Source organism: Streptomyces sp. NPDC096013 (assembly GCF_044763565.1).
GTDB lineage: Bacteria > Actinomycetota > Actinomycetes > Streptomycetales > Streptomycetaceae > Streptomyces.
This window is the reverse complement of record NZ_JBIWGK010000014.1, coordinates 114,316-171,986: the sequence shown is the minus strand read 5'-3', so window position 1 is coordinate 171,986 and position 57,671 is coordinate 114,316. Positions and strand designations below refer to the sequence as shown.

The 57,671-nt window shown below is 71.3% G+C and carries 40 protein-coding genes (1 of these 40 running past the window's edge); 21 read left to right on the top strand and 19 right to left on the bottom strand.

Translation table 11 applies throughout. The features are described from left to right. Positions 1-190 precede the first annotated feature (190 nt). Positions 191-805, bottom strand: coding sequence for a hypothetical protein (locus ACIRB1_RS36245; RefSeq protein ID WP_403468493.1), 615 nt, complete (start codon positions 803-805; stop codon positions 191-193). A gap of 161 nt (positions 806-966) precedes the next feature. On the opposite strand from ACIRB1_RS36245, the gene ACIRB1_RS36240 reads away from it, so the two are divergent. Then, positions 967-1,590: a TetR/AcrR family transcriptional regulator gene (locus ACIRB1_RS36240; protein ID WP_403468492.1), complete on the top strand. Its 624-nt coding sequence runs from the start codon at positions 967-969 to the stop codon at positions 1,588-1,590. A gap of 120 nt (positions 1,591-1,710) precedes the next feature. On the opposite strand, the gene ACIRB1_RS36235 is transcribed toward ACIRB1_RS36240, so the two are convergent. Then, entirely contained in the window at positions 1,711-4,260 is a 2,550-nt protein-coding gene (locus tag ACIRB1_RS36235) for a discoidin domain-containing protein (RefSeq protein ID WP_403468491.1), read from the bottom strand. 683 nt (positions 4,261-4,943) lie between these two features. On the opposite strand from ACIRB1_RS36235, the gene ACIRB1_RS36230 reads away from it, so the two are divergent. The 3 genes from ACIRB1_RS36230 to ACIRB1_RS36220 all read left to right on the top strand — a co-directional run bounded on the left by ACIRB1_RS36230 (position 4,944) and on the right by ACIRB1_RS36220 (position 8,946). Beyond that, positions 4,944-6,038, top strand: a complete 1,095-nt coding sequence (locus ACIRB1_RS36230; RefSeq protein WP_403468490.1) for a DUF1996 domain-containing protein — start codon at positions 4,944-4,946, stop codon at positions 6,036-6,038. Between the two features lie 11 nt (positions 6,039-6,049). Then, positions 6,050-7,822: a discoidin domain-containing protein gene (locus ACIRB1_RS36225; protein ID WP_403468489.1), complete on the top strand. Its 1,773-nt coding sequence runs from the start codon at positions 6,050-6,052 to the stop codon at positions 7,820-7,822. Between the two features lie 83 nt (positions 7,823-7,905). Then, the gene (locus ACIRB1_RS36220) at positions 7,906-8,946 is read left to right on the top strand and encodes a LacI family DNA-binding transcriptional regulator (RefSeq protein WP_403468488.1); all 1,041 of its coding nucleotides are present in this window, start codon (positions 7,906-7,908) and stop codon (positions 8,944-8,946) included. 315 nt (positions 8,947-9,261) lie between these two features. Here ACIRB1_RS36220 and ACIRB1_RS36215 read toward each other — a convergent pair whose 3' ends face one another. After that, the gene (locus ACIRB1_RS36215) at positions 9,262-10,056 is read right to left on the bottom strand and encodes an SDR family oxidoreductase (RefSeq protein WP_403468487.1); all 795 of its coding nucleotides are present in this window, start codon (positions 10,054-10,056) and stop codon (positions 9,262-9,264) included. A 359-nt stretch (positions 10,057-10,415) separates the two neighbouring features. Then, a complete protein-coding gene (locus ACIRB1_RS36210; RefSeq protein WP_403468526.1) occupies positions 10,416-13,859 on the bottom strand; it encodes a BTAD domain-containing putative transcriptional regulator in 3,444 nt (1,147 codons plus the stop codon). A gap of 201 nt (positions 13,860-14,060) precedes the next feature. Here ACIRB1_RS36210 and ACIRB1_RS36205 point away from each other — a divergent pair, with 201 nt between their 5' ends. The 3 genes from ACIRB1_RS36205 to ACIRB1_RS36195 all read left to right on the top strand — a co-directional run bounded on the left by ACIRB1_RS36205 (position 14,061) and on the right by ACIRB1_RS36195 (position 16,161). Then, positions 14,061-14,759, top strand: coding sequence for a hemerythrin domain-containing protein (locus ACIRB1_RS36205; protein ID WP_403468486.1), 699 nt, complete (start codon positions 14,061-14,063; stop codon positions 14,757-14,759). Then, positions 14,756-15,670 carry a pyridoxamine 5'-phosphate oxidase family protein gene (locus ACIRB1_RS36200; protein WP_403468485.1) on the top strand — a complete coding sequence of 305 codons (915 nt, stop codon included), beginning with the start codon at positions 14,756-14,758 and terminating at the stop codon, positions 15,668-15,670. The genes ACIRB1_RS36205 and ACIRB1_RS36200 overlap by 4 nt, the downstream gene beginning before the upstream one ends. A gap of 101 nt (positions 15,671-15,771) precedes the next feature. Next, positions 15,772-16,161 (top strand): VOC family protein, encoded by a 390-nt coding sequence (locus ACIRB1_RS36195; protein WP_403468484.1) that lies wholly within the window; start codon positions 15,772-15,774, stop codon positions 16,159-16,161. 3 nt (positions 16,162-16,164) lie between these two features. Here the strand turns inward: ACIRB1_RS36195 and ACIRB1_RS36190 are convergent, their stop codons facing one another. From ACIRB1_RS36190 to ACIRB1_RS36180, 3 genes are all read right to left on the bottom strand, one after another. Further along, positions 16,165-17,031 (bottom strand): endo alpha-1,4 polygalactosaminidase, encoded by an 867-nt coding sequence (locus ACIRB1_RS36190; RefSeq protein ID WP_403468483.1) that lies wholly within the window; start codon positions 17,029-17,031, stop codon positions 16,165-16,167. Between the two features lie 258 nt (positions 17,032-17,289). After that, the gene (locus ACIRB1_RS36185) at positions 17,290-18,882 is read right to left on the bottom strand and encodes a sensor histidine kinase (RefSeq protein ID WP_403468482.1); all 1,593 of its coding nucleotides are present in this window, start codon (positions 18,880-18,882) and stop codon (positions 17,290-17,292) included. Further along, the gene (locus ACIRB1_RS36180; RefSeq protein ID WP_403468481.1) at positions 18,875-19,564 is read right to left on the bottom strand and encodes a response regulator transcription factor; all 690 of its coding nucleotides are present in this window, start codon (positions 19,562-19,564) and stop codon (positions 18,875-18,877) included. The genes ACIRB1_RS36185 and ACIRB1_RS36180 overlap by 8 nt, the downstream gene beginning before the upstream one ends. A 145-nt stretch (positions 19,565-19,709) precedes the next feature. Here ACIRB1_RS36180 and ACIRB1_RS36175 point away from each other — a divergent pair, with 145 nt between their 5' ends. After that, on the top strand, positions 19,710-20,615 hold the full coding sequence (locus ACIRB1_RS36175; RefSeq protein WP_403468480.1) for a PepSY domain-containing protein: 906 nt from the start codon (positions 19,710-19,712) through the stop codon (positions 20,613-20,615). A 115-nt stretch (positions 20,616-20,730) separates the two neighbouring features. Here the strand turns inward: ACIRB1_RS36175 and ACIRB1_RS36170 are convergent, their stop codons facing one another. The 4 genes from ACIRB1_RS36170 to ACIRB1_RS36155 form a co-directional block, all read right to left on the bottom strand. Next, positions 20,731-21,111 (bottom strand): hypothetical protein, encoded by a 381-nt coding sequence (locus ACIRB1_RS36170; RefSeq protein WP_403468479.1) that lies wholly within the window; start codon positions 21,109-21,111, stop codon positions 20,731-20,733. A 126-nt stretch (positions 21,112-21,237) separates the two neighbouring features. Next, on the bottom strand, positions 21,238-21,642 hold the full coding sequence (locus ACIRB1_RS36165) for a helix-turn-helix domain-containing protein (RefSeq protein WP_403468478.1): 405 nt from the start codon (positions 21,640-21,642) through the stop codon (positions 21,238-21,240). Positions 21,643-22,002: 360 nt separating this feature from the next. Next, positions 22,003-23,139 (bottom strand): serine hydrolase domain-containing protein, encoded by a 1,137-nt coding sequence (locus ACIRB1_RS36160; protein WP_403468477.1) that lies wholly within the window; start codon positions 23,137-23,139, stop codon positions 22,003-22,005. A gap of 93 nt (positions 23,140-23,232) precedes the next feature. After that, the gene (locus ACIRB1_RS36155) at positions 23,233-24,681 is read right to left on the bottom strand and encodes an amidohydrolase family protein (RefSeq protein WP_403468476.1); all 1,449 of its coding nucleotides are present in this window, start codon (positions 24,679-24,681) and stop codon (positions 23,233-23,235) included. Between the two features lie 272 nt (positions 24,682-24,953). On the opposite strand from ACIRB1_RS36155, the gene ACIRB1_RS36150 reads away from it, so the two are divergent. From ACIRB1_RS36150 to ACIRB1_RS36130, 5 genes are all read left to right on the top strand, one after another. After that, positions 24,954-25,772 (top strand): IclR family transcriptional regulator C-terminal domain-containing protein, encoded by an 819-nt coding sequence (locus ACIRB1_RS36150; RefSeq protein WP_403468475.1) that lies wholly within the window; start codon positions 24,954-24,956, stop codon positions 25,770-25,772. A 72-nt stretch (positions 25,773-25,844) separates the two neighbouring features. Continuing rightward, positions 25,845-27,035 carry a CaiB/BaiF CoA transferase family protein gene (locus tag ACIRB1_RS36145; protein ID WP_403468474.1) on the top strand — a complete coding sequence of 397 codons (1,191 nt, stop codon included), beginning with the start codon at positions 25,845-25,847 and terminating at the stop codon, positions 27,033-27,035. Then, positions 27,028-27,870: a citryl-CoA lyase gene (locus ACIRB1_RS36140; RefSeq protein WP_403468473.1), complete on the top strand. Its 843-nt coding sequence runs from the start codon at positions 27,028-27,030 to the stop codon at positions 27,868-27,870. Before ACIRB1_RS36145 ends, ACIRB1_RS36140 begins: the two co-directional genes overlap by 8 nt. 58 nt (positions 27,871-27,928) lie before the next feature. After that, the gene (locus tag ACIRB1_RS36135; protein ID WP_403468472.1) at positions 27,929-28,786 is read left to right on the top strand and encodes a dioxygenase; all 858 of its coding nucleotides are present in this window, start codon (positions 27,929-27,931) and stop codon (positions 28,784-28,786) included. Between the two features lie 639 nt (positions 28,787-29,425). Then, complete coding sequence (locus ACIRB1_RS36130) at positions 29,426-29,965, top strand: peptidoglycan-binding protein (RefSeq protein ID WP_403468471.1); 540 nt, start codon at positions 29,426-29,428, stop codon at positions 29,963-29,965. A gap of 54 nt (positions 29,966-30,019) precedes the next feature. Here the strand turns inward: ACIRB1_RS36130 and ACIRB1_RS36125 are convergent, their stop codons facing one another. Beyond that, a complete protein-coding gene (locus ACIRB1_RS36125; protein WP_403468470.1) occupies positions 30,020-31,312 on the bottom strand; it encodes a CBM35 domain-containing protein in 1,293 nt (430 codons plus the stop codon). Between the two features lie 606 nt (positions 31,313-31,918). Here ACIRB1_RS36125 and ACIRB1_RS36120 point away from each other — a divergent pair. Then, entirely contained in the window at positions 31,919-33,076 is a 1,158-nt protein-coding gene (locus tag ACIRB1_RS36120) for a glycoside hydrolase family 75 protein (protein WP_403468469.1), read from the top strand. 105 nt (positions 33,077-33,181) lie between these two features. Here ACIRB1_RS36120 and ACIRB1_RS36115 read toward each other — a convergent pair whose 3' ends face one another. Further along, a complete protein-coding gene (locus tag ACIRB1_RS36115; RefSeq protein ID WP_352178733.1) occupies positions 33,182-33,955 on the bottom strand; it encodes a TetR/AcrR family transcriptional regulator in 774 nt (257 codons plus the stop codon). A 272-nt stretch (positions 33,956-34,227) separates the two neighbouring features. Between ACIRB1_RS36115 and ACIRB1_RS36110 the strand changes: the two genes are divergently transcribed. The 3 genes from ACIRB1_RS36110 (at position 34,228) to ACIRB1_RS36100 (ending at position 37,828) form a co-directional block, all read left to right on the top strand. Further along, the gene (locus tag ACIRB1_RS36110) at positions 34,228-35,940 is read left to right on the top strand and encodes an MFS transporter (RefSeq protein ID WP_403468468.1); all 1,713 of its coding nucleotides are present in this window, start codon (positions 34,228-34,230) and stop codon (positions 35,938-35,940) included. A 268-nt stretch (positions 35,941-36,208) separates the two neighbouring features. Continuing rightward, a complete protein-coding gene (locus tag ACIRB1_RS36105; RefSeq protein WP_403468467.1) occupies positions 36,209-37,321 on the top strand; it encodes an aminotransferase class V-fold PLP-dependent enzyme in 1,113 nt (370 codons plus the stop codon). 117 nt (positions 37,322-37,438) lie between these two features. Then, positions 37,439-37,828 carry a hypothetical protein gene (locus tag ACIRB1_RS36100; protein WP_403468466.1) on the top strand — a complete coding sequence of 130 codons (390 nt, stop codon included), beginning with the start codon at positions 37,439-37,441 and terminating at the stop codon, positions 37,826-37,828. A gap of 23 nt (positions 37,829-37,851) precedes the next feature. On the opposite strand, the gene ACIRB1_RS36095 is transcribed toward ACIRB1_RS36100, so the two are convergent. The 5 genes from ACIRB1_RS36095 to ACIRB1_RS36075 form a co-directional block, all read right to left on the bottom strand. Then, positions 37,852-49,917, bottom strand: a complete 12,066-nt coding sequence (locus tag ACIRB1_RS36095; protein WP_403468465.1) for a hypothetical protein — start codon at positions 49,915-49,917, stop codon at positions 37,852-37,854. Position 49,918: 1 nt separating this feature from the next. Then, complete coding sequence (locus tag ACIRB1_RS36090; protein ID WP_352178728.1) at positions 49,919-50,254, bottom strand: hypothetical protein; 336 nt, start codon at positions 50,252-50,254, stop codon at positions 49,919-49,921. After that, positions 50,251-50,742, bottom strand: coding sequence for a YbaB/EbfC family nucleoid-associated protein (locus ACIRB1_RS36085; protein WP_403468464.1), 492 nt, complete (start codon positions 50,740-50,742; stop codon positions 50,251-50,253). Before ACIRB1_RS36085 ends, ACIRB1_RS36090 begins: the two co-directional genes overlap by 4 nt. A 411-nt stretch (positions 50,743-51,153) precedes the next feature. Next, entirely contained in the window at positions 51,154-52,110 is a 957-nt protein-coding gene (locus tag ACIRB1_RS36080) for an ornithine cyclodeaminase family protein (protein ID WP_403468463.1), read from the bottom strand. Further along, a complete protein-coding gene (locus ACIRB1_RS36075; protein WP_403468462.1) occupies positions 52,107-52,868 on the bottom strand; it encodes an IclR family transcriptional regulator in 762 nt (253 codons plus the stop codon). The genes ACIRB1_RS36080 and ACIRB1_RS36075 overlap by 4 nt, the downstream gene beginning before the upstream one ends. A 185-nt stretch (positions 52,869-53,053) precedes the next feature. On the opposite strand from ACIRB1_RS36075, the gene ACIRB1_RS36070 reads away from it, so the two are divergent. Both ACIRB1_RS36070 and ACIRB1_RS36065 read left to right on the top strand, forming a co-directional pair. Then, positions 53,054-54,367, top strand: coding sequence for an amidohydrolase family protein (locus ACIRB1_RS36070; RefSeq protein WP_403468461.1), 1,314 nt, complete (start codon positions 53,054-53,056; stop codon positions 54,365-54,367). After that, complete coding sequence (locus ACIRB1_RS36065; RefSeq protein ID WP_403468460.1) at positions 54,364-55,449, top strand: dipeptidase; 1,086 nt, start codon at positions 54,364-54,366, stop codon at positions 55,447-55,449. Before ACIRB1_RS36070 ends, ACIRB1_RS36065 begins: the two co-directional genes overlap by 4 nt. A gap of 30 nt (positions 55,450-55,479) precedes the next feature. Here the strand turns inward: ACIRB1_RS36065 and ACIRB1_RS36060 are convergent, their stop codons facing one another. Further along, positions 55,480-56,502, bottom strand: coding sequence for an NADP-dependent oxidoreductase (locus ACIRB1_RS36060; protein WP_403468459.1), 1,023 nt, complete (start codon positions 56,500-56,502; stop codon positions 55,480-55,482). Between the two features lie 100 nt (positions 56,503-56,602). Between ACIRB1_RS36060 and ACIRB1_RS36055 the strand changes: the two genes are divergently transcribed. Together ACIRB1_RS36055 and ACIRB1_RS36050 are read left to right on the top strand one after the other, a co-directional pair. Next, entirely contained in the window at positions 56,603-57,541 is a 939-nt protein-coding gene (locus tag ACIRB1_RS36055) for a LysR family transcriptional regulator (RefSeq protein WP_403468458.1), read from the top strand. A gap of 82 nt (positions 57,542-57,623) precedes the next feature. Continuing rightward, positions 57,624-57,671, top strand: partial view of a glutamate--cysteine ligase gene (locus ACIRB1_RS36050; RefSeq protein ID WP_403468457.1) — the beginning only. Its footprint extends 1,083 nt past the window's final position; the window shows 48 of its 1,131 coding nt (coding positions 1-48); it begins with the start codon at positions 57,624-57,626; its stop codon lies off the right edge, out of view.

The following is a 57,671-nucleotide window of genomic DNA, read 5'->3' as shown; positions in this document are numbered from 1 at the left end:
GTATCCCAAGGCGCTGACCTGCTGCTGCGGCCGAACACGATGGGATTTCGCTGGCTCCGACGCGCACGCGGGCGACCTGCCCGCATCCCGTCTCCCCGGAGCCACTGCCCACGGTCGACAGGCGAAGCCGGGTCGCGGCAGCCGACGAAACGGCTGGTGCAACCCGGCAGTGCCCTCAACCGATTTCCGCCTACACCGCTCGATCGGCAGGTCCAGGAAGTCGGGTGGTCCTGTTGGCTCGCCCCAGGCGGAGTGCGGAGATGAGGAAGAAGACTCCGCCGAGGGTGGCGTAACCGGCGAGGCTGCTCAGGGAGGCGTTGTCCTTGCCCGCCTGGGCGATGAAGGAGGCACCGGCGAGAGTGGAGATGGCGCCGCTGACGATCATCGGCCACTGCCCTCCCAGTCCTCGGCGCAGGACGCCGACAACCAGTTGGACCAGCCCTGCGGTGACGGCCCAGACGCCCCAGACCCGCAGGGCGGCCGGAATTCCGGATGCCGTGGCAGCCACCAGCCCGGCGGCGGTGAGGGTGCTCAGCGCGATGTTGGCGTAGAGACCGCGTACCGGCGCGCGGCTCGCCCTGGCGGACCTGACGTCGACGACCGCGCAGGCCGCGTCGAACAGGGGATAGATCACCAGCAGGGTCGCGCTGAGGGGACTCAGGTCGTCGGCGGAGGCGAACAGCAGGGCGGCCCACACCACGGCGAACGCGAAGCGTACGAAATACAGGCGACGCAGCGCCGCCGCGTCATTCACGGCGAGACCCGGGGCGGATGCGGGGGCAGGGGCTGTGGATGAGGTGTTCACGAAGGTCCTTTCGGCGAGGGCCAGTGAGGCGGCGAACGGCGCGCGAACGACGGATGGTTCGCGACGAGGGAGAACGTTCGGTCTCGTCACTCATTCAAAGGGCTTCCGCTTGCGGCTGTCAAGACCGAACGTTCTCCCTCGTCGGTTGGTAGGGTGACGGCATGAGCGTGAGTACAGAAGCCGAGGGCACCTCCGCGGCGCGGGCGCGGCTGCTCGGCACGGCGACCCGGATCTTCTACGCCGAGGGGATCCACTCCGTCGGTGTGGACCGGATCATCGCGGAGGCCCAGGTCACCCGCGCCACGCTGTACCGGCATTTCAAGGGGAAGGAGGAGCTGATCGTCTCCTACCTCCAGGAAGCCGACCGCGGCATCCGGGCCCAGGTGGAAGCCGCCCGGACCGGGGACCTGTCCGCGGCCGACACGGTCAGGGCCGTGAGCCGGTCCATCGGGGACGGCATCCAGTCCCCCGGTTTCCGCGGCTGCGCCTTTCTGAACGCGGCGGCCGAGTACCCCGACCCGGCGCACCCCGTCCACCAGGCCGTGCTGGCTCATCGGCAATGGTTCCTGGACACCGCCACACAGCTGCTGGAAGACGCGGGGTGTGAGCCCTCCGACGCCGCGGGCCGGCACTTCGTCATGCTGCGTGACGGCGCCATGGCCGCCGGCTGCCTCTTCGACCCGACTCTGATCCGCGAGACGTTCCTTGACGGTGTCGAGGGCATCCTGCGCACGGCCGCCACGGCGACAGCCGCACAGCACGCCCCGGGAACCCTGCCCGCGTAGCCCCGAGGCAGTGCCCCGCGCACGACGTGCGGGTGCCGGGCCCCCTCTCCGGAGGAGGACCCGGCACCCGTGTCCTGTCAGTGGGCGGCGTCGGCGGTCAGACCGGCGTCGCGGTCACCGTCAGGGGAACGACGTGATCTTCGAGGGAACGGTGTCCGTGCCCGACGTGGGTGCGCCGGTGTTGTTGACGACGTGGGCGTACTGACCCTTGCCGCCCAGGGAGATCACCAGGATGTCGTGCAGTTTGATCCCTGTCTTGACCGGCACCTGGAAGCCGTGGGCCTGCACGATCGACGGGTCCGAGGTGAAGTTGCAGTAGCTGCCCAGACCCCATGCCTCGTGCACGTTGACGGAGTCGGCGACCTTGTAGGCCGCGTAGCCGACGATGCCGTCATGGGTGATGGCGGCGGCGTTCGGGACGTCGTAGGCCTTCTCGTTCTGGAAGAAGATCGTGCGTCCGCGTTCGCCGTTCCACAGCACGTCGTACTTGTTGAAGTGCTCGACGAACAGACCGGTGGTGAGGACGTCGTCGCCGTTGACCACGAGACCGTAGTCGGCTCGGTTGGTCTCCCAGCCGACGCCTTCGCCGTGGTCGGCGCGCCAGAGCCAGGTGTGGTCGACGATGACGTCGTCGCTGTTGACCACGACGGAGTTGGTGGCGAGGCCGGGGCCCGCGCCGCCGATGCGCACGAACACGTCCTGCATGGTGGTCGGGTTGGCGGAGTGGTCGGCGGAACTGCCGGCCGGGCCGATCTGGAGCAGGGTGTTGGAGTTGGTGCGGCCGGCGTCGATCAGGAAGCCGGCGAGCTTGACTCCGTCGACGTCCGCCACGTGCATGGCGTCGACGCCGTTGTCCGGAATGATGGTCGCCAGGCCGAGACCGAGGACGACGGTGTTCGCCCGGGTGACGTTGATGGTCTGGTCGAGGTGGTAGACGCCCGGGGTGAAGAGCAGGTTCAGGCCCTGGGCGAGGGCGGTGTTGATGGTGGCCGCGGTCGCGCCGGGCTTGACCACGTAGAACTGGTCCAGCGGAATCGACGAACCGGCCGTGTTGGGCCAGGAGACGCCGCGTGCGTTGGTGCGCTTGGCGGGCACGAACACCTTGTACGTGCTGCCGTCCAGGTAGAGGTACGGCTTCTCGCGCGAGACGGGGGTGTTGTCCAGGGTGGTGTACGGGCCGGAGTCGAAGTTGGTGGCCGGGGCGCCCTGCACACCGGAGAACGTCATGTTCCAGACGCCGTTGGTCCAGCCGCCGACGGAGCTGTCCCGGGTGTACCACTGCTGCTGGGAGTACGGGCCGACCGTACCGTCGATCTTGGAGTCGGCGATGTAGCCGCCGGAGGCCCAACCGTAGCCGTTCGGGGCGAGGTTGAGGCCGCCCTGCACGTGGATGCGGCGGAAGGGGGCCGCCTGGGCCACGGCCCAGCGGTCGGTGCCGTTGGAGGGCGTGATCGACAGGTTCTCCGCCGAACGCCAGAAGTTCTGGGTCGCGTTGCCGTTGAACCAGCCCGCGTCGACGGTGATGTCACCGTTGATGTGGACGTCGTCGGGGTTGAGGCCGAGGCCCGAGATCGAGGTGTAGAAGCCCACCTGCGCGTTGATCCCGTTGTAGGTGCCGGGCTTCATGAGGAACTGGTAGCGGCCGGTGCCGAACTGGTTCGACTCCTGCTGCGCGAAGACCTGGTCGAACTTCGCCTGGAGGTTGGGCGTCGAGGGGTCGACGACGATCACGTTGGGGCCGAGGTCACCGCCGCCCTGTACCGGGCCGCTGCCGCCGCCCGAACCGGTGTGGACGGCCACCTCCCAGAGCGAGTACCCGTAGGCGGTGCCACGGGTGGTGCCGTTGATCCGTACGTAGCGGCCCTGGCCGGAGACGTCGTAGGACGTCGAGCCGGCGGTGCCGTCGGTGACGGACTTGAGCGTGGTCCATGTCTGGCCGTCGGCCGAGGCCTGGATCTGGAAGGACTTGCCGTAGGCGGTCTCCCAGTTGAGGTCGACCCGGCACAGGCTCTGGGACGACCCGAGGTCGACCTGGATCCACTGCGGGTCGGAGGCGGCGCTGGACCAGCGGGTGCCGGTGTTGCCGTCGAAGGCGGCCGATGCCGGGGTGCCGGCGTTCTCGGTGGAGGAGGCGGTCGCCGTCTTGCCCTGCGCGGCGTTGGCCGTGTCGCAGCCCGCGGGCGGGGTGGTGCCGCCGGTGCTGCCGAAGACCTGGAACTCCCAGAGGGAGTAGCCGTACTGGGTGGCGCGGTGGACGCCGGACATGCGGACGTAGCGGCCCGTGCCGGAGACGTCGAGCGTGTCGGTGCCGCCGTCGCCGCCGGTCACGGACTTGACGTCGGTCCAGGTGCTGCCGTCCGCGGACGTCTGGATCTTGTAGTCGCTGCCGTACGCCGTCTCCCAGTTGAGGACGACCTGGGTGATGGTGGCCGTGGAGCCGAGGTCGACCTGAAGCCACTGGGCGTCGGTGGCGGCGGAGGACCAGCGGGTCGCGGTGTTGCCGTCGACGGCGTTGGCGGCGACGGTGCCCGCGTTCTCGTCGGAGGACGAGGTGGCCGTCCTGCCCTGGGACAGCGGCAGGTCTGCCGCCGCGGCCGGGCTGCTGTGCAGGGGCAGGGTGACGAGCGCGGCCATTGCGGCCAGCGCGACACCCAAGGATCTGAGTTTCATGCCGTGACTCCATGCGGGTGGGGTGACGAGCGAAGCGGACACACGGAACCGGAACGCCGGGCAGGCTCTACCCAGCGCTCGGCGTCCACGAACTGGCCTGACGCGATGCTTAGTTCACGGTTTGATTTAAGTAATGAACCATTGGGGTGGCAAGAGTCGTGACGCGAGTTTCTTTAACTTCCCTTCACGAAAGTCGAGTCGGCACACCGCTACGAACGGCGTGACATGGACGAAAAGAGGGCGAACGAACCGGACGCGGTGCGGCTCCCGTCAAGCCTTGAAGGCGAAGCGAGGCGAGTCGGCATCGCGTGGGTGGCGCAGTCCGGCAGCGTCACCCCGGCCGGAGTCGGCGCCACTTTCCCTCCGCTCCCTCCCCCGAGCTGGGCGGGTCGATCAGCCAAGGCCTCACCTGGCGCGCTTAGTTCACGTCTTGATTTAACCCCTGAGTCTCAACTTCCGGCAGCGCCACGGGAGTTGAAAACCATCGGGGTCCACTTCTGCCGGATCCCTTGACACCTTGATGACATGGCCCCAACACTCCTCGGCGGGAGAGCGCTCTCCCATCGTCTCCCGGCATCCCCTCGCACCAACGCGTCCGACGTCACCTCATCTCGTCCGACGTCACGTCATGAGGGCACCGGGCGACCACCTCTGACACCCCCACCGTTCAGGAGGAGGTCTCCATGTCCAGGAGATCGAAAGGCCTGTCAGCCACGCTGATCACCGGCGCGCTCCTGCTGACCTCGCTCGGCCTCGGCGGCGTCGCCATCAGCGCCGGGGCACCCGCACCGCACACCGCCGCCGCGCAGTCGTTCGCGGCCACCCACTCCGGTCACGCCATGGCCGCGTCCACGGCCAACTCCCCGGAGGACCCGGACGGCGACGGCTACATCCCCGCGAACCCTCCGGTCACCGGCGTGACGCCGTCCACGCAGAATCCGCCGCACCGCTACTTCCACGAGTTCCAGGCCAACTGTTCGGTCACGCACACCCGGCCGGACGACCCCATCGTCTATCCGCAACAGCCGGGCAAGTCCCACGACCACACCTTCATGGGCAACACGACGACCGACGCCAACAGCACCACCGCCTCGCTGTCGGCCGGCGGCACCACGTGCAAGGCTCCCGGCGACCTGTCCGGCTACTGGATGCCCACGCTCTACAACGGCAGCCAGCAGATCCTTCCCGTCGGGCCGCAGGTCATCTACTACAAGGCCGGGGTCACCGACTACACGAGCGTCCGGCCGTTCCCCAAGGGCCTGCGCTTCGTCGTCGGCAGCCCCATGCAGAGCGCCGACGACTTCCGGCACCACCCCGGCTTCGTCGAGGGCTGGGAGTGCGGTGACAGCTTCTTCAACGTCGAGTTCCCCGCGACCTGCCCGAACCGCGCGGACGTCCAGCTCAACATCCGCTTCCAGGCGCCCAGTTGCTGGGACGGCAAGTACCTCGACACCCCCGACCACAAAAGCCACATGGCCTACCCCGTGGTGAAGCCCGGCACGAACGACAACATGTGCCCGGCCGACCACCCGGTCGCGCTGCCGATGATCGAGTTCAAGATGGCCTTCCCCGTGAACGGCGACATGTCGCAGGTGCATCTGTCCAGCGGAGCGGGCCACACCTTCCACTACGACTTCTTCAACGCCTGGGACGCCCCCACGCTCAAGGCACTGGTCGACCACTGCGTGGTCGGCGGGCTGCAGTGCGACGCGCGCGGCTACGACCAGACCCACCCGGAGGCGGGCGCCGCGCTCGACGAGAACTACCGACTGCCGTAAGGAGCCCGCGCATGCCCCCACGCACCCGCATCCGTACACGAACGCGAACCCGAACACGCCGCATCGCGGCACCTCTCACCGCCGGCGTGCTGACGGCCGGACTCCTCGCCGCACTGCCCGCCGTCCAGGCCCACGCCGCGGGCAACGTCGTCAAGGTGACCGGCAGCCAGGGCGCCTGGCAGCTGACGGTGAACGGGCAGCCGTACCAGGTCAAGGGACTGACCTGGGGCCCGAGCGTCGCCGACGCCGAGAAGTACATGCCGGACCTCCAGTCCATGGGCGTCAACACGATCCGCACCTGGGGCACCGACGCCTCCAGCAAGCCGCTGTTCGACTCGGCGGCGGCCCACGGGATCAAGGTCGTCGCGGGCTTCTGGCTCCAGCCCGGCGGCGGACCCGGCAGCGGCGGCTGCGTCAACTACCTGACCGACACCGCCTACAAGAACCAGGTCCTCACCGAGTTCCCCCAATGGGTCCAGACCTACAAGGACAACCCCGGCGTGCTCATGTGGGACGTCGGCAACGAGTCGGTCCTCGGGCTCCAGAACTGCTACAGCGGCGACGAGCTGGAGCGACAGCGCGACGCCTACACCACCCTCGTCAACGACATCACCAAGAAGATCCACGCCGTCGACCCCAACCACCCCGTCACGTCCACCGACGCGTGGGTCGGGGCCTGGCCCTACTTCAAGAAGAACGCGCCGGACCTCGACCTGTACGCCGTCAACTCCTACAACGCGGTCTGCGACATCAAGTCCGCCTGGCAGCAAGGGGGTTACACCAAGCCCTACATCGTCACCGAGACCGGACCGGCCGGTGAGTGGGAGGTCCCGAATGACGCCAACGGCGTTCCCCTGGAGCCCTCCGACCAGGCCAAGGCCGACGGCTACACCCGCGCCTGGAACTGCGTCACCGGGCACAAGGGGGTCGCGCTGGGCGCCACGATGTTCCACTACGGCACCGAGTACGACTTCGGCGGCATCTGGTTCAACCTGCTGCCCGCAGGCCAGAAACGGCTGTCGTACTACGCGGTGAAACGGGCCTACGGCGGCGACACCAGCCACGACAACACCCCGCCGGTCATCTCCGACCTGACCGTCGAGGGCGGTGCGGGGCAGGTGCAGGCCGACCGCGACCTGGTGCTGTCCGTGCGGGCCACCGACCCCGACGGCGACCCGATCTCGTACGAGGTGCTCGACAACAGCAACTACATCGACCAGAGCAAGAACCTGGTCTCACTGCCGTCCACCAACCTGGGCGGCGGTCGACTGAGGATCACCGCACCGGACCGTCCGGGCGTCTGGAAGGTGTACGTCAAGGCGACGGACGGCCGGGGCAACGTCGGCGTCGAGACCCGCTCGATCCGGGTCGTCCCACCGGTGCCGTCCGGCACCGACGTGGCCCGGGGCAAACCCGCCACCGCCTCGTCCTACCAGGCGAGTTACGGCGACTGCCCCTGTACCGCGGCCAACGCGGTGGACGGCAACCAGACCACGCGGTGGGCCAGTGACTGGAGCGACCCCCAGTGGCTCCAGGTCGATCTCGGCACCCGCACCACGTTCCGGCACGTCCAGTTGTCCTGGGAGGCCTCGTACGCCAAGGCCTACACGATCCAGACCTCCGACGACGGCCAGAACTGGCAGACCGTGCGCACCGTTTCCGACGGCAACGGAGGGATCGACGACTTCGACGTCACCGGGACCGGCCGCTACGTCCGCGTCAACGGCACGGCGCGGGGCACGGGTTGGGGGTATTCGCTGTACGAGTTCGGCGTCTACGCCTGACGGACGAGCCTCTCCCGGAGTGTCCTGACCGCTCCGGGAGAGCGCTCTATTGCCGCGCACCGCACGTCCGTTAGGGTGCCCGCATGAGCAGACAGGCCCCGACACTGGAGGACGTCGCCCGGGAGGCCGGCGTCTCCCGGGCCACCGTGTCCCGGGTCGTCAACGGCATCCGCAACGTCGATCCGGAGATACAGGAAGTGGTCCGACGGGCCATCGAGCGGACGGGTTACGCGCCCAACAGGGCCGCCCGCTCCCTGGTGACCCGGCGGGCCGAGACCGTGGCCCTGGTGGTGTCCGGCGCCGGGGACATCACCGAGGCCGGCCAGGACACCTTCGCCACACGGGTGTTCGCCGATCCGTTCTTCGGACGGGTCGTCGGCGGGATCGTCGGCTTCCTGCGCCCCCGCTCGATGCACCCCGTCCTGATGTTCGCCGAGTCGGCCGAGGCACGGGAGGAGGTGCTGACCTATCTGCGCCAGGGCCGCGCCGACGGCGCCCTGGTGGTCTCCACCCACTCCGACGACCCGCTGCCCGCCCTGCTCGCCGACGCCCGGCTGCCGGCGGTGCTCTTCGCCCGCCCCTCCCGTCCGGTCCCGCTCAGTTACGTGGACCTCGCGCACCGGGACGGCGGGCGCCTCGCCGCCGAGCACCTCCTCGCCCGCGGCTGCCGCCGGCCCGCCACGGTCTGCGGCCCCCTGGACGTGGCGGCGAGCCAGGAGCGGCTGGCCGGGTTCCGCGACACGCTCGCCCGCCACGGCCACCCCCATGTCCCCGTCGCCGAGGGCGAGTTCACCCTGGACAGCGGACTCGCGGCGATGTCGGACCTCCTGACCCGCCGGCCCGGCCTTGACGGTGTGTTCGCCGCCAACGACCTCATGGCGCAGGGCGCCTGCCAGGCAGTACGGCAACAGGGACTCCGGGTGCCCGAGGACGTCGCGGTGGTCGGCTTCGACGACTCCAGCGTCGCCGTGACCTGCCACCCCCGGCTGACCACCATCCGTCAGCCGGTCGAGGAGATGGCGGCGGAGATGGCCCGCCTGCTCGACGAACACATCCACGGCGTACGTACCGAGGCGACGTCCGTCGTCTTCGACCCGGAACTGGTCGTGCGCGAGTCGGCTTAGCGCAGGCGTCCCGTCCGGGCTCCCGGCCAGCTGATCGACACCGGGTCGACGCGACGACGTCCCTGTGGGGATACGCGTACACCCAGGGGGCCACCCCGGCGAGTGGAGCGGGCGGCGCACGCGTCATTGGGCAACTGGAAGGCGCCCTCCAGCAGAACCGAGCCGGTGACGGTGGCTGTGGCGGGGATGTCGGTGAGCGCCCGGTGATCCGCTGCTCCGCCACGATCAACTCGCGTGCCCAGCCTCCACCATGGCCAGTTCAACGAGCTTTCGGCACTGAGCCACGGTCGACCGTGCACACGATCGCCACGCGGCCTACGCGGTGGTGGCGATCCCGCCGTCGACGGGAATCACGGCACCCGTCAGGTACGCGCCTGCCCGGCTGGCGAGGAACACGGCGACACCCGCCATGTCGTCGTCGCGGCCGATCCGGCGCAGTGGGGCCGACGCCGCGATCGCCTCGCCGAGTTCGTCGAGGGTCGCGGCCATCATCGACGACGGGAACGGGCCGGGCGCCACGGCGTTCACGGTGACGTGCTGCGGTCCCAGTTCCCTGGCGAGCACTCTGGTGAGCTGATGCAGCGCGGCCTTGCTGCTGGAGTACGAGTAGTTGGGCCGATGGGGGATGTGGATGGCGGCGATGCTGCCGATGTTGATGATCCGCGCGGGATCGTCGGCGGTGCCCGCTCCGCGGAGTGCGGGCAGCAGCGCCTGCACCAGCCAGAACGGCGACTTCAGGTTGAGGTCGACGACCGTGTCCCAGGCCTCGTCCGGGAACGTCTCCAGCGGCTCGTCCCACATGGCGCCCGCGTTGTTGACGAGGATGTCGAGACGCTCCGAGTCGGCGGTGACGAGGTCGGACAGTCGCCGGCACTCATCGTGGCGGGAGAGGTCGGCGGGGATGGCCCGCACCTCACCGAACGCGGACAACTCTTCCTGCGCCTGAGCGCACGCTTCCGCGTCGCGTGAGCTGATGACCACGCGGACGCCCGCCTGGAGAAGACCGCGCGCGATCATCATCCCGATGCCTCTGGTGCCACCGGTGACCAGCGCGCGCTTTCCACGCAGATCGAACAGTTCCGCATGCGTTGTGAATTGACTGCCTGTCACTTGCCGCCCATCTCATTGGTCGTGCGGGATGCTGTGTCCACGCGGGGGGTTGGTTCAGCTGTCCCGACGCTATGGCCTTGCAGTGCACTCCAAGCAAGCGCAGCGCGCTCCTGGTCCCCGCGGCCTCGGGCAGACGGCTCACCATGATCCCCTTGGGCACCATGGCCGGCGGTGCGCTGGGAACCGTACTGGAACTGCGCGAGGCGCTGCGGGTGGTGCCCGGTGCGATGTTGTGCGGGTCGCTCGCGATCATCTGTTCACCCCTCCCCGCAGGCAGGCGCTGCCGACTGACGGATCGTCAGTCAACCGCACCCGCTGGATCGTGCGCGCACAATCCAGCGAGCTGGTCTCTCATCCCCCTACGTCGTGAACGTGCGCCGTCGTGCACGGTCCGCGGCGAGGTGTGCCGCGGCCTCGCGGGCGCGGGCGGCGAGGTGGGCTGAACCCCAGGCCAGCGCCGTGTGTTCGGCCAGGGCGTAGTTGTCGGCCGCGGAGCGGTCCTCACCCAGGAGTCGGTACAGGTCGGCGAGGGCATGGGCGAGGGGGCGGGTCGCGTAGGCGGCTCCGGCCGCGCCGCCAAGCTGGTCGCGGACCGGGAGCAGGTGCGCGACGAGTTTCGACGCGGTGTCCGTGTCGGCGTGCAGGACGGCGAGTTGGGCGCGGTAGTCGAGTTCCAGGCCGTGCAGGTGATCCGTCACCGGCTCGGGTGGGCACCGCACCTCGAGTGCCTCGTCGAGCCTGCCGAGGCGGGCCAGGATGAGGGCGAGCGCCACTCCGACGGGGGCGCCCACCGTCTCGTAGACCGCGCGCATCACGGGCTCGATCTCGGCCGGGCGGTCCTGGGCCAGCCGGATCGTGGTCAGGCCCAGTATCCGCAGCCCGCGGGCGTGACGGGAGCCGACGCGGCGCAGGAGGACGTCGGCCTCGGCGTATTCGGCCTCGGCGACGTCGAAGCGGCCGGCGACCGTCGCGAGCATCGCCGAGGTCGCCGCCCCCAGGCCCTGCGCCCACACCATCCGGTAGCGGCGGGCGAGTTCGAGTCCGCGTTCGGTGTGGCGGCGTACCGCGGCGGGGTCGTTGAGCGCGGCGGCGGTCATGCCGTCGAGGTGTTCGCACACCCAGCGGTAGGCGGGGAGGTCGTGGGTGCGGGCGATCCGGCGCAATTCGGTGACCAGCGGAGCCCGCACGGGGGCCTGCGTCTCATGCGGCAGCAGTCTCGCCGAGGTCATCAACGCGGCGGCCAGCAGGCGCGGTTCGCCGTTCGCGCGCGCGAGAGCGAGCTGGCTGCGGGCCGCTTCCAGGGCCCGGGGCGCGTCCTCCACGGCGACCGCCTCGACGTAGGCCTGCAACACCCGGGCGCGGGTGGGGTCGTCGAGGCCGGGATCGGCGACGAGTCGCTCCATGCGCTCCAGCGAGGTGCGGTCGTAGAAGCCCTCCAGTCTGCTGCGCCAGGGTGAGGGTTCGGTCCAGGCGCCGTAGGCGGCGGCCACCAGGTCGCCGCGGTCGGCCAGTTCGGCGAGTTCGACCGCGCGTCGGCGGGTGTGCCGGGCCGCGTCCGTGGAGCCCGCACGGATCTGCGCACCGAGCAGCCGCACCAACAGGCGCACTGTGTCGTCCGGTTGGGCGGCCTCGGTCGCCGCGCCGGTGGCCGCGGAGTGCACCGCGATCGCCTGCTCGATCAGGTCCACGGCGACCTCGTGGGCGTAGCGCCGCTCCGCGGCCTCGGCGGCCCGCAGCGCGTAGTCGACCGCGAGGGAGGTGTGCTCGGGGCTGCCCGAGCGGGCGAAATGGTGGGCCAGGGCGGCGAGTTCGTGCGGGCGGTGGTGCCGGAGCACCTGCGCGATCCGGGCGTGCAGCCGGGCCCGCCGCAGACCCGACAGGTCGGTGTAGACGGTGTCGCGGACCAGAGCGTGCACGAAGCGGACGCGTCCGGGGCCGGACTCGGTCAGCAGGTCCGCGGCGAGGGCGGCGTCGAGTCCTTCCAGTACCGCGTCCTCGTCGGTGTCGGCCGCGTCGAGCAGAACGGCCACATCGGCCTCCAGGCCGACCGCGGCGGTCAGTTGTACGGCGGAGCGGGCGCCGGCGGGCAGCAGGGCCAGCCGTCTGCGCAGCACGTCGCGCACTCCCTGGGGTACCTCGGAGACGGCGACCAAAGCGCCCTCGCTGGCCAGCAGGCGTGCGCTCTCCAGGACGTAGAACGGGTTGCCGCCGGTGCGTTCGGCGAGCGCCGCGACCGTCGTCGCGTCCACGGGCTCACCGCACACGGCCTCGACCACGGTGGCCACGTCGTGCGGCGCCAGTCCCCGCAGCGCGATCCTCGCGGGCGCCGACGGAGCGAGCTGGGCGAGGGTCTTGACCAGGTGCTCGCCCACCTCGGCGGGCCGGTAACTGGCCACGGTGAGCAGCGGGACACCGGTCACCGCTGCCGCCGCCTCCAGCAGGGCGAGGGTCTCGCCGTCGGCGCGGTGGAGATCCTCCAGGACGACGGCGAGCGGGGACTCGCCTGCCGCCGCGCGCAGCCACGCGGCGAAGGCGCGGTGCATCCGGAAGCGCCCGACTGCCGCCTCGTCCCGGGTCGCCACGGCCGCGCTGTCCTGATCCCGCAACAGCACCGCCAGTTCCTCGGGCCGCGCGGGCGGCGCCTCACGGGCCAGCGCGCCGAGGGCCTCCACCCAGGCCCAGGCGGGCGGTGCTCCCTCGTACTCCGGGCACCGCCCGACCACCACCGTCCACCCGCCCGCCCGCAGCTGTCCCTCGATCCGGCCGAGCAACGCCGACTTGCCCGCCCCCGCTTCCCCGGTGACCAGCACCACACCGCCCTGCCGACGGGCGGCGTGCGCGGCGGACGCCACGGCGTGCAGTTCGTCGCCGCGGCCCACGAAGAGGGCGGGTGCGGTGCGTGGTTCACCGTCGTGGCTCGTGACGACATCGACCTCCGTGCCCGGTTGGGCACGGCCGCCGCCGAACGCGTCGGGGCCGCCCGGCAGCACGTCGACCCCGCCGCCCGGCGATACCGCGACGACGGACGACGGCCCGGTACTCCCCGGCACCAGCGCGCGCAGCACGTCGGCTCTGCCCTCCAGCACGGCCGACTCCAGTTCGGTCAGCGCCGGACCGGGGGCGCAGCCGAGTTCGTCGCGGAGCACGCGCGCCGCACCGCGCAGTGACGCGAGGGCGTCGGCCTGGCGCCCGCAGGCCCACTGGGCGAGGGCGAGCAGCCGCCAGCCTTCTTCCCTCAACGGGCTCTCCCGTACGAGGAGTTCGGCCGCCGGTACCGCCTCCGCCGGGCGCCCGGTGTCCAGGTCGGCCGCGACGGCGAGTTCGCGGGCCTCGGCGAGCAGTGCGGTCAGACGGGTCACCTCGGGCCGGGCCCACGTCTCGTCCGCGTGTTCCGCGAAGGCCGGTCCCTGCCACCAGCCGAGCGCCTCGGCGAGCAGGACACGGGCCTCCTCCGCCGGGGCGGTCCTGGCGCGCCGCACCCAGGTCTCGAAGCGCCAGGCGTCCACCGCGTCCCGGGAGAGCCGCAGGGCGTAGCCGGGGGCCGCGGTGACCAGCACGGTCGCCGGTGCGCGCGACGGCCGACCGGGTTCGAGGGAGCGGCGCAGGTTGGACACATAGGTGTGCAGGGACACCGTGACCCGGTCGGGCGGAGCCCCGCGCCACACGGCGTCCGTGATCCGGTCGACGGGCACGACACCGCCGTGGGCCGCGATCAGCAGCGCCAGCACGGCCCGTTGGCGTGGAGGGCCGAGGTCGATCGGCCGCCCCCCGTCATCGGCACCCAGTGAACCCAGGACTCGAATACGCAGCACGGCGCGGGAATCTACCCGAGCCATGGGTCCGAGCCGTCAACAGACGATAAACGCGCCTCCCGCGCAGGCCCGCGGGGATCGCAGCGGGCCGGGGCGCCAAGCCACCGCCAAGTGGCGCGCCAAGCGGATGCCAAGAGGGGCGCACGACCCTGGGCGACTGTTGTCGAGATCCGAGCGTTGGAGCAAGCAAGCGTGTCCCCCAGCAGCACCACGGACGAACTTCCCATGGCCGAGCGTCCGTACACCCACGAGATGGTCGTGGTCCATCGCGTCTTCCGCCGCGAGTCGGCGTATCTGCCCCGCCTGGTACGCGCCGTCCGCGACGGCGACACGGCACGCGCGGCGAAGGTCGCCGACCACCTGCGTGAGTACGTGTCGGGCCTGCACAGCCACCACTCCCTTGAGGACGAACTCATCTGGCCGCACCTGCACACCCGTGCCGCGGACGGCCGGCTGGTCGCCCGCATGGAGGAGCAGCACCAGCGCATCGACGTGAGCCTGACGGTCGTGGCCGAGTGGATAGCCGCGTGGGAGCGGGCGGCGGACCACATCGCCGGGGAGGAACTGGCTCTCGCGCTGGAGCAGCACCGCACCGCGCTGCTCGAACACCTCGACGACGAGGAGCAGTTGGTGCTCCCGCTGGTCGCCGAGCATCTGACGGTCGCCGAGTGGGATCTGGTCGGACGCCGTGGGCTGGAGCGGATACCCAAGAACCGGCTCCTGATCGCGCTCGGCGCGATCCTGGAGGACGCCGCTCCCGAGGAGCGGGCCTACTTCCTGCGCAGGACCCCGCTGGTGGGCCGGCTGCTGTGGAAGGCCGTGGGCCGCCGCCAGTACGCGACCGCCTGCCGGGCGATGCGCGGGCCGCTGGACGGGGAGCAGGGCCGATGACCCTTCTCGACTCCGCGCCGCTCGACGTCCTGGACGCCTACCGCACCTGCGAGTTCGTCACCCTCGGTCGCGACGGCACACCACTGGCCTGGCCGACCGCGGTGCGGCGGCGCAAGGACGGCACGCTGCTGCTGAGCACTTCCCTGGCCTTCAGCCAGAAGGCGGTGAACATCCGCCGCGACGACCGCGTCGCCCTCCTCTTCTCCGACCCCACCGGCAGCGGCCTCGCCCACGCGCCGCAGATCTTCGTCGGCGGCCGGGCCGAGTGCCCCGACGAGATCATGACCGGACCTGAGGGAGCCGAGGACTACTGGCGGATGCTCTTCGAGCGACAGCCGCACAGCAGGGCGTATGTCACCCCTCCCCTGCGCCGGTTGATGGACTGGTACTACCTCCGGCTGCTGATCACCGTCACTCCGGACCAGATCGTCGTACGGCCGCCCCTTCCCCCGTCGGCCCCGCGGGACCCGGAGGGACCGCATCCGCTGCCGGGCGCGGCCCAACTCGCCCGTTTCCCCTCGGCGGTGCTCGCCGCGCGCGACGCCTCCGGGGCGCCGGTGCTCGCCCGGACCCGGGCCGTCCCGACCGACGAGGGCTTCGTGGTGGAGGTACCCGACGACTGCGCGGCGACCGCCGGTCCCACCTCGCTCCTGGTGCACCGGCATGACGAGCAGCTCAACCACATGCACAACGCCCTTGTGCGCGGCACCCTGACGGCGGGCGACCGCCGGCTGCTGGTCCCCACGAGTGTGGTGGAGCCCATGGGTACGGGTCGCCCGACCGACGCGATCCGGGTCCTGCGCAGCACGCGCCGCGCCACCGCCCGCTATCTGGAGCGTCGCGGGCTCGACCGCCCCCGGGTCCGATGGGACGAGTTCAAAGCCCTGGCGGTGTCCGCGAAGCGGAGGTGACGAGCCGTCGATTCGCGGCGTACATCAGAACGAGTGCGCTCGGCTGCCGGGCCGCGCCGGTGGAGTCCGGCGGCTGAGCGCCCGTTTGAGAGGATCGGGGCATGGCGGACTCACCTATGCGGATCAATGCCCTCATCGTCGACGCCACGGACCCCGAGCGGCTCGCCGCGTTCTGGTCCGAAGTGCTCGGTCGACCGGTCGTGGGCCGCATGGGCCCCTATGTCTGGCTGCGCCGGGAGAACGGCCTGGGCCTGGGCTTTCAGCGAACAGGCGAACCCAAGTCGGGCAAGAACCGGATGCACTTCGACATCTCCGCCGCCGATCCCGCCACCGAGCAGCACAGGGTCGAGATGCTCGGCGGTCGCAGGCTGGAACACTACGCCGACGGCGGGTTCCTCGTGATGGCGGATCCCGAGGGCAACGAGTTCTGCGTCATCCCTGAGGGCCCTTTCGAGCTCGACGACGACGGGCGGGCGGACTACCTCGACTGACCGTCAGTGGCTGTCGCAGGTCTCACGGACGTAGCCGTCGTGGCCGGCCGGGGTGACGTCGAGGTCCCGCCGTACGATGCTGATCCGGTCGCCCCAGCCCGCGCAGGCCTTCTCCATGCCCTTCTCGGTGTACTCGACGACGATGACGCGGTCGCCGAACGCGTCGACGTAGGACCCGCATTCGTCGTACTGTCCGCACTCCTCCACCACCGCGAAGTCCAGGCCGACCCGCTTGCGGTCCTTGGCGAGTTCGAGGGTGTTCTTCTGGGCGATGGCGAGGTGCCGGGCGTGCGCGTGGCGGGCCAGCAGGGTCTGGAACGCCTCGGCGTCGGCCGCGGTGAGCAGTCCGTGCGGGGCGCGGGTGTAGCTGTCGTAGTTGTCCGGCTCGACGGCGTCGAATCCCTTGTCCGCGCATGAGTCGATCCAGTCGTCCACCTTCTCCGCGATCCGCGCGCGCTTGGCCGGGGTGCCGATGTCGAGCATCGCCTCGCCCCAGTCCTTGTCCATGACGACCTTCCCTGAGCGGTCCCGCAGCAGGAGGTCGGCGGCCCAGTCACCCTCCGCGTCGGGCTGGGCCTGGAACGCGTTGACGTAGCAGATGTTGTAGACGCCCGGGGCGGGCGAGGCCGTGTGGTCGCGGGAGACGACGGAGACGCCCTTCGGCGGGGTGTACGCGCCGCCGAGTTGGTAGTCGACGCCGGCGTGGACGGGCGGGGTGGAGACCTTCGCCGTAGGGGACTTCGGCGGCGGGCTGTCGGCGTCGGTTCCGGTGTCGGAGCCGGAGCAGCCGGCGGCGGCGAGGGCCGTCGCGGTGAGGACGGCGGAGAGGGGCACGGTGACGCGGCGGGAGCCGGCCCGGGACTTGCGCATGACGGTCTGCCTCTGGATGCGAGAGCATGCCCCGCCTCGGACACGCTGGATCCTGGCGACTGGGGCCGGACTGACGGCTCGAAGGCCTGGGTTACCGGCTGGGAATGCCTTGGTGGTGCGGACCGTGGGGGTGCGGGGTGGTCCGGTGCCGTGACGATACCAAAGCGTCCGCGACCGGTTCGTGCCGCCCGAGGACCTGGTCGCCGGGTTTCCAGGCGTCGGCGAAGGGGGCTGCGGTCATCGGCAAAGGGGCCGCGGTCAGGCGGGGGCGCCGCCGGTGCCGTGCGGTGCGCGCGGCAGGGTGACCAGGAAGGCCGCGCCGCCCGACGGGGCCTCGGTCACGGTGAGGTCGCCTCCGTGGTTGCGCACGACGTCCCGCGCGATGGCCAGGCCGAGGCCGGCCCCGCCGTCGTCGCGGCTGCGTGCCTCGTCGAGGCGGACGAAGCGCTCGAAGACCCGGGGCCGGTCGGCGGGCGCGATGCCGTGGCCGTCGTCGGCGACGGTGAGTACGACGTCGTCGCCCGCGCGGGCCAGGGTCACGGTGATCGCGGTGGCGGTGTGCCGCTGGGCGTTGTCCAGGAGGTTGCCGAGGACGCGGGCCAACTGACCTCGGCTGCCCAGGACTTGGGGCAGGTCATCGTCCTGTGCGCGTACGTCCGGGACCACCCGGTCCGTCGGGGCGCGCCGGGCGACCTCCTCCCGTACGAGTGCCGTCAGGTCGAGGACGGCGTGGCCGGGTTGTTCGCCCGCGTCGAGCCGGGCGAGCAGCAGCAGGTCGGCGGCGAGGTGCTGGAGGCGTACGACGTCGTGGTGGAGGTCACCGGTGTCCAGCAGCCCGGGGTGCTGGTCGGCGACCTCTATCTGGGTGCGCAACGAGGCGATGGGGCTGCGGAGTTCGTGGGAGGCGTCGGCGACGAAGCGTTGCTGGCGTTCGACGGACTGCTCCAAAGCGGCCAGGGTCTGGTTCGTGGTGCGGGCGAGGCGGCCGATCTCGTCGCGGGAACGGGGTACCGGGACCCGCCGGGTCAGGTCGCCGCTGCCGGTGATCGCGGCCATCTCGGCGCGGATGCCCTCCACCGGGCGCAGGGCGCGCCGGGTGACCAGCCAGGTCACACCGGCCACGACGAGCAGCAGGAACGGCAGGGCGGCAAGCATGGTGCGGGTGACCTGGTCGAGGGTCGCCTGCTCGTCGGCGAGCGAGGTGCCGGCGTAGACGGTGTAGGTGCGGCCGTCGTAGGTCGTGCCCTGGACGGCGGCGAAGCCGTAGTCGTGGCTGCGGTCGCCGAGCCGCACGGACAGGGTCTCGCGGTCCACGTCGGTGCTGACCTTGCCGCGTGCCGGAGCGCCGGTCGCGCTGTCGTCGGTCGAGGTGTCCTCGGTGCTGGTGCCGTCGGTCTCGTCGCCTCCGTGTCCGCTGCCCCGGCCCCTCCCCCGCCCGCCGCCGTGATCGTCCCCACTGTCGTCGTCGGTCGGCGTGGCGGTGGGGGCGGCGGAGGGGGTGGGCGTGGTGCTCGGTGTGCCGGTCGGGGCGGGGGCGGGGGCGAAGTCCGTGAGGGCGCCGCGTCCGTGGAGTGCGTCCCCGGCGGCGAGGACCCGGCCGCCGGAGTCGACGACCTGGACGAGCCGGTCCCGGTCCTCGGGCAGGTCCAGGGCGGTGAAGTCCCCGGTGAGCGCCGCCTGGGCGCCCGCCACCGTACGGGCGGTGACCTCGGACTCCAGGGCCGCCCGGTCGGTGAGGTTGTGGCGCAGTACGGCGATCACGGCGATGCCGGTGACCACGAGGGCGAAGGAGACGACCAGGGCCGCGGCGAGCGCGGCGCGGGCGCGGACGGAGGCGAGCGGCCTAGGCAAGGAGACCGCCGTCGGGCTCCAGCCGGTATCCGGCGCCCCGTACGGTCGTGATGGTGCGTCGGCCGAAGGGTGTGTCGAGTTTGCGGCGCAGGGCGCTGACGTGGACCTCGACGACGTTGGGGTCGCCGTCGTAGGCGAAGTCCCAGACCTGGGCGAGGATGTCCGTCTTCGACACCACCTGTCCGGCGTGCAGGGCGAGGTGTTCCAGGACCGCGAACTCCCGTGCGGTCAGGGCTATGTCGGTCCCGGCCCGTTCGACGCGGCGGGCCGCCTGGTCGACGGCGAGGTCCCCGAAGCGCAGGACGGGGGGGGTGCCCGCGCGGTTGCGGCGGCGCAGCAGTGCGCGGATACGGGCCTGGAGGACGACGTAGGAGAAGGGCTTGGTGAGGTAGTCGTCGGCGCCGGTGTCGAGGCCCTCCGCCTCGTCGTACTCGCCGTCCTTCGCGGTGAGCACCAGGATCGGGGTCTCGTCGCCCTCGGCCCGCAACCGGGCGCAGATCCGGTAGCCGTTGAGGCCGGGCAGCATGATGTCGAGCACGATCAGGTCGTAGTCCCGCTCCTGCGCCAGGCGCAGACCGGTGAGCCCGTCGTGGGCCACGTCGACGACGAACCCCTCGGCGGACAGGCCGCGGGCGAGGGCGGCGGCGAGGCGTCTTTCGTCCTCAACGATCAGCAGGCGCATGGGCACAGGGTCGCAGAACGTTCCTGAAGCGGTCTTCAGGAAGCTTCAGCGTGGCTTCAGGGTCGCTCCCGCAGGGTGGTCGACATCGGGCCGGGCGTGCTCCTCCGGGGCACGTTCCGGCCATGACCGAGGGAAAGGACCACGCATGATGAACGCTTCCCAGGGCTCCCCGACCGGCCGTCGGCGCACCGTGGCGGCCGTGCTCGCGGCGACCGCGGTGATCGGTGGCGCGGGGGCCGTCACGGCGGTGGCCGTCGCCGACGACGGCGGTCGCCACGGCACGTCGCCGGCCACCTCCGGCACCCACCACCTCGAAGGCGCGGACGACTCCCGGTCGACGGGCACGGCGACCGACCTCCTGCGGGCCGCCGACGCGGGGGTGGCGGAACTGCCGGGTACGGTCACCGCCGTCGAACTCGACGAGCACCGGGGTCGGACCGTCTGGAAGGTCGAGATCGTCGCCACCGGTGGCGCACGGCACGAGGTCACCGTGAACACGGCCGACGGCAGGGTCACCGGCAGCAGGCCCGACGGCACCGACGACGGCGAGGCCGCCCTCGCCCGCTCGGCCCGTACGGGTCTGGCCGCGGCGGTACGCACCGCGCTGGCCCTGGTCCCCGGCTCGGCCACGTCCGTCGAGGTCGACGACCTGGGCAGGTCGGCCGCCTGGGAGGTGGAGATCGCGGGCGCGGACGGCGCCGGGCACGAGGTGACGGTCGCCGCCGCCTCCGGGAAGGTCACCGCCGTACGCGCCGAGGACGTCCACCACCACGGCCGCTCCACCGACGGAGCGGACGACGACAGGGGCCGCCACGGCACCGACGACGACCTGACGGGCCGGACCACGGACGACAACACGACCCGCCACTCCACGCCCGAGGACCGTCCCGACCGCCACGCGGACGAGACCGGTCGGAGGGCGGCGGACGACGGCACGGCGGGTCACCACCGGTCGCACGAGGGGTCGGATGACGGGTCGGGTCGAGGTTCGGGGCGCGGATCGGACGACGGGTCGGGACACGGTCGGGGGCATGGGTCGGACGACGTGTAGCCCGAACTGCTCTGCCGGCCACCGGAGTTCGCACAGCGCGCGGGACGTGTGAGTCCGCAGGCCAACCGGCGCGACGGGGCGCGGCCCCAGTCCCTGGTCGTCCGGGTCGTGCCCCTCAGCGGTCCGTCACCCGGGTCGCGTCGGACGGCCAGTTCCCCGCCCGCACGATGTGGCTCGCGAGGGTGAGCGCATCGGTGAGGGGCACGGTGTCCGCGTCCGGATAGGTGTCGTGCTGTCCGGACGTGAGCACGAAGCCGTAGCTCCAGCCTTGGGCTCCCGAGGTGACGGCGTGTTCACCGGGGTCGCCCTCGTCGTCGAGCAGCATGACCATCGCGCGGCGGGTGTTGGTGACGAGGGCGAGCGAGCGCCCGGCGCTGCTGGTCAACCAGATCTCCAGGTAGCCTTCGGCGATCCTCGCCCGGAGGGCCCGCGTCACCGTTTCGGCGGGGATGGGGGTGCCGGGGCCGTCGTGGTCCAGAGTCCAGGATTCGTGCACGGTAGGACCGTCTCACGGCCGGGACGAGCTTCTTGCCGAGGCTCGCGCCGAACCGGTCCGGCGGACCGACCCGACGGGCACCGGACCGACGACGGTCCCTTCCGACTGGCCGTACAGCGGGCGGAGTCAGCGTGATCCGTCGCGACTCCATGTCGGCCTCGACTGTCTCGGGATTCCCGGCCGCGGTGCGACGGGCTGCCCGGTGGCTTGGGCGAGCCGGAGAGGGGTGAGGTCCAGCACCCGCAGCAGGGCTGTGGTCTGTCGTCCGTCACCGCTCCAGCTGTTCGTCTCCTCGTCCCGCTCGTACTGCGCGGTGTCCATACCGATCGAGCGGGCGAGTCTGTCCGTGCTGAACTGCCGTACCAGCCGGTGTTCCGTCAGGGTGCGCGGGGACTCGATCCCCATCAGGTCCTTGGTCCGGCACCAGAGGACGTCCGCGAGGGCGAACAGCTCGTCCTCCGTGGGGCGGTACTCACCGGCCTCCCATGCGTGGACCATGGAGATGTCGACGCCGACTCCGTAGGCGTTCATCTGTTCCGTCACCTGGTGGGGCGACAGTCCCAGGTCCTGCCTGGCCGACCTGGCGGTGTCAGGGGAGAACGGCGGTCGGTTCACTGGTCGGCCTCTCTGTCGCTGATGCCACGGACCGCGCCCGCGCGTCCACAAGCCTCCGGTTGGAGGTCGGGGAACGGGGGTGCAGGGGTGAGCCCCCGTACGGGCACCCGGACGGTCGTGATCTTGGAAAGAGAGTTTCGCCGCCTGACCCCCGGGACCGTGACGTGTGCGCCGACTGCTGCCCTGCCGTCCCCCAGGCCTGCCTGTTCGGCCGGCGCGACCGTCCGGTCGGCCTGTCTCAAAGGGCATCAGCGCTGCCGCGGTCCAAGGGGACGTTCAGACGGTCGCGACATACGTCCAGAAGTCGGCCATCCACGCGGGGAAGGTGGGGCCGGGCAGACCGCAGGGGGTGAAGAGGACGGTGACCGTGTCGGCCGACGGGTCGATGTACGCGGCGGTGCCGGTGCCGCCCACCCAGCCGTAGCGGCCGGGGCTGTTCCACAGCTTCGCGGAGGTGACGTCGACCGAGCCGCCGTAGCCCCATCCCTGGCCCTGGAGGAAGAGGTCGGCCTCGGCGCGCTGGTCCGCGGTGAGGTGATCCGTCGTCATGAGGCGTACGGAGTCCGGGGAGAGGACGGTGCCGCCGCCGGCCAGCAGCATGCGCCCGAAGGCGTGCCAGTCCGCGACGGTGGACACCAGGCCTCCCGCGCCCGATGCGAAGGCGGGCGGGGTGGACCATGCGCCGTCGGCCGCGTCGGCCAAGGTGTGGGTGCCGTCGGGGGCTGTCAGGTAGTAGGGGGTGAGGCGGTCGCGTTCCGACGCCGGTACGGCGAAGGCCGTGTCCTTCATCCCGAGCGGCTCGAAGATCCGCTCGGCCAGGAACTCCGGCAGCGCGCGCCCCGCGGCCCGTGCCACCAGCACGCCTTGCAGGTCGGAGCTGGCGTTGTACAGGAACGCCTCGCCGGGCTGTCGCAGCAAGGGGATGCCGGCGAGGGCGGCGACCCACTCGTCCGGGGTCAGTGGCGACCGCGGGCCTCCGTTGTACACGGCCACGTCCGCGAACAGGGGCTGAAGGGCGGGTGCGGTGAAGTCGGCCCCGAAGCCCCATCCGGAGCGCGAGGTCAGGACGTCCTCGACGGTGATGGGACGGGCGGCCGGCACCACGTCGTCGAGTGCGCCGGCGGGAGTGCGGACGACCTTCGGGGAGGCCAGTTCCGGCAGCCAGCGCGCGATCGGCGCGTCCAGGGTGAGCACACCGTCGTCGACGAGTGCCAGCACGGCGGCGGCGGTCACGGGCTTGGTGACCGAGGAGAGCCGGAACAGGGTGTCGGCCCGCATCGGCGCCGAGCCCCCTGGCTCGGTCGACCCCACGGCCGCGACCTCCACCTCGCCGGAGCGGTCCACCAGGGCGACCGCTCCGGGGAAGGCTCCCTCGGCGACGTATTTCTCCAGCAGCGCGGTCAGATCGCTCATCAGGTTCTGCCCCTCGTGTCATGGCCGACAGCGGATACGTCTCTATGACCGTCCGCCGGGCCGAAACTCATCGGCGCGGAACCTCACTCCTCCTCAGCTGCCGTGGGTCGAGGAGCTGCGGTAGTCGGTGTACGTGTAGGGGTTGTCGAGGACCTTGGTCTCGGGGACGTCGGGGTTCATGCCCTTGGCCCAGGCTTCCTCGCCCATCGTCGACCGCAGGTGGTCCACGGTCCGCTCGACGGTGCGCCGCACAGCGGCCAGGTCGGTGTCGAGGAGACGGTGCTCGTGCTTGACCACCCGGCCGTCGACGATGACGGTGTGCACGTCGCCCCGCTGGGCCTGGAAGGCCACATGGCCGTACGGGTTGAGCAGCGGGAAGGAGACCGGTGAGTGGTCGTTCTTCAGGAGGACGAGGTCGGCCTTCTTGCCCTCCTCGATGCTGCCCAGGTCGTGTTCACGGCCAAGTGCCCTGGCACCGCCGCGTGTTGCCCACTCCACCACCTGGTCGGCGCGCAGCGCGACGTGGGTGACGGTCTCGCCCTGGGCGTGGGCTTCCAGGTGCTCGCGGGCGCGGTCGGCGCCGAGGGTGGTGCGCATGGCGGAGAAGAGGTCTCCGCTCCACCACACGCTCGTGTCCATGGAGAGGGAGACGGGGATGTCGTGGGAGCGGACCGCCCAGGTCGTGGGATAGCCCTGGCCGGCGCTCTGCTCGCTCTCCGTGGACACCGAGACCGAGCCGCCCGTGGCCGCGATGCGGTGGTAGGAGTCGGCCGACAGGGTGGAGGCGTGCACGTAGACGGTCTCGGGGGTCATGAATCCGTGCTCGTGCATGAGCCGGATGCCGTCGTCGTTGGTGGCGCCCCAGACTCCGGCGTGGGTGGTCACGGCGATGCCCAGGTCGCGGGCGACCTCGAAGGCGGGCTTCTCGGGGAAGGCGGGATCGCCGGTGACGTCGAAGGCGATCTGGAAGCCGAGCATGTCGTCGCCGGTGATGCGGCGGCGGACGAAGTCCCGGAACTGTGGTGCAGCGGTCCATTCCGCCGGAGCCTGCTGGATGTTGCCGTAGGCGAGGACGAAGCGGCCGGGCACGGCCTGGAGCGCGTCGACCGCCGCGTCCGCGTGGTCGACGGTCTGGAGACCGTGTGACCAGTCGACGACCGTGGTCACTCCGGCGTCCAGCGCTTCGACGGCGGCCAGGAGGTTCCCGGCGTGCACGTCCTCGGGCCGGAAGGCCTTGCCGTGTTCGAGGTAGTACCAGACGAAGTACTGGGTCAGGGTCCAGTCGGCGCCGTAGCCGCGCATGGCCGTCTGCCACATGTGCCGGTGCGTGTCGATCATGCCGGGCATCACGATGCCGTCGGACGCGTCGATCTCGGCGGTCCCCTCGGGTACGGCGAGCCGCGGGCCGACCGCGGTGATCCGGTCCCCCGTCACCAGCACGTCGGTGTCGCTCAGCACCCGCCGTGCGCGGTCCATGGGCAGTACGGTGCCGCCGCGCAGGACGACGGGGCGCCCCGCCTGGAATGGGGTGGCCTGGCTCATCACGGAATCTCCCACTCGACAGCGGACGACTGTCCGTATGGCGGCTCTCGGTTGGTGACCGATCGTCGTCAGGCTGTTCACCGGTGTCAATACTCTGCGGATTCCGAATTCCGCCCGGGAATGTCCCCAGCTGTCCGCTCTACGGTCCCGCTCGGGTCGCCGCGCACGAGCCGTGGCGACGGAGGCCGTTCCTGCTGCGTAGAGTGCCCTCGATGAGGTGTCCGTAGGGCGGACACCCGTGAGCGAAGCCGACGGCGATCAGAGGAGCCACCATGCCGCGCGAAGGAACCGGACCCGATTTCATCGAGGCGCTGGCCCGGGGCCTGGAGGTCATCACCGCCTTCCGGCCGCGGCAGCCGGTGATGTCGCTGTCCGACGTGGCGAACGCGACGGGGCTGGCCAGGCCGACCGCACGCCGGATCCTGCTCACGCTGACCGAACTGGGCTACGTGCGCCAGCAGTCCGGCGGTTTCGTGCTGACCCCGCGCGTGCTGGACCTCGGCGTCGCCTACGTCCGCTCGACGGGACTGTGGGACGTGGCCCGTCCGCACCTGGAGTGGCTGGTGGAGCGCACGAACGAGTCTTGCTCGATCGCCCAGCTCGACGGTTCGGACATCGTCTACGTCGCCCGGGTGTCGGTGCCCAAGATCGTGACCCTCGCCGTGCAGATCGGCACCCGCTTCCCGGCGCTGCCCACCTCGCTCGGCAAGGTGCTGCTGGCCGCGCTCGCGCCCGACGAGGCGGCCCGGGTCATCGCCGAGCCCAGCCGTTCGGGCCTGGAGTCGGTGTGGCACCCCGGCCGGGCCGAATGGGAGGCGGAGTTGCGGGAGGTGCGCGCGCGGGGCTGGGCGGTGACCGACGAGCAACTGGCCAGGGGCATCCGTTCGGTGGCGGCCCCGCTGCGGGACGGCTCGGGCCGCGTCGTCGCGAGCGTCAACGTGAACGCGCATGCCGCCGAGACCTCGATGGAGGTGCTGCTCGACGAGCATCTGCCGCTCCTCCTCCAGGCCGCCGGCGAGATCAGTCTGGACTTCGCCCGGCTGGAGTCCGCGCCCCACGCGGTCCGGCCGTCCGGCGCGATCGTGTCTTGACGCCTCCCTCGTCCGGGACAGAGAATCACTGTCCGGACGACTGTCCGGTGTGCGGACAGAAAGGCAAGGTTCATGTCGCAGAGCGCCAAGCCCACACCGCCGGGCGCCGCGGGCCCGCTCTCCGGGGTGCTCGTCGCGGACTTCTCACGGATCCTTGCCGGGCCGTACGCCACAATGCTGCTCGCCGACCTGGGGGCCGACGTCGTCAAGGTCGAGGGACCGGGCGGCGACGACACCCGCGCCTGGATGCCCCCGACACGCGACGAGGTCTCGACCTACTACCTCGGGGTCAACCGGGGAAAGCGTTCGATCGCCCTCGACCTGCGCGACGAGGAGGACGCCCGGGTCGCCCGGAACCTCGCCCGCCGGGCGGACGTCCTGATCGAGAACCTCAAGCCCGGCGGCATGGCGAAGTACGGACTGGACTACGACTCGGTCCGGCAGGACAACCCCGGGCTGATCTACACGTCGATCACCGGCTTCGGCGCCGGACCCGGCCGGCACGTCCCCGGCTACGACCTCATGGTGCAGGCCATCTCGGGGCTGATGAGCCTGACGGGCGACCCCGACGGGCCGCCGTACCGGGCAGGGATCTCCGTGTTCGACGTGATGGCCGGCAACCACGCCACGATCGGCATCCTCGCCGCCCTGCGCCACCGCGACGCCACGGGCACGGGCCAGCTCGTCGAGGTGAACCTGCTGTCCTCGGCCCTGACCGGACTGGTCAACCACAGCTCGGCCTACGTCGCCGGCGACACCGTGCCCTACCGCATGGGCAACGCCCACCCCAGCGTCTTCCCCTACGAACCGCTGCCCACCGCCGACAACGACCTCATCGTGACCGCCGCCAACGACGGCCAGTTCCGCAAGCTGTGCGAGGTCCTCGGCATACCGGACGTGGCCGACGACCCGCGGTTCGCGCGCAACGCCGACCGCACCGCCCACCGCGACCTGCTGCGGCCGTTGCTGGCCGAGAGGCTGAAGACCCGCGGGGCGACCGAGTGGTTCGAGGCTTTGGTGGAGGCCGGTGTGCCGAGCGGACCGATCAACACCATCGACGGCGGCTTCGCCATGGCCGACCGCTTCGGACTCGACCCGGTCGTCACCGTGGGCGAGGGCAAGCGCGCGGTGCCCACCACACGGCACCCGATCCGCTTCTCCGCCACCCCCGCCTCCTACCGGCTGCCGCCACCCGAACTCGACGAGCACGGGGCGGAGTTGCGGACCTGGCTGTCCGGACCCGAGGAGGCCGACCATGTCTGAGCCGACACCGCGCCCCGCCTATCCCACGGCCCTCGGCGCCGCCGACCTGCGGACCATCACCCTGCTCGGGCACGACCTGGCCGAGGACATCATGGGTTCGGTCGGCTTCGGTGAACTCGCGTTCTGGCTCGCGACCCAGCGGCGGCCCACACCCGGCGAGACCCGTGTCTTCGAGGCGGTGCTCGCGGCACTGGCCGACCACGGCTTCACGCCCACGGCCATCGTCACCCGCCTGACCTACCTCTCCGCCCCGGACTCGGTCCAGGGCGCCCTGGCCGCCGGGCTCCTCGGCGGCGGCTCGCGCTTCCTCGGCGTCACCGAGGACACCGGCCTCTTCCTGCACGACGTACTGGAGTCCCTCGGCGGAGACCTGCCCACCGACGAGGCCGGCTGGGACGCGGTCGCGCTGCGCACGGTCGAACGGCGGCGCGCGGCCGGGGAGTTCATCCCCGGACTGGGTCACCACGTGCACAAGGAAGGCGACCCCCGTACGCCGCGACTGATGCGGATCGCCCAGGAGGAGGGTGTCTTCGGCCCGCACCTGAGCCTGTTCGCCGCCATCGGCCGGGTGCACCCGAAGGTGCTGCACCGGACGCTCCCCCTGAACGGAGCGGGGGTGTGCGGCGCCGCCCTCGCGGACCTCGGCCTCCCCCTCCAACTGCTGCGCGGCTTCGCGCTGTTGGCCCGCACCGCAGGCCTGATCGGCCAGCTCGCCGAGGAACTGCGCCATCCTGTCGCGCAGGACGTCTTCCTGTCCGTCGACCGCCACAACATCCCGGTGCCGCCGGAGCCCTACAGCACGGACCCGCTCACGAAGGACCGGCGCGAGGACTGACCCCGCGCCCGCCGTCCCGCCATCCACCCGCACGCACGCAGACCAAGGAGCCGCAACCGTGTTCGTCGACGAGGACAACATCACCGAGCTGGCCGTCGAGCGGTGGGCCACCGCTCACTCCCCGCGGCTGGGCGAGCTGATGACCGCGCTGGTCCGTCATCTGCACGCCTTCTCGCGTGAGGTGCGGCTCACCGAGGACGAGTGGATGGCCGCGATCCAGTGGCTGACCGCGGCCGGCGGGATCAGCGACGACAAGCGCCAGGAGCTGATCCTCACCTCCGACGTGCTAGGACTGAGCACGCTGGTCGTCCAGTTGAACAACGAGTTCACGCCGCGGGCGACCCCCGCCACGGTGCTCGGTCCGTTCCACATCGACGGCTCGCCGACCGCGCCCCACGGCTTCGACATGTCGGACGGCATCCCGGGCACACCGCTGTTCTTCACCGGGAAGGTGACCGACACCGAGGGCAAGCCGCTGGCGAACGCCGTGCTGGACGTGTGGCAGGCCGACGCGGAAGGCGCCTACGAGGCCCAGATCCCCGAGATCGACGAGGCACGCCTGCGCGCCAAGTACCGCACCCGCGAGGACGGCACCTACTGCATCCGCACCATCGCCCCGCGCGGGTACGCCATCCCCATGGACGGCCCCGTCGGCGACCTGATGCGCAGGACGGACATCAGCCACTTCCGGCCGGCCCACGTCCACTTCCTCATCGACGAGCCGGGCTACCGGAAGCTGATCACCCATCTTTTCCAGGCGGACAGCGACTATCTCGACTCCGACGTCGTCTTCGGCACCAAGGACGAACTGATCATCCCGTTCACGGAACGACCGGCCGGTACCGCGCCCGACGGCGGCACACTCGAAGTCCCGTACCTGCACGCCGAGTACGACTTCGTCCTTCAGCCCAGCTGACCAACTCCCCGACTGCGCCCTGCGCAGAGTTCGAGGACGCGGGGCTACGCCACATCCGCGGGAGCACTCCGACCCGGTCATGGAACCGATTCCCGGCTTTCCGGACGTTCCGATTCCAGATTCCACGACTCATGGATTTTCTGTGCGGGAGACCTGTCTAAACTCTGGAGCCTGCACGGAGAGGGAACTTGGGTGAGTGAACCGACAGCCCCCGTCTGCCCGGAGTGTGGCGCGCCTCGCGCGGAGGACGGCACTCCCGCCTGCTCCTGCACGCGCCGCGCGTCCGACGCCCACCGTGAGTCGCGTACGGCGGAGGCAGCGGCCGCGGAGGACTTCGACCCGCTGCGCATCCGGCCGTTCGTGGCGGTCGGCGACGCCTCTGAGAGCCCTGCCGACTCCCCGCCCGAGGCCGCGAACGCGCCTGCGGGCCAACCGGCCGTCTCTTCGGAGGATGTCGGGAAGCAACAACAACCCAGCTCCTTAGAGGAGTTGGGCAGCGCAGCCGCCGCCACGGCCGAGTTGGGGCCGGGACCCGCCACCTCGTTACCCCTCGACGAAACCGCTCCGCAGCCCTCGGCCGACAGTGGCCCGCCGCACCGAAGGCACCGGGTGGTCCTGCTCGCAGGGACCGGAGCCGTGGTGGCAGCCCTGGTGACGGGAGGACTGGTCGCAGGGCTCTTCCAGTACCAAAGCCCTTCGCGGGACGGCTCGATGTCGGACGGCCCGCGTGCTGGCCTTCCGCGGAATCAGCGATCCGCTGGCGCCTCCTCCCCCGCAACACCGTCCGGTACCGCATCCCCGGCGCAGCCGTCCGAGACGACGGCCTCCTCTCCCGGAGCGACCCCGACCCCGACCGCGACCACGAGCCCGATCACCGCGACCGGCTCCACCGTCCCGACCGGGAGCCCCTCCAGCGCTCCGACCGCCCCCTCACCGAGCGCGTCGAACGGCCAGGCCCCCGTCCTCCGCTTCGGCGACAAGGGCCCCGAGGTCGTCGAACTCCAGCTCCGCCTCCGGCAGACCGGCCTCTACGGCGGCGCCGCCGACGGCGACTACGACCGCGAGGTCGAGAGCGCGGTCCGCAGCTACCAGCTCACCCGACTCGTCCTCCAGGACGAGTCGGGCGTCTACGGGACAGCGACCCGGACCGCGCTGGAGTCCGAGACCTCGGAGCCGTGACTCACGGCCGTCGATGGATCTCCCGAGTCTCATGCCTCTTGCCGGGAGTCGGTATCAGACGATGATGCGGTCGAGGTTGGGTGCTCCGGCGGTGGGGTTGGAGAACTGGATGGTGTTGTTGCCGGCCTTGAGCTGGACGGTGACGTCTTTGGTGACGACGGTGTTGTAGTCGGGTGTCTCGGGGAAGCTGACGGTCTGTTTGACGCCGTTGACCGTGACGACCGCGCTGCGGGCCTGGCCGACGCTCAGGAACGAGACGCTCATGGTGTAGCTGCCCGCCGCGGGTTCGGAGACGTTGGTGAAGGTGGCGGTTCCGCCGTTGCCGAGGTAGCTGAGTTTCTTCCCGCCCGAGCAGTGCGCGCAGTTCGTGACGGTGGTGCCGCCGGCCAGGGTCGCCCCCTCGGCCTCGTACGACACGTTCCCTCCGCTCGGCGGAGGAGTCGTGGTGCCACCGGTGATCTTGTTGAAGATCCGGGAGTAGGCGTATCCGGTTCCCTTGTCGTAGCCGTCGACCTCCCAGAAGGACAGCTCCTGGACGCCGTTGGTGGCGGCGAAGGATTCCAGGGTGGTGGCGTTGGCCTGGGTGAAGTTCTCGTCGTCGTCGTTCCGGCCGGCGATCGGCGTCAGTCCCATGCGTCCGTAGGCCTGGGCGGTCGAGATGCCGTAGAGGCTCGCGAGTTGCGCGGCGGTGCCCTTGGCTGCGGACAGCGCGTCGTTGAGGGCGTTCTCTCCGTCGCCGAAGTCCATGGTCATGATGTTGACGAGGTTGACCTTGACGCCCTTGCTCTTGGCGTCCTTGAGCAGGTTGAGCGTGTCGGACTCCAGGCCGGACGGGTCGACGGCGAGGGTGTAGTCGACTTCGACGTTCGGATTCTGGGCCTGGAGGGCGGCGAGGGCCTGGTTGCGCCGGGTGTTGGCCGCGGTGTTGCCCAGGGTGCCGCCTTCGATGTCGAAGTCGAGCCGTGTGATGCCGTACGTGTTGACCACGCTGGCGTAGGCGGCGGTGAGGGCCGAGACGGACGTGCAGGTCTGCGCCAGTTCTCCGCCTTCCGCACCGCCGAAGGAGATGATGACGTTGCCGCCGGCCGCCTTGAGGCTGTTGACCTGCGAGGTGAAGGCGCCCAGTGCGCTGTTGCCGGCCTCCCACTGCGGAGTACAGCCGGACTTGGGGATGAGGAAGGCCAGGGTGTAGTTCTTGAGCCCGGTGGCTCCCATGTCAGCCGCCATGTCACCGGCGGTGCCGCTGGAGAGCTCAAGGTAGGGCGCGGCGTAGTGGGCCGGGAACGCGTTGGCCGCCTGAGGACTGGCACTGGCGGTCGCGCTGATGCCCACCGCCGCCACTGCCACCGGAAGTGCGGAAGCGACAAGCCCCTTGGTAAGTCGTGACCATGTCACGGGTGTCCTCCAGTTGGGATGATCCGGGAGCGGGACGCACAGCGGGGTGCCGACGCGGAAGAAGCTGCGGGAACCGACACCCGACAACAACTGCCGGGCTTTGAAGCGCAGTTCGAGTGCCGTGAGCCGCGTCGAGGTGATGCGGACGCGAGCGGGGGCGTGGGGATGTGGTGACGTTCCGTCGGCGGCGCCCGCAGTCAATCTCTCGGTGGCGGGCCTCGTCAAGACAATGGAATGGAAAGTTTCCTAACAGAGGAACTCAGCCCAGAGGCCCGCGCCAAGGCGACCGGAAGACGACCAAGCCGCCCTCCCCCGGGGCCAGTTGACCGGCCGCCCACACCCACGCCACCGCAAGCATCCATTGACCTGCACATTTAAAGAATGACGCGTCACCAGAAGGGAAGCCCGACCGGATCACTAGAGGTATGGACTTAGTAAAGCTACTTAACGAGACGATTGTGTGACTGCGGTCACCACTGCTTCCGTCTGTTAGGAAAGATTACTAACGAACGATGGAGGCCCAACACCGCCATGTCATCGATCCGTACGCGCCTCGCTGTGGCAGCCGCCTCAGCCATCGCGCTCGCCGCACCGTTCGCCGTCGGCCACGCCGACGCCGCGACGACCCCCACAGCAGTCGGGGCGGCCCCGGCCGCCACCTCGTACACCGCCGCTCAGGTCCTGGCGGGCGTCCAGCAGAACTCGACGGCCGCGAACCAGGTCAACTCCAAGCCCCACATCAACACCATGACGCGGGCTCAGAACGTGAACGTGTACCAGGTCGCCCCGGGCGTGTACTCCTACACCTCCGGCATGGCCATCGACACCGACGGCAGCGACTCCGATCCCGACCCCGACCACCAGGGCGAGACGACCTGGCAGGACAGCAACGGCCAAGCCCTGGGCGCGCATCACGTGCCGTTCTACGTGCTGGGTGACGACTGCTGGGACCGCAAGAGCCCCTGCCCGCACTTCTACTACAAAGAGCGCGGCATGTCGGGCCGGCAGTTCGCGCTGATGTTCTACAACGGCAAGGTCATCGGCTCGATCTTCGGCGACACCCAGACCGCGAACAGCCAGACCACCTCGGACAACGACTCCCGCGAACTGGGCGAGGCGTCCGTGAAGGCCGCCCAACTGCTCGGCATACCCAGCAGCGGGACCACCGGCGGTGTCGACAACGGCGTGACCGTGGTGATGTTCTCCGGTTCGAAGTGGGTCGTCAACGGCACCAACTCCAACCTCAACACCAACACCCAGGCCCTGGTCCAGACGGCCCTGGACAGCCTCGGCGCGAGCATGAACGGTGGTACGACTCCGCCGCCGACGTCGCCTCCGCCGAGCGGGGGGAACGTGTCGTACGAGGCCGAGGCGGCGACCCTGGCCGGTGGCACCACCGTCACGAACTGCGCGCACTGCTCGGGCGGGAAGAAACTCAGCTACCTCGGCAACGGCGGAACCGCCACCTTCACCAACGTCTCCGAACCCGCGGCGGGCAGCTACACCATGAGTGTCTCGTTCATGAGCGTCGGCCAGGCCCGCAGCGCGGTCGTCACGGTCAACGGCGTCAAACAGACCGTCAGCTTCCCCGAGACACCCGACTACAACACCGTCGTCACCAAAGACGTCACCGTCCAGCTCAAGGCCGGCAACAACACCATCCAGTTCTCCAACCCCACCGCCGGAGCACCCAACCTCGACCGCATCATCGTCTGACCACCACCAGTCCCTGTCGTGACCGGTGACCTCACAGGCCGCCGGTCACGACACACAGCGCAAGGGAGCCACCGTGAACCGACCCGGCTTCGCGGCCTGTTCGGGTCAGGCCGGGTCGGACGGCAGATAGCTCGCGAGGCCGCGCAGGATGATCTCCAGGCCGATGTCGAACCGCTCGTCGGAGGAGTCCGTCACCATGACCCCGGCCAGGGCGCGCAGATGGGGGAAGTCCGCGGCCGGAAGGGACGCGAAGTAGTTCTGCATCTCGTCGGCCATCTCACGCCAGTCGGGGCGGGCGGGCGAGGAGGTGTCCGCGTTCTGCTGGGCGGCCCGGTCGCGCCACATGCCCTCCTCCAGGACGAACCCGTCGATGTACGTCGAGATGAGGTCGCTGGCCTCCGCCGCGATGCGGTCGGGCAGCCCTGCGGTACGGAACACTCCGAGCAGCGCCTCGACATGCGGCAGGAGTTCGGCGGTGAAGGGGACATGGGCCATGGAGATCCTGGCCATGTCCCGGTGCGCCAGAAGGCGCCGCCGCCCTTCGAGGGCGTACTCGCGCACCTCCTCCTGCCAGCGCTCCGGGTCGGCCTCGGGCGGCTTGAAGTCGTCGAAGAGGCGGGTGTACATGAGCTCCAGGACGTCGTCCTTGGAGCTGACGTGGGCGTAGAGGGCGGAGACCGTCACCCCGAGTTCCGCCGCGACCTGACGCATCGACAGGCCGTCGAGTCCCTGACGGTCGAGCACGGTGAAGGCGGCGTCGACGACCCGCTCGCGTGACAGGGGGGTGCGGGCCGGGGTGACACGTGCGGGTGCCGGGCGCTCGCGATCCCAGGGGGAGATCGGTGGCGGTGCGGGGGTGTCGGCGTCCGCGTCAGTCATGGAGACAGTCTAGGCGCCGGGAGAGCGGTGTTCTCTCCGGGTGAGCAGCGTTCACCCCGAGAAACGCGATATATCTTGTCTCCGCCTCCCGGTTGCGCTATATCTTGATGAACGCCGTTCTCCCGGTGAGCACCGTTCTGTTAAAGTGAACAGTGTTCTCCGGCGTACGGTCGCGCCTTCCCGCCCTCACCTGGGAGCCGGGCGGTCGCATCCACCCGTCCCACCGCGCCCGCAGGTCCTCACTGCGCGCGGACCCTTTCCGAGGAGTTCCGATGTCCACCACCGGTGTCGCGTCCACCGAGACGCCCATCGACTCGCCAGCGCCCTACCGGTGGCGCTGGGCAGCGCTCTTCGTGATCCTGGCGGCCGAGGTGATGGACCTCCTCGACGCCGTCGTCACGAACATCGCCGGCCCCTCCATGCGGGCCGACCTCGGCGGCGGCGCCTCCACGCTGCAATGGCTGGCCGCCGCCTACACCCTGTCGATGGCGGTCGGGCTCGTCACCGGCGGACGGCTCGGCGACATCCACGGCCGCCGCCGGATGTTCCTGGTCGGAGCCGCCGGATTCACGCTGGGCTCACTGCTCTGCGCGATATCCGTGTCCCCCGAGATGCTGATCGGCGCGCGGATCGTGCAGGGTCTGTTCGGCGCGGTGATGCTGCCGCAGGGCCTCGGCATGATCAAGGAGATGTTCCCTCCGAAGGAGTCGCAGAAGGCGTTCGGCATGTTCGGTCCGGTCATGGGGCTGTCCGCGGTGTGCGGGCCGATCCTGGCGGGCTGGCTCGTGGACGCGGACTACTTCGGCACCGGCTGGCGCATGATCTTCCTGATCAACCTGCCGCTCGGGGCCGCGGCGATCCTCGGCGCCCTGCGCTACCTGCCGCGGGGGCGCTCCGAGACCAAGCCGCGCCTCGACATCCCGGGCATGCTGCTGGTCTCGCTGGCCGCGCTGCTGCTCATCTTCCCGCTGGTCCAGGGGCGTGAGTACGACTGGCCCGCGTGGACGTTCGTGATGATGGCCTCGTCGATCGCCGTCTTCGCCGTATTCGCCCGGTACGAGTCGAACCGCAGCAGGAACGGCCAGGACCCGCTTGTCGTCCCGAGCCTCTTCCGCAAGCGCGGCTTCAGCGGCGGCATGGTCCTCGGGCTGGTCTTCTTCTCGACCATGCAGGGCTTCATGCTGGTCTTCAACCTCTACACCCAGATCGGCCTCGGCTACTCCCCGCTCAAGGCGGGCCTGGTGATGGTGCCCTGGTCCGGCGGCATGATCGTCGGCTTCGGGATCGCGCAGGGTGTCGTCCGCTTCGGACGCGCCGTGCTCCAGGCGGGCACGGTGGTCATGGCACTCGGCGTGTTCGGCGTCTGGCTGACTCTCGACCAGGCGGGGTCCGGCGTCGGCCCCTGGCAGCTTCTGCCGGCGCTGCTCGTCACCGGCATCGGCATGGGCCTGCTCATGGCGCCCTTCTTCGACATCGTCCTCGCCAGCGTCGAACAGCACGAGACCGGTTCGGCGTCCGGCACGATGACCGCGATGCAGCAGCTCGGCGGCGCCTTCGGCGTGGCCATCCTCGGCACCGTGTTCTTCGGTCTGCTGGGCGGCGGGATCGCCGGAGCGGTCGACCACCGCTCGGACGATCTGCGCGGCCGGCTGACCGCGGCACACGTCGCTCCGGCGACGCAGGACCGCATCGTGGCCGACCTGCGCCGGTGCGCCTCGGACCGCGCCACCGCCAAGGACCCCGCGGCGACCCCGGCGTCCTGCGCGCTCCTGGGGAAGGACACCCGGGCCGCGGTGACCGCGTCCGAGGCAGGCGCACGCATACCCGCCGCCCTGGAGGCCACCGCGTCGTCGGCCTTCCGCAGCGGTTTCGGTTCCGTCATGCAGACGCTGCTCTGGATCGTCGACGGAATGCTCGCGCTGACCTTCCTCCTCTCCTTCCTCCTGCCGCGCCACGCCCGCCCCGAGGAGGCCGCCGGGCACTGAGCCCCGGTCCCCAACGAGCGCGCTCGGGACGGTCGTAGACCCATTCGGGAGGGCTACGACCGTCCCGTGTTCCGTCATGAGGTCAAGGGCGTACAGGGCGCCACGGGAACAACGACATTCACCCCGGTCAGGCCCGAGCGGGGCGCGCCGCGTAACGTGCGGGCCGGCGGGAACGCGTGCGCGCCGACCGGAAGGGGGCAGGGCACCGCTCGCCGGACACACTCGCCGTAACCCCGCGGCCCCGCGCCCTCCCGGAAGGACGTGCCCCGTGCTCACGTCGTACGCAGACCACTTCGACACACCTGCGGGCTATCTCGACTTCGCGCGGTTCGGCCCGCCGTCACGGGACGTCGTGGCCGCGACGGCGCAGGCCCTGGAGGAGTCGGCTCGTGCCGACCACACCACCGTGGACGGCCTGATGGACGCGGAAGCGGTGGCACGCGACACGGCCGCCCGCCTGGCCGGTACCGACGGCCGCCACACGGTGCTCCTCCCGAACGCGTCCACCGGGCTGTTCCACGCCGCCCTCGGCATCCGTGCGGGCGTGGTCCTCGCGCCGCGCACCGACTTCCCGGCCAACCACTACCCGTGGCGGCGCAGCGCCGGCCTCGGCCGGGCCACACCGCGCTGGCTCGATCCCGCACCCGGCGAGGGAGTCACTCCCGACCTCGTCCGCGCCGCGCTGACCGACGACGTGGTCGGCGTGTCCGTCAGTGCCGTGGACTTCCGCACCGGCTTCCGTGCCGACCTCGCCGCACTGCGCGAGGCGATCGGACCGGACCGGCTGCTGATCGTGGACGCCATCCAGGCGTTCGGGGTGGCGCGGATGGCGTGGGACGCGGCCGATGTGGTGGTCGCGGGCGGTCAGAAGTGGCTGCGCGCGGGATGGGCCACCGGCTTCGCGGCGCTGTCCGACCGGGCCCTGGAATCCCTGGAACCCGTCCTCACCGGCTGGACGGGTGTCGAGGACGTCGGTGTCTTCGACGGAGACGAGCACGTGCCGGCCGTGGACGCGCGGCGCTGGTCGATCACCAATCTCAGCCCGGTGACGGCCGCCGCGTTCGCTGCCGGTCTCGGGCTCGTCGAGCGGTACACGGTCGCGGCGATCGAGGCCGAGATCGCCCTGCGCGTCGCCGAGTTGACCGAGGTGGTGCGGGAACACGGCGGTCTCGTCCTCTCCCCCGCCGACCCGGCGCGGCGGGCGGGCATCCTCTCCTTCACCGTGCCCGGGCACGATCCGTCCGTCGTCGCGAAGGCGCTGCACGGCGAAGGGGTCACCCCGACCGTCCGCGCGGACTCCCTCCGGTTCTCCCCACACGCCTCGACCCCACCGGAGGCGTGCGCACGAGTGGCGACGGCCCTTGCCTCACTGAGGAGTTGACCCCGCTGAGCATCGCTGAACCCGGACCGGACCGTCGCGGTCGTCGCAGAACGATCTCGAACACCCTCGTTGCCGTCTCCACGGGCACCGCTCGCATCACACCGCCAGGAGGACCCAGTGTCATATCCGCATCTGCGTACCCCCGAGGGGAAGCTCGCCGACGCGAAGAAGCTGCTGAACCTCCCGCTTATCGTCGTGATCTGCGGTTCCACCCGCTTCATGACCGAGATGAACGAGGCCGACCTGCGGGAGACCAAGGCCGGAAGGATCGTCGTCAAACCGGCCTGCGACATGAAGTCGCCGCACGTGCTCCGGTCCGATCCTGTCGAGGCCGAGGCGTTGAAGGTTCGACTCGGCGATCTGCACCGGGCGAAGATCCGGCTGGCTGACGAGGTGCTCGTAGTCGGCGACTACATCGGAGACAGCACCCGAGCCGAGATCGCCTACGCCCGGTCCTTGGGCAAGCCCGTGCGGTTCACGCATCCCGAAGTCGACCCTGACGCCTGACTGTCTCGGGGCGGAGCCGGTCCTCACGGCTCGAAGCGGCGCACCGTCCCGTCGTCGGTGATAAGTGTCAGGACGATTCCCAGGTCGCGGACCGCCGTGCCCGCGGCGGTCTCGGTCAGAAGGTCGTCGCGGTCCGCCCAGCGGCGCAGCAGCCGGTAGCGCTGGGCGAGGGTCAGGGTGAGGTCGGCGAGCGGAAGTGCGCCGGTCAGTGCCGCGAACGCGGCCTGGTCGGGTGTAGGGGCCACGCCCACGGCGGCGAGGTCGTCGAGCGAGACCGTGGTGTGCGCCGGGCCCGCCCAGTCGGGAGCGGCCAGGCGGGGCGCCCGCGCCGCGGCGTCCGGGGCGGCGAGCCGGAATTCCGTCCAGCGGTGCAGCGCGTCGGTCGGGTCCGGTCCCCCGAGAAGACCGCCGAGGCCCGGTCGGCCGAACGAATCGGCCCCCCTCTTCCTCAGGGCTTCGACCAGCGCGGCCGGCAACCAGTCGCCCCCGCCTGCGGGCTGACGGAGCATCAAAGGCAGGGGCGCGGACCGGTTTTCGGTGTCGCCGGGCTTCGGCTCGGGGGCCTTCGTGGCGCTCGACTTCACCTGTTCCGGGGTGACTTGGACGCCGAGGCGATCGGTGAAGAGTGCGGCGACGTTGTCAAGCCAGCCGGCCGCGACCGCCGGGTCGACGTCCGGCCGTACCGACTTGCTCATGTAGCGGCCGGACTTGTCGTTCACGGTCCACGTCCGCAGGCTCTCGCTCCAGCGGAACTCGCCCGACACCCGGCTCGCGCCGGGCCGGGTACGGCCGCCCTCCTCGAACACGGCGGCGATGCCCGTGTGTCCGAGGCCGTCGATCTCCGCCCGCAGCGACTCCGCCGTCATGTCGGGCCGTCGGGCGCGGACACCGGCGAGCAGCGCGTCGAACTGGTCCCGCGCCATCACCTCCGAAGGCGCCTCGCTGCCGAGCAGCACACGGCCGTCGTCGGTCACCGTGTACAGCCACACCGCATCGTGGTTGCCGGTGATCAACAGGTCGGGGTCCACCTCTTCGAGCGGGATCCACAGCGGGTTCGCCCGTACGTCGCCCTCGTCGTCGCGCTCCTCGTCCTTGACCCGCTTGGGCATCACGGGGTCGCCGAAACCGGCGGTGAGGTCACCCCTCGGACCGGGCTGCGGCGCCGTCGGCAGCAGCGTCTCGTAATGGTCGACGCCGTTGTAGGCGACGTACACGGTAGGCCCGTTGGCGTCCTCGGAGAGGCGGTGCAGGACGGAGCCGCCGTGGCCGTCGGGCTGGACGACGACGAGGTCGATGCCCAGCGACTGGGTGAGCAGCAGGGGTACGTCGTCGTAGAAGGGTGTGTGCCACAGTTCGGGCGAGCGGATCGCGCGGTCGACAAGGCCGCGCTCCCCCATCGTGACGGTCTGCGCCGGGGTGGCGGGCACGACGGTCGGCAGGTGGCTGCGGATCTCCCGCCACAGCGCCCGCGACCTCGACGTGGCCGGGCCGTGCAAGGTTCGCAGGACCACTTGGCGCACGTTGTTCCCGTGCGCCTGGTCGGTCAGCGCACGCCGTCGGGCGATCGCCTCGGGCGCCGTACCGTCCGTCAGCCCTTCGGTCGTCAACTGGGCCTGGATGCGGGCCTGTTGCGTGGGGGTCAGCGGGAGGTGGGTCCGCAGGCCCAGCAGGGCGAGCAGCGGCCGCAGGCTGCGGAGGTCCGGGTACCTGTCGTGGACGATCGTCTCCAACGGGTCGCGCGTGGCGTGCTGGTGGGCAGCGGCGGACGTCCGGTACCAGTCGGCGGTGTCGTTCCGCAGGTCGGCGACCGTCATCGTGTCCACGGCCCTGCCGCGCACCGTGTGGCCGGGATGCTGGGCGCCGAGCCCGGCGATGATGGCGGTGAACAGGCAGTTGCCGTCGGGAGCCACGTTCTGGACGGTCATCTGCCGGCCCTCCACGAGGACACTCCGGGCGGCCGACGGCTGCTGCCGCTTGTCGCCGCCGGACTTGCCCTGTGCGTCCGAGCCGGGCTTGTCCTTGGCCTTCGCCCCGTTGCCCTCGGTGCCCTTGCCCTCGGTCCCCTTGCCCTCGGTGCCCTTGCCCTTCGTGTCCTGGTCGCTCTTGGCTCCCTTGCCGTCGACGCCCTCGCTGCCCTTGCCCTTCGCAGTGTCGGCGGCCTTGGTGTCTTTGGTGTCTTTGGCGTCCTTGTCGCCCGGCGGTTCCGCGCCCCGAACGGGCGGCGCCGGCACCGGTGTTGCCGACCGTGGGCGGGCCGACAGGTAGCTGTCACCGCGCCGGTAGACGGTCACCTGCCGGAGCGGGCTGGCCGTCGGATCGGCGGAGCCCGGGAAGAACCGGTAACTGCCGTCCTCTCCCACGACCGTGAGGTCCACCCCGAGAGAGCGCGCCGTCAGGTCCGCCGCGAGATTCGCCGTCGCGTCGTCCCACCGGCGGGCGCGCTGCACGTGCAGCCGTACGAGACTCTGTCGCTGGGCGGGGGTGAGTGCGGTGAGCAGTGCCTCGGGCAGCCGGCCGCCGTTCTCCTCCACGGTGGCGGACAGGGCAGGGTCTCGCCGGAAGTGCTCGCCGAGACGGCTGGTCAGTTCGGCCGTACGGAACACCGCCTGCGGGTCGAGCGTCGCGTCCGGGGGCATGTCGACGCTCCGGGCCACGCGGCCGGCCAGTGCGGTACGCCGGGATTCCGACACCGCCGTCGGCCCGCCGCGATCCGCGACACCGAGGATCGCCGTGAAGAACCCGTTGCCGTCGCCGTCAGGTTCATGCAGGTCGTAGACCCAGCTGCGGCCGTCGGGATCGGTGGCGGTCAGGGTGCGGTGGTCCTGGGCCGCGTCGAAGCGGCGCAGCGACGGGTCCGGGGCGCCGTCCGTCTCCCACGGCGGGCGGCTGAACGCGGGGCGCGGTTCGGCGTTGCCCGCCGCCTCGTCCTGCTCCCCACTGTCCTTCTTGCCGCCGTCCTTCTTGTCGCCGCCCTTGTCGGTGGTCGTCTTCTCCGCGTCCTTCTTCTCGGCGTCCTTCTTTTCGCCGTCCTTCTTCTCCGCGTCCTTGCCGGTGGTCTTCTTCTCGGTCACCGGTGCCGGTGGCGCCCGGAAGACGACCTCGTCCGGCTCCGGGGTGGTGCCGAGCTGGGCGCGTCCCGCCGGAGTGGCCGCGAGCTGGTGCCAGCGGGTCAGGCGGTCGGCGGCTTCGCGGACGCGTGCGTACTCGTCGGCGAGCGCCTCGGCGAAGGCACGTCGCTCGCCCAACTCCGCCGTGAAGTCGTCCAGTTGGCCGCGTGCCGTGTCGCGGGCCGCGCGGGCGGCGGTGACCTCGTCGTCGGCCGCCCGCAGCAGGGCGGTCACTCGGTCCCGCGCGGCGTCCCGTTCCGCGTCGTGGAGTTCCGCCCAGCCGTCGTGGGCGGGTTCCGCTCCGTCGTTCTCCTGTTCCAGACGGGCGAGTTCACCCCGTGCGGCGATCACCTGGGGCAGGGTCTCGGGGTCGCGGGCGGTGAGGGTGGTCAGCAGGTTCTCGGCGTCCGTGAGCGCGGTCTCGCGGCGCGGGCCCTCGTCGCGGCGCAGCTCCCAGTACTTCTTGTCGGCGGCCGTCCACTCCTTGTCGGCCTTGGTGACGGCGTCCCACGCCTTGGCCGCCGCCGGCGGGAATCCGTCGTCCTCGATGAGGCCCAGTTCACGGGCGACGTCCTCGCGGACCCAGGCCAGGACGGTGGTCTCGGTCTCGCGTGCCTGCGGGGCGCGCTGCGGGTTGCCGAACGGGCTGCGCATCGCCCGCACGGGCGCGGAGTCCTTGACGTGGTGGTGGACCGCGGCGACGCTCAGCCAGGTCGTGGGGATGGCGAACAGGAACGTGCGGGTGGTGTTCGGCTTGACGTTCACCGACGCGAGGCGGTCGCCGGCCGAGGCGAGGGTGTCGGACTCGGTCGAGACGTCGCCCGGCCCCGAGGCGCCCATCTGGTTGGTTCCGGTGGCGGAGGACGAGGTGGCGGGACCGCCGCCGATCGACGACTCGGTCTGTCCGAGGCGCCCGGCGGTCGCGCCGCCGCCCTGCACATGGCGCTTGGGTGCCTCGTGCTTCATGCCGTCGGTGACGGCGAGAAGGCGGGCCTGCCGGAACTGCGGCCGGGAGTAGAGCCGGAGGTCGGCGTCCGCGCCGCCGAAGAAGCCGCGTTCGGTCAGGCCGGCCACCTCGTAGCCGCCGGGGTCGAGGGTGCGGTCGTAGAAGGCGCTGAGGGCTCCGTTGCCGGTGCCGTCCTCCAGGTTCTGGGCGGGCCCGGTGCCGGCACGGGTGAGCGGGGTGTCCTGGGCGCGGGCGATCAGGTCGTCGTCGACCGTGTCGGTGAGCGGGAAGGACGTGTCGTAGGCGGAGGCGAGGACGAGGGAGTTGGCGGTGTGGAGCTGGTCGACGCCGACGATCCGGCGGACCTTGAAGCCGTCCGGCGGCATGGTGAACGGCTTCATGCTGTCGTCGGGGTGGAGCGTGTCGAGCCAGCCTCCCGGGCCGGTCGTGGCCGGCGGTGCGACGCGGCGGGAGGGTCCGGGGGCGTCGAGGGTGGGCGGGGCCAGCGGGTCGTCCCGTTCGGCTGTGGGGTCGGCGGGGTCGGGGCGCATGAGGCTGAGCGGGTAGTGCTCGACGAGTTCTCCGACGTCGCCCTCAGAGCTGACGCGCAGCAGTCGCCGACCGGAGACACCGCGCCAGGTGCGGTGCGCGGCCCGCTTGACCCAGGCGGAGGCGCCGGTGCCGGTCTGCGGGTCGCGAGTGTCGGTGACCTCCAGGGTGAGGCGCATCCGGTAGCGGGTGACGTACTCGGCATGTCCCTGGGTCGTCGTCGCGGTGGCGATCCGGACGCTGCCCTCGGACTGGTTCTGGGCGGCGGTCTGCTGGGTGGAGCCGACTTCGGCGTACGTCGGTCCGGCCATCCGCACGGTGTCGTTACCGGTGTGCGCGCCCTGGGCGACGGTGGTGCCGACGCTGGCGCCCGAGGCGCGGCCGCGGCCCTCCTGCGTGGTCTCCACGGCGTGCCGGTGCTCCTCGAACTCCACGCTGTGGCCGAGGCCACCGAAGCCGCTGCCGTCAGGTGCGGGTCTGCCGACGGGCACCTTCACCGGGATCAGCTCGGCGCGCGCCCGTACCTTGCGGCCGCCGATCCACAGGTTGGCGGTCGAGGAGCCCCAGCGGCCCACGCGGGCGGGCACGGAGGTGCTGCCGCCGGTCATCTCCTTGCCGAGGGCGCGCACGACACGTTCCGACATCAGCCGGTGCACGGTGTCCCGGTCGCTGGACGTCAGCCCGAGCGGCCTCAACTGCCGGTCGAAGTCGTTGAGTACGGTCGCGGTGTCGAGGGCGGTGAGCGGGAAACTGCCGAACGGGTTGTCCAGGAGCCAGGGTTGGGGCGACCAGCGGCGCCGGGTGTAGAGCGGGACGTCGCCCCAGCGGTCCCGGAGCAGTCCCATCCGGTAGGCGCTCTTCTCCGGGACGTGCCCGACCCAGCCGTCGTTGACGAGGACCCGCCGTCCGGACGCGCCGGCGAGCCAGCGGGGCAGCCGTCGTATGCCCGTCGCGCGTTGACCGACAAGGGTGGAGGTGGCGGCGATCTCGTGGTCGACGTCCGCGGTGACGAGTACCTGCCGGCCCTGGTCCTTGCGGTTGATCTCGGCGAGCGCGGTCCGGGAGACGGCCCGGAAGCGGGACTTGTCGAGGCGGTAGGGGCTGGCGACGAGGCCGTAGTTGCCGGTGGTCCCGGTGCCGGTGTCGTGCGAGTGGAGGTAGACGAGCTGGCCGCCGAAGAACAGCGTGCTGGTGCTGGTGTGGCGCCCGGAGGCCTGGGTGGCGCCGCCGATGGTCGTCTCCGCCTCGATCGGGATGGCGCCGGTCACGGCGGTGAGGCTCCCGGGGCGCAGGCGGCTCCGGTGGGCGAGGACCGAGGAGCGGTCCAGGTAGGGGGCCTTGGCCCACAGACCGGAGGCGCGCCAGCCGGTCGGGGCGGACGACTGGTCGAAGTTCGCGGTGAGGAACTGGCTCTGGAACACGCGCAGCGCCGCGTCGTGGACGGGGGCACCCTGCTGGGTCAGCATCCAGGAGTTGCCCGACGACTCCTTGAGGACGTCCTCGGCGGCCTGGCCGAGGGCGGGGTCCGCGACGACCGCGAGGGTGAGGTGCGGGTGGCGCCGGTACTCCTCGCGGCCCCGGCGGCCGGCCCGCTCGAACAGACCGCGGGTGGCGAGCGCCAGGTCCCGTGCGGCCTGCGTGGTGCTCGCGAGGGGCACTCCGTGCAGGGGGTGGTGCGGGCGTGCGGTGTCGCGGGCGGGCGTGTGCTCGACGGGTACGCCGAGCAGCACCCGTCCGACGGAGGGTCCCTTGGCGGCCGGTCCTGGGCCGGCCGGGCCCGGCGCCGGCGCGCCGGTCGGGCCGATGAGGTTCTTCTCCCGCTCGGTGAAGACGAACGGCCGTGTTCCGAGCAGGTTGAGGAAGAGGACACCGCGCAGCAGACCGCGGAACCGGCGGAAGCCGCCGCGCCGCGCGGTGAGGGTGACCTCGTAGCTGTACAGGTGGGTGCCCTTGGTGCCGATCGACATGGCCTCGTGTGTGGCGGAGGCCCCGTAACCACTCTCCGAGTCGCTACGGCCACCCCAGCGCACGCCGAGCGAACCGGTGCCCGCGTGCAGCGGGCCGCCCGCGCTGTCGGTCGCCGCGTCCCGCAGGGACAGCAGCCCTTCCGCGCCGATGTGCGCGCCGCGCGCGCTGTTCTGCCGTCCGCCGAGGTTCTCGCTGCCGGGTGCGCTGAACCGCAGCCGCAGGTCCTTCTGCGTGCCCTCGAACCGCCGGTCGGTCAGGGCCGCGTCGATCCACACGTACCGGTGTGCGCGGGTGGCGCGGCGGGAGTCGACCAGGGAGATCCGCAGCCCCGTGGTCATCATCGTCTCCAGGTTGCCCGCCATGCTGTGGAAGGCGAGGGTGTTGAGCACCTCCAGGGTGTTGGAGACCGCCATCTGGAAGTGGTCGGCGCCGCGCCAGCGGGGATTGGCGGGATCGAGTTCGGACAGCGGTGCGACGAGGTCCGGGTAGGCGCGCGCGACCTCTTCGAGGACCTGGTCGCTGAAGTGGTCGAGGAACGTGCGGTCCTCGCCGTCGATGTCCCGTACGTAGGAGCCGTCGGCGAACGTGAACTCCTCGACCCTGCTCATGCCGAGGGTGGGCGGCGCGTCCTGGGTGAGGTACGGCGGCACCCTGGGCGGTGTGCCGGGCGCGGGGCTCGCCTCCCCGGCGAGGCGGCGGGCCTCGGTGCGGGTGAGCCGTTCCACGGCCCACGTCTGGAACGTCTGGGTCCGCGGTGCCTCGCTCCAGGTCCGCGGGGGGTTCTTGCGCAGCTTGCCGGGTGTCGAGCTCGCGTCGTCGCGCCTGCGGTCGGGCAGCGGTGCCTTGGTGTCGGGCGGCGCGGTGACGGTGACGGTCTTCTGGACGAGGTAGAGGCCCGTGGGGTCGCCCTTGGCCTGACCGGCCGACTTGACGGCGCCGGTTCCGCCGGTGACGGAAGCGCGGTTGCGGGAGGCGCCGTAGCGGAAGTTGAGGCCTGCGAGCAGCCGCAGGTCGAACTTGCCCTGGTCGATGCCGAGAAGCTGGAAGGCGGGTCCGAGAGCGCCGCCGATGTCGACGCCCGAGGACCTGCCGGTGGTCCGCTCGTTGCGGACCGTCGTCTGGGAGATGTCCCGGAGTTCGGCGGCGGTGGTCTCGCTGATGAGGACGGCCTCGCCGGGCTCCACCCGGACCGAGAACACACCGAGCGGTTCGCGCCCCGAGTCGTCCTTGAACAACGGCGGCGACGTGACCGTCCCGGCGGCCATCACCCGGCTCATGCGATGGAACCCGTCGGTGGAGAAGAACGAGCTGACCTGCTTGCCGGCCATGCTGTCGGTGTCCGTGCCGATCTGCTGGAGCGCCCAGTCCCTGATGTGCGCGACGGGGCCGAAGCTTTCCGTGTTCATCATGCGGTAGTTGGAGCCGCGGTCGAGCCGCATCCGCGGCGGCAGCCGGTCGGCGGGCGGCTTGGGCCGGGTGAGGCTGTCGGCGATGCGCACGAACAGCCCGTCCCTGACGGCGAAACCGAAGGCGACCTGATCACGCGTGCCGGACGTGGACCTGATCGCCTTGCCGGTCCGGTCCACGGGCCGGCCGGCCGGATCGGTGACCTTGAACTCGTACCAGACGTCGTCGAGATGGGCGTGCGAGCCGTCGGTCGTACGGGTCTCGTTCTGGTTCACGACGAGGTTCTGCAGGTTGTACTCGACCCGCTTGGTCCACGAGAACTGCGCGAAGACCCGTCCCCAGGGCGCGAACAGCGTCTTCACCGGTCCGAGCGGCGCGGTGGGCGCGAGGGACGTCGCCGTGCTGTTCACGGCGACCCTGCCGGTGAGGGCGGTGTTGCGCTGCATCGTGTCGATCTTGACGGGGTTGGCGTAGCCGAAGGTGAACCTCTCCCACTGCCCGTACGGGCGGGCCGTGACCGTGAGCACCCGCGACTTGCCGTCCACCGTGCGGTAGTTGAACTGCTGCCCGTCGCCGAAGAAGCCGCTCGGGTTGTGGACGAGGGCGTGTCGTACGTCGTCCAGGAGGCCGTCGCCGGCACGGTTGCCGCCGGGACGCGCGGGACGGGGGCGGACGCCGGGCGGCTGCCGGAGGCTGAGGTCGAGCTGCTCGACGACGCGGTCGGCGCCGCGCAGGACACGGTCCCCCTGGCCGAGGGCGTAGGAGCGGCGCAGCAGATTGCGGGGCAGCCCGCGCAGCAACTCGCCGATGCCGCCCATGTAGACGGGCAGTTTGGCGCCGTCGGTGAACGACGCGGGTCCCCCGCCGCTGTACGGCGCGGGAGGCAGGTCGAGGTCGACGCGCGGCGGCCGACGGGAGTCCAGGTCGTGCACCACCCAGGTCGGCCCCGGCGTGGCGGGCTTCTTTGCCGGCGGGGCGGTGAACTCGGCCTCGGCGTCCTCGTCGATGGGTTCGAGCAGGGGGGTACGGCCGTTCGGCGGGGCGCCCTTGCGGGGCGGGCGCTGTCGGCGGGGCTTCTCCGGGGGGTCGTCCGGGCCGCGGGGAGGCAGCGAAGTCGACTTGTCGTCCGGGGACTTGAGGAGTCCGTCGATCGGCACCTCGGTGATCGTCGTCGTCGAGCCGGTCGTCGAGTCGGTCGTGGTGGATGTCGTCACGACGAGAGGAGTCCCGCTGCTCACGGTGACGACGGGCTGCGGAACGTCGGACGACTCCCCGGACTTGGGGGCACCGCCGCGCAGCCGCTGCGGCAGCCCGAGGCCCCTGCGGAGACCGTCGGCGAGCGAGGTCGCCTCCGCACGGGTCCCGCCGGCGGCCAGCACGTCGGCGACCTGGCGTACCGCGCTTCGGTACGACTCGATCGCGTGACGCGAGTCCGCGAGCACCGGGTGCAGTTCCAGGGGCAGCACGAGCGCGGTGGCGGTGTCCCACGACTGGCGTGCGGTGTCCGTGGCCGATCCGGGCGTGCTCAGCGCGAAGTCCGTGAACGCGTCGTCCCACAGGCGCCGGCTGGCCGTGGCGGCCGCGGTGTCGAGGTGCCCGGACCACGGGCCGGGTTGCAGCATCAGCGCCTTGGCCTGCTGCAAGGGGGTGAGTCCGGTCTCCAGCAGGGAGAGTTTGCCGCTCCCCATGACCGCCTGGGTCTGCTGCTCGACGGTGAGGGCTGTTCCGGTGGAGGACAGGGCGGCCGCGTCCACGTCGACATCGGCGGTCGGGAGGGCGGTGGAGAAGTCGTGAGGCAGGTCATCCTCGGTCAACTGCGAGGCGATCCAGTGCCGTTGGGCTGCGGAGCGGTCCACCACGGGGACGATGGCGGCGGGCTGTGCCGACGGGTCGGAGCCGAGGTCCAGGACGGCGTCGGCGTCGGTACGCGGCACCTGGCCCAGCTCACGCAGCCGCGTCTCCGTCCGGGAGAGATCCTCCTGCGCCTGCCGCACCCTGTCGTCCGCGTCGTGCAGCGCGGTGGCGTCGCGGCTCGTCCCCTCCCCGGCCTCGACGCGCACGCGGAGCTGTTCGGCGGTGTCGACCGCGTGCCGCAACGACCGTACGGCGTCGGCATGGGCGTCGTGAGCCGCGCTGACGAGCGGGGCGGGGTGGGTGACGGTACCGGGGTCCGGGTCAGTGGCGTCCGTCGCCGGTGATGCCACGGCCTTCCCCTTGCCGGTGCCGGTGCCGGTGCCGGTACCCGTACCGGTGTCCGTGGTCGGGGTGCGGGTCGGTGCAGGGGCAGGAGCAGGGGTTTGGACAGGGTGCGGGGTCGGATTGCCGGTGCTCGTGCCGTTGCTCGAACTCCCCTGCTCAGGAACGCCGTTGTGGGTGACCGCAGGAGGGACGGTGGTCCCGACCGTAGGCGTCACGGGGGTCGACGTCTCCACGGTCGGCGGCAACTCCGTGGGGGGCGGCTCGACAACAGGGTGCTGGTCCGGGGGCGGGGGTGAGGCCGGGGCCTGCTCCACCTCGGGGGTGTTCACGTCGTGCGTCTGCGGCGGGGGTTCGACGGTGTTGTCGTTGCTGTTGCTGTTGCCGCCGTGCGTGACGACGGGCGGTGCGGGGGTGGCACCGCCGCCGGTGACGGTCGGGACGGTCGGCGGGATCGGTGGCGCGGACGACCCAACCACTGGCGGAATGAAGGGCGTTGATGACCCCACCACGCGCGGAACGACCGGGCCGACCGGGACAGACGTGTGGGGCGGTGGTTCGACGACATGGACCGGAGGCGCCTTCGTAGGTGTGCCGGTGTCCGTGTCGATGGGGTTGCCCGTGTCCGTGTCGCTGGAGTTTCCGGTGTCCGTGTCCACGGGCGTGTGCGGGCCGCCTCCCGTACCGGACTTGCCGTCGGCCTTGCCCGAGCCAGTGTTCGGACCGACGTCGGTGCCGCCGGTGCGGGTGTCGGTGCCGTCGCCGGTGCCGGTGTCGGTGTCGGTGTCGGGGACCGATGTGGAGATCGTCGGCGGGTTGCCGAAGTTCTTGAGCCAGTCGGCGCTGTTGGTGATCGCGTGCTCGGCCCCCGCCTCGAATCGCTCGCTCAGTCCCGACCCGACGAACGTCTGCCAACTCGGTGTGAAGTCACCGAAGAACGCGCCCATCACGAGGGACTCCGCCAATGTCTCCGAGGCGCCGTCCGCGATGAATTCACCGCTTTGGTCGAGTGCCTTGTCGGAGAAGCTCTGGTCGCCGTGGGGTGTCGGCGTCACATGCGGGGTGACGGTGGGGGTCGTCTTGGGGACGTGGGCCCCGGTTCCCGGCGTAGGACCGGGCTTCGGCCTGTTCTTCAGGTTCAGGTCGGTGGTGTTCGGCTTCGGTCCCTTCGGCCCGCCCAGGTTGATGTCGTCGATCTTCTTCCCCAGGTCACCGAGGTTCTTGAAGTTGTTGAGGTTGTTCGTGACGTTCTTCATCGTCTTCGCGAAGATCGGCGCGAGGAACCCGGCGACGGCGCCGAACGCGGCGCTGAGACCGATGTCGCCCCAGTCGATCGACTTCGGCCGTTGCCCCTTGGGGGCGCCCACCATCATGGCCAGCCGGACCGCGAGCGTCATGAAGGCCTCCTCGGCGGCCTCCAGGAAGCTGGGCAACAGGTGGGTGCGGCGCGAGAGTTCGAGCAGGACCTCCAGGATGAAGACGCGGCTGCGGGCACGTGCCACCGCCGCCTCGCTGGCGCTGGCGCCGCCGGTGAAGAAGGACATCACCGCGAGGATCGCGAGTTCGATGAACAGGCGGATGAGTTCCGCGATGATGTTCCACTTCGCCTCGCGGATCTGCATGGCGATGTTGACCTGGTTCTTGGTCATCTTGTCCAGGTCGGCCTCGAACTGGTCGAGGTAGGGCAGGACTTGGTTGATCGCCGCGATGAACTGGTCGGCGGTTCCCTTGGGTAGGCCCTCTCCCACGGCCAGTACCGCTTGTTTCGCCCGTGCCTTGAGCGCGCCGACGTGCTGGTGGAGCTGGTCGAACGACTGGCTGGTGTCGTAGGCGCGGTCTTCGTTGGCCTCCAGGAACTTCTCCCCGATGAGGATGAAGAACAGCCAGTTGAGCTTGGGAGAGACGACGATGGCCACGTTACGGTCGGCTCCCGGTCCGGCCTTGTTGTTCGTGGATGGCGTCGAGGATCCCGGCCTGGTTGCCGCGGATCGAGCGCAGGTTGTCGAGGGTCCCGTCGCCCACGGCCGAGATGCCCGCCGCGATGGCGTCGATGGTGGCGAGGACGGTGTCGCGGGTCTGGACGAACTCCTTCCTCAGCTGCTGCCCGTAGCTGTCGTCGCCGGTCCAGCTGGTGTCGGCCAGGGCGGCGTGGGCGGACGCGCCGACCTCGCCGGCATACCTGCCGAGGTCCTCGATGACACGGCTGCCGCCGACGATGGCCGCCGGGTTCGATGTGTAGGACGGGCCGGTCATCGGGTGCCTCCGTCTTCCTCGTCGTCGGCGATCTCGTCGTGCAGCCGCGTGCGTTGGGCGGGCCTGGCGGAGCTGCTCCGGGCGGGGGCGGACGGGCCCGTGAACCGGGCCCAGTCGATGTCGAGTCCGGCGAGTTCGGGCACGTGCGGGCCGGGGGCGTCGAGCGGCCGTAAGTGGCGGGCCGCCTCGCGGCGTGCCTCCGCTCGGCCCGTCTCGACCGCCTCGATGATCGCCGCGCCCAGTTCCGCGCTGGACATCTCACGGAACTTCTCGCCCAGGAACCGCAGGTCGCTCAGTTCGCCCCGGGGGCCGACGGTGACTTCGACGGAGCCGTCCTTGGAGACCGTGGCCGCGGAGAAGTCGGCCATGCCCGCCTCCGCGCGTGCCGCGTCCCGCTCGGCTGCCGTCAGTTCGACTCTGGCCCGGGCGAGGCGTCGCTCCAGCTGCTCCTCGTAACCGTCCGGGCCTGACTCGGGCTCCTGGGTCATCCGGTCTCCATTTTCGTCGTACTCCACTCACCGGAGGCGGCCACGGCGCGGACCGACGCGAACGCCGGGCCGCCCGTACCGGCGGGGCCCGCGTCGGCAGCGCGAACACATGCCGGCTGCGGTCACGTCGGCGCGCACCGGAGGTCCCTTCCGTACGCACCCGGGGCCCGCATCACTCGCCCTGCGACAGGACGCGCGCGGCTCGGGCCCACAGATGCCCGATCATTGCCGGGGTGGTTGACGTCCGGCCCAACGGCACGTGACGTGCAATGGATGAAGATCCGCACTTGCATTAACTTCGCCTGTACCAGGGCGACTTGACGTGGGGGTGCGACCGGAGCGGAAACCCGGTGACGGACCGGCCGTAAGAAGGCGATCGCCTCGCCGTTCCTGGGACGCGATCCCGGTCCCTCACAGGTCCACGCGTACTCCCCAGCCCTGTTCGAGCGCCACGTCGTGGGCGACCCTGACCGCCGCGACGTCGAGGGCGGCGTGGCCGGTGGACTTGAAGACGGTGAGGGCGTCGGTGTCACCGGCCCGGCCCGGGTGGCCGCCGTCGAGGACGGACCCGAGGAGGGTCACCGGGCGGCCGGGGGCGAGGGCCTGGAGTTCATGGGCGCCCGCCGGTGGCGGCGCGGTGGCCGCGCCGGTCCACTCGGCGAACAGGAGCGCGTCCCGGATGGTGCCGGGGTCCAGTTCGGGTCCCTGGGAGCCGCCGACCGACGAGACATGGACGCCGGGAGCGAGCCATTCGCGGCGGACGACGGGCGCGGTGGCGCCGGTGCAGCAGAACACCACGTCGGCCCCGCGCACCGCTCCCTCGACATCGGCGGCGACCCGCGCGCCGGGATGCAGCGCGGCCGCCGCGCCGGCCCGAACCGGATCGCGGCCGGCCACCGTCACCTCGGCCTCCGGCCGCACCGTGGCGAGCAGCGCCAGCTGGGCGCGGGCCTGGGCGCCCGTCCCCACCACCGCCACCCGGCCGAGACCGGGGTGGACGGCCAGGGCCAGCGCGCCGCGGGTGGCGACCGCCGCCGTGCGGACCTCGGTCAGCGACTCGCCGTCCACGAGCGCCAGCGCCCGCCCGTCGTGTTCGTCGAACAGGGCCACCAGCCCGCGGTGGAACCCGCGCCCGGGGTGCCGTGGATCGGCGGTCACGGTCACCAGTTTCGCGGCCAGCCCGAGTCCGGGGACGTAGCCGGGCATGGCGCCCAGCAGGCCGGTCGGTGTCAGTGCGGCGATCCGCGGCGGGACGGAGACCTCGTCACGGGCGACGGAGATCAGAGCCTGGCCCACCGCGTCGAGGACGGCGTCGGGTCGCAGGGCGGCGGCCGTCTGCCGACGGTCCAGCACCAGCAGGCCGGTCACCGGCCGGCCTCCGCCGTACCGGCGGTCAGGGCCGTCCCCAATTCGTCAGCCGCCGCGCGCAACTCCCGCTCCACGGAAGCCAGTTCCGGCCCGGCGAACTCGGAGTCAGGTCCGACGACGGTCAGCGCGCACACCGGGGCGCCGGGGTCGGGCACCACCGCCCGGCTGACGGAGGCCACCAGTTTGTCGTTACGACCGCGCTCCACGGCGACACCGGTCCGCTCCACCTCGGCCAACTCCCGTGCCACGAGGGCCGCTTCGTCGCCGAGTCCGGCCAACCACCGTGTCCTCGCGTCCGGTTCGAGGGCGGCGACCAGGGCCAGCGGCCCGGCGAACCGTCGTACCGGCAGCAGTTCGCCCCGCAAGTGGCTGATCATGGCAAGCCGTTCGGGCCTGACCACGTCGATCACCCGGGCGCCGCCCTCCTCCAGCACCTGGAGGTTGACCATCATCGAGGTCGCGGCGGACAGCCTCTCCAGCACCGGACGGGCCAGCGCGGTGAGCGAGTTGCCCGCGGCCGAGGCCGACATCCGGAGCACGGCGGCACCGGGCAGATAACGGTCACCAGCCCGCAGCACCCAGCCCCGCCGGACCAGGTCCAGCAGGATCCGGTAGGCGGTGGCGCGGTGCAGGCCCACCTCGGCGGCGAGATCGGTCAGCCGCACCGGGTGCGGTGCGCGCGAGACGGCCTCGACCAGGTCGAGCGCCTTGTCCACGGCGGATCTGGGCGGCGCCGGGGTACGGGGGGCGACGGGCATGGCGGCGGTTCTTCCCTTTCGTCCACGGTGCGGCCACGGACCGGGGGTCCGGGAGCGGTGGCCTGTCCGGTTCGGGTCCTTGCGGTGATCCACCGGTCACGGAGTACAGTATCGGCGTTTTCATCACACGATACAGATGTTACCTAGAGCGTAACAACATAGGATCTCGCGGACCGAAGGTGACCATGACCGATCTGCCCCCGGGTGCCCCGACCCCCTGGGCCGCACCGCCCGCCGGAACCGTCACGGTCTACCGCGGCGCCACCCTCTTCGACGGCACCGGCGACCGGCCCCGTGCGGACACCACGATCGTCACGGACGGCGCCCGCATCCACGCCGTCGTCAGCGACGGCGACCCGTTGCCCCCGCTCGCGGCCGACGCGCCCCGCGTCGACCTCGACGGCAGGTTCGTGGTCCCCGGCCTGATCGACACCCACCAGCACCTGGCCACCCCGCCCGACCGGCCCGTCGCCGAGGCGGTGCTCCGACGCCTGGTGCACAGCGGGGTCACCGCCATCCGCGACATGGCCGACGACCTACGGCAGATCGGCGACCTCGCCCGGGCCACCCTGGTCGGCGAGATCCCCGGCCCCGACATCCGTTACGCGGCGCTCATGGCCGGACCCTCCTTCTTCGACGACCCGCGCACCCACGAGGTCTCCCGGGGCGCCACGCCCGGTGCCGTCCCCTGGATGCAGGCCGTCACCCCCGACACCGACCTCACCATCGCCGTCGCCCTGGCCCGTGGCACCCACGCCGCCGCGATCAAGGTCTACGCCGACCTGGACGCCGCGACCGTCGCCGCCGTCACCGCCGAGGCGCACCGCCAGGGCATCGCCGTCTGGGCACACGCCACCGTCTTCCCGGCCGCGCCCGGCGAGGTCGTCGCCGCGGGCGTGGACAGCGTCTCCCACGTCACCCTGCTCGCCTTCGAGAACCCCACCGAGCCGCTGAGCAGCTACAAGACCAAACCTCCCGTGGACCACGGCCGCTTCGCCGCGGGCGACGACCCGCGACTGGCCGCGCTCTTCGCCGAGATGCGCCGCCGCGGCACCGTCCTGGACGCCACCGCGTCCATGTGGACCAGCGACGAACTCCGGGGCGACACCGCCGAGTCCGCCGAACGAGCCCGCCTCAACACCGAGTTGGCCGCCACCGTCACCGCCCAGGCACACCGTGCCGGAGTCGGCGTCTGCACCGGCACGGACTTCGAGACCGGCCCCGACGAACCGTTCCCCGCCCTCTACGGCGAACTCGCCTTCCTCGTCGACCGTTGCGGGATGTCCGCAGCCGATGTCCTGCGCTCGGCGACCCTGGTCGGCGCCAGGGCGGCCGGCACCGAGGCGGACATGGGCAGCGTCGAAGCCGGAAAGCTCGCCAACTTCGCCGTCCTGGACGAGGACCCGCTCCGGGACATCGCCAACCTGCGCACCATCACCCTCACCGTGAAACGCGGCCGCCGCTTCGACCGCGCCGACTTCGAGAAGGACGCCCAGTGACCACCGCCGCCCACCCGATGATCGTCAACGCGCTGGGGCAGCTCGACAACCCCAACACCCCCGCCGCCCGGGCCGCCGCCACACAGCTCAACCCCGACAGCGCCCAACTCGCGGTCGACGCGCGGGCGATCGCCGACGCGCGCGCCTCCGGCCTGACCGCCGTCAACATCACCCTCGGCTACACCATGGGCGACCTCCCGCCGTACGAGCACACACGGGACGAGATCGCGGTCTGGGACGGCATCCTCGGCGCGCATCCGGCCGACCTGCTCAAGGTCCGTACGGCCGACGACATCCGGCGCGCCCACCGCGAGCGGCGGATCGGTGTCATCTACGGCTTCCAGAACGGCGTCGCCGTCGGCGAGGACCCGGCCCTGGTCGACAGCCGCGTCGCCGGGTTCGCGGAGGCCGGCGTACGGGTCGTCCAGCTCACCTACAACCAGGCCAACCACCTCGGCGACGGCTCCATGGCCACCGCCAACCGGGGCCTGACCCCCTTCGGCCGCCAGGTCGTCGAGGCCCTCAACGACCATCACCTGATGGTCGACCTCTCCCACAGCGGGGAGAACACCTGCCTGGACGCGGCCCGGCACTCCCGGCAGCCCGTGTCGATCAACCACACCGGCTGCCGTGCCCTGGCCGACCTCCCGCGCAACAAGACGGACGAGGAACTCCGCCTGGTCGCCGACCGCGGCGGGTTCGTCGGCATCTACTTCATGCCGTTCCTCAACCCGACCGGCCACGCCACCGCCGCGGACGTCGTGGACCACATCGTGCACGCGGTCGACGTCTGCGGCGAGGACCACGTCGGCATCGGCACCGACGGCAGCGTCACCGCAGTGGACGACCTCGACGCCTATCGCGCGGCTCTCGCCGAACACGTCGCCGCCCGGCAGGCGGCCGGCGTCGGCGCCGCGGGCGAACGGGCCGACACCTACCCCTTCGTCGTGGACCTGCGCGGCGTCGACCAGTTCCGCGACCTGACCCGCCTCCTGGAGAAGCGCGGCTACCGCTCCGGCCGCATCGAGAAGATCCTCGGCCGCAACTTCCTCGACTACGCCGAGCGCGTCTGGACGCCCTGAGAGCCCGCGCCCGCGTTCCCGGTGCGGATGTCAGCCCAGGGGCGGGACCTGCGTGCGGTCCCGCACGATGGTCTTGCCGGTGTTCCGGCCGTGCAACATTCCCAGGAACGCGTCCACGATGTGCTCGAACCCGTCGACGACCGTCTCGTCCAACGCCAGCCGGCCACTCTGGAGATGCGGTACCGCGAAGTCGTACAACTCATCTTGCACGTCACGGTAGTTCCGCACCAGGAAGCCCTCCATGCGGAGGCTCTTCTCCACGATGTCCGCGTAGTCGAAGTGGGGCGGCGGCGCGTCGGGGGTGTTGTACTGGCTGATCGTGCCGATGCGGACGACGCGTCCGAATTCGCGCAACTCCCCCACCGCCGCTGCCAGTTGCCGACCGCCGACGTTGTCGACGAACACGTCGATGCCGTCCGGCGCGGCCTTGCGGAGCAGTTCGGCGGCCGGCCCCTCGTGGTAGTCGAAGACGGCGTCGTAACCGACCTCACGCGTGAGATGGTCCGCCTTCGCCGCCGAACCGGCGCTGCCCACCAGCCGTCCGGCGCCGAGCAGCCGGGCGAACCGTCCGGTCGCGGTGCCGACCCCGCCCGCGGCGGCCGACACGAACAGGTCCTCGCCCTCCTGGAGCCGGGCGATCCGGGTCAGACCCACATAGGCGGTCAGGCCGGTTCCGCCGAGGATGCTCAGGTACGCGGTCAACGGCACCCCCTCGAAGCGCGGCAGGCGCCGGATCTCCTCGGAGGTGACCACCGCGTGGGTGCGCCAGCCCCGGCGGTGGAACACGATCTCGCCCTCGGCCAGCCGGGGCGTGCGCGAGGCGATGACCCGTCCGATCGCGCGCCCCTCCAGCGGTGCGCCGAGCGCGAAGCCGTCGGGGACGTCGTCCATCATCTCGCGGTGGTAGGGGTCGACGGACCAGTAGAGGTTCTCCACGAGCGCGCTGCCCGCCGGGGGTTCGGGGAGCGCGGACTCGACGAAGGCGAAGTGCTCGGCGGTGGGGAATCCGTGCGGGCGGGCGGTCTGGTGCACGGTGAGCGCGGTCTCGTCCATGACGGGACCGTAGGCCGGGAATGTGCCTGGTGGGCAGCCGGTTGCGCTCATGTGACGGCCCGTTCCATGAGCAGTTCTCATACGCCGAGGTGAGCACCCCGTGGCCCGTACGACCGACTCCGATCTGGCTCCGCACGAACTGCGCGTCCTGGTGGCGGTCGCGGACACCGGCGGCTTCTCGGCCGCGGCCGGGACGCTCGGCCTGACGCAGTCCGCGGTCTCCCACTCGGTGCGCGGCAGCGAGCGCAGGATCGGGGCGGTCCTCTTCGAACGCGGCCGCGCCGGCGCCCGCCCGACTCCCGCCGGAGAGAAGGCCGTCGCGTACGCCCGCCGCGTCCTGCGCCTGCTGGACGTCCTGACCGCCGAGGCGCGCGGTGCGGCCCGGTCCGGGGCTGTGGAAGGGCCGCTGCGGATCACGGCCTTCCGCAGCGCGGCTCTCCATCTGCTGCCGCCCGCGCTCCAGCGGCTGCGCGCCCGCCACCCCGCCGTCGAACCGCGGGTGCGGATCGTCCGCGAGGTGGGGCGCGGTACCGCCGGCGACGTGGCCGACGGGAGAGCCGACATCGCCATCGCCACACTGGGCGGCTCCGCGCCACTGCCACCGGGACTGGTTGCGAGCGGCCTCTTCGAGGAGCCGTATGCCCTGGTGCACGCGCCCGGTCACGCGGCACCGCGCTCACTGCCGCTGGTCGACTGGGCCGAGAACTGCGGCTCCCACACCCGCGGCTGGTGGGCGGCGCAGGACTGGATCCCCAAGGCCACCGTCGAGGCCGAGGACGACGGAGCGGTGCTGTCCTTGGTGAGCGCGGGCCACGGAATGGCGATCATGCCCGCGCTCTCCCTGGCCGGAGCACCGGCCTCGGTCAGCGTCGCCGATCTCGGTCCCGACCGCCCGACCCGCCAGGTCGGCTACGTCACCACCGCCGAACTGGCGGGTTCCGCGGTCGTACGCGCCTTGGTGAGGGGACTCCGCGCCACGCTCCCCCACGGTGTGCGCCTGCTTGGCGGCGAGGCCGCGCCCCAGCGGACGGGGCCGTGACTCCGCGGCCTAATGGTGTTCTCCCGAACTGTCAGGGTCGCGAATCTGTCGTGACGGGGCGGATCGGGGGAACCCCACCACTATGAAGACAGGTGTGACGCTCGGCGTCGAAGAAGAGTTCCTGCTGCTC

Bases quoted from the DNA above. Each gene is read 5' to 3' on its own strand.
- ACIRB1_RS36240 (WP_403468492.1), top strand. From the start codon at position 967: ATGAGCGTGAGTACAGAAGCCGAGGGCACCTCCGCGGCGCGGGCGCGG.
- ACIRB1_RS36235 (WP_403468491.1), bottom strand. From the start codon at position 4,260: ATGAAACTCAGATCCTTGGGTGTCGCGCTGGCCGCAATGGCCGCGCTC.
- ACIRB1_RS36230 (WP_403468490.1), top strand. From the start codon at position 4,944: ATGTCCAGGAGATCGAAAGGCCTGTCAGCCACGCTGATCACCGGCGCG.
- ACIRB1_RS36225 (WP_403468489.1), top strand. From the start codon at position 6,050: ATGCCCCCACGCACCCGCATCCGTACACGAACGCGAACCCGAACACGC.
- ACIRB1_RS36220 (WP_403468488.1), top strand. From the start codon at position 7,906: ATGAGCAGACAGGCCCCGACACTGGAGGACGTCGCCCGGGAGGCCGGC.
- ACIRB1_RS36200 (WP_403468485.1), top strand. From the start codon at position 14,756: ATGACCCTTCTCGACTCCGCGCCGCTCGACGTCCTGGACGCCTACCGC.
- ACIRB1_RS36195 (WP_403468484.1), top strand. From the start codon at position 15,772: ATGGCGGACTCACCTATGCGGATCAATGCCCTCATCGTCGACGCCACG.
- ACIRB1_RS36190 (WP_403468483.1), bottom strand. From the start codon at position 17,031: ATGCGCAAGTCCCGGGCCGGCTCCCGCCGCGTCACCGTGCCCCTCTCC.
- ACIRB1_RS36180 (WP_403468481.1), bottom strand. From the start codon at position 19,564: ATGCGCCTGCTGATCGTTGAGGACGAAAGACGCCTCGCCGCCGCCCTC.
- ACIRB1_RS36175 (WP_403468480.1), top strand. From the start codon at position 19,710: ATGATGAACGCTTCCCAGGGCTCCCCGACCGGCCGTCGGCGCACCGTG.
- ACIRB1_RS36165 (WP_403468478.1), bottom strand. From the start codon at position 21,642: ATGAACGCCTACGGAGTCGGCGTCGACATCTCCATGGTCCACGCATGG.
- ACIRB1_RS36160 (WP_403468477.1), bottom strand. From the start codon at position 23,139: ATGAGCGATCTGACCGCGCTGCTGGAGAAATACGTCGCCGAGGGAGCC.
- ACIRB1_RS36155 (WP_403468476.1), bottom strand. From the start codon at position 24,681: ATGAGCCAGGCCACCCCATTCCAGGCGGGGCGCCCCGTCGTCCTGCGC.
- ACIRB1_RS36150 (WP_403468475.1), top strand. From the start codon at position 24,954: ATGCCGCGCGAAGGAACCGGACCCGATTTCATCGAGGCGCTGGCCCGG.
- ACIRB1_RS36145 (WP_403468474.1), top strand. From the start codon at position 25,845: ATGTCGCAGAGCGCCAAGCCCACACCGCCGGGCGCCGCGGGCCCGCTC.
- ACIRB1_RS36140 (WP_403468473.1), top strand. From the start codon at position 27,028: ATGTCTGAGCCGACACCGCGCCCCGCCTATCCCACGGCCCTCGGCGCC.
- ACIRB1_RS36115 (WP_352178733.1), bottom strand. From the start codon at position 33,955: ATGACTGACGCGGACGCCGACACCCCCGCACCGCCACCGATCTCCCCC.
- ACIRB1_RS36110 (WP_403468468.1), top strand. From the start codon at position 34,228: ATGTCCACCACCGGTGTCGCGTCCACCGAGACGCCCATCGACTCGCCA.
- ACIRB1_RS36090 (WP_352178728.1), bottom strand. From the start codon at position 50,254: ATGACCGGCCCGTCCTACACATCGAACCCGGCGGCCATCGTCGGCGGC.
- ACIRB1_RS36085 (WP_403468464.1), bottom strand. From the start codon at position 50,742: ATGACCCAGGAGCCCGAGTCAGGCCCGGACGGTTACGAGGAGCAGCTG.
- ACIRB1_RS36075 (WP_403468462.1), bottom strand. From the start codon at position 52,868: ATGCCCGTCGCCCCCCGTACCCCGGCGCCGCCCAGATCCGCCGTGGAC.
- ACIRB1_RS36070 (WP_403468461.1), top strand. From the start codon at position 53,054: ATGACCGATCTGCCCCCGGGTGCCCCGACCCCCTGGGCCGCACCGCCC.
- ACIRB1_RS36060 (WP_403468459.1), bottom strand. From the start codon at position 56,502: ATGGACGAGACCGCGCTCACCGTGCACCAGACCGCCCGCCCGCACGGA.